Annotated in this window: 53 protein-coding genes and 4 pseudogenes (1 of these 57 running past the window's edge); 39 read left to right on the top strand and 18 right to left on the bottom strand. The window is 60.9% G+C overall.

Annotated elements, in window-relative coordinates; all coding sequences use genetic code 11:
* Window positions 1-116: 116 nt before the first annotated feature.
* Together hemN (CIT26_RS30545) and CIT26_RS37165 are read left to right on the top strand one after the other, a co-directional pair.
* Window positions 117-1,451, top strand: coding sequence for an oxygen-independent coproporphyrinogen III oxidase (hemN, locus tag CIT26_RS30545; protein ID WP_095496089.1), 1,335 nt, complete (start codon window positions 117-119; stop codon window positions 1,449-1,451).
* Window positions 1,452-1,510: 59 nt separating this feature from the next.
* Complete coding sequence (locus CIT26_RS37165; RefSeq protein ID WP_206072834.1) at window positions 1,511-1,822, top strand: hypothetical protein; 312 nt, start codon at window positions 1,511-1,513, stop codon at window positions 1,820-1,822.
* Between the two features lie 146 nt (window positions 1,823-1,968).
* On the opposite strand, the pseudogene glyA reads toward CIT26_RS37165, so the two are convergent.
* The 12 genes and pseudogenes from glyA to CIT26_RS30610 all read right to left on the bottom strand — a co-directional run.
* A pseudogene (gene glyA / locus CIT26_RS30555) lies at window positions 1,969-2,385 on the bottom strand (serine hydroxymethyltransferase); the annotation flags it as partial.
* Entirely contained in the window at window positions 2,355-2,588 is a 234-nt protein-coding gene (locus CIT26_RS30560) for a hypothetical protein (protein WP_095496017.1), read from the bottom strand. The pseudogene glyA and the gene CIT26_RS30560, both read right to left, overlap by 31 nt.
* Window positions 2,589-2,693: 105 nt before the next feature.
* A complete protein-coding gene (locus CIT26_RS30565; RefSeq protein ID WP_095496090.1) occupies window positions 2,694-3,449 on the bottom strand; it encodes a carbonic anhydrase in 756 nt (251 codons plus the stop codon).
* A 126-nt stretch (window positions 3,450-3,575) separates the two neighbouring features.
* Window positions 3,576-4,559, bottom strand: a complete 984-nt coding sequence (locus CIT26_RS30570; protein ID WP_095496018.1) for a beta-ketoacyl-ACP synthase III — start codon at window positions 4,557-4,559, stop codon at window positions 3,576-3,578.
* Entirely contained in the window at window positions 4,556-5,821 is a 1,266-nt protein-coding gene (locus CIT26_RS30575) for an adenosylmethionine--8-amino-7-oxononanoate transaminase (RefSeq protein WP_095496019.1), read from the bottom strand. The genes CIT26_RS30570 and CIT26_RS30575 overlap by 4 nt, the downstream gene beginning before the upstream one ends.
* Window positions 5,821-6,456: a dethiobiotin synthase gene (gene bioD / locus CIT26_RS30580; RefSeq protein WP_095496020.1), complete on the bottom strand. Its 636-nt coding sequence runs from the start codon at window positions 6,454-6,456 to the stop codon at window positions 5,821-5,823. Before bioD ends, CIT26_RS30575 begins: the two co-directional genes overlap by 1 nt.
* On the bottom strand, window positions 6,453-7,592 hold the full coding sequence (locus CIT26_RS30585) for an 8-amino-7-oxononanoate synthase (RefSeq protein WP_095496021.1): 1,140 nt from the start codon (window positions 7,590-7,592) through the stop codon (window positions 6,453-6,455). The genes bioD and CIT26_RS30585 overlap by 4 nt, the downstream gene beginning before the upstream one ends.
* Window positions 7,589-8,587: a biotin synthase BioB gene (bioB, locus tag CIT26_RS30590; RefSeq protein WP_095496022.1), complete on the bottom strand. Its 999-nt coding sequence runs from the start codon at window positions 8,585-8,587 to the stop codon at window positions 7,589-7,591. The genes CIT26_RS30585 and bioB overlap by 4 nt, the downstream gene beginning before the upstream one ends.
* A 103-nt stretch (window positions 8,588-8,690) precedes the next feature.
* The gene (gene nadC, locus CIT26_RS30595; RefSeq protein WP_095496023.1) at window positions 8,691-9,545 is read right to left on the bottom strand and encodes a carboxylating nicotinate-nucleotide diphosphorylase; all 855 of its coding nucleotides are present in this window, start codon (window positions 9,543-9,545) and stop codon (window positions 8,691-8,693) included.
* Window positions 9,542-11,086, bottom strand: coding sequence for an L-aspartate oxidase (locus tag CIT26_RS30600; protein WP_095496024.1), 1,545 nt, complete (start codon window positions 11,084-11,086; stop codon window positions 9,542-9,544). The genes nadC and CIT26_RS30600 overlap by 4 nt, the downstream gene beginning before the upstream one ends.
* Entirely contained in the window at window positions 11,083-12,057 is a 975-nt protein-coding gene (nadA, locus tag CIT26_RS30605; protein WP_095496025.1) for a quinolinate synthase NadA, read from the bottom strand. The genes CIT26_RS30600 and nadA overlap by 4 nt, the downstream gene beginning before the upstream one ends.
* Before the next feature lie 67 nt (window positions 12,058-12,124).
* Window positions 12,125-13,090 (bottom strand): NUDIX hydrolase, encoded by a 966-nt coding sequence (locus tag CIT26_RS30610; RefSeq protein WP_095496026.1) that lies wholly within the window; start codon window positions 13,088-13,090, stop codon window positions 12,125-12,127.
* Between the two features lie 851 nt (window positions 13,091-13,941).
* On the opposite strand from CIT26_RS30610, the gene panB reads away from it, so the two are divergent.
* From panB to CIT26_RS30660, 11 genes and pseudogenes are all read left to right on the top strand, one after another.
* Window positions 13,942-14,778: a 3-methyl-2-oxobutanoate hydroxymethyltransferase gene (panB, locus tag CIT26_RS30615; RefSeq protein WP_095496027.1), complete on the top strand. Its 837-nt coding sequence runs from the start codon at window positions 13,942-13,944 to the stop codon at window positions 14,776-14,778.
* A complete protein-coding gene (gene panC / locus CIT26_RS30620) occupies window positions 14,775-15,638 on the top strand; it encodes a pantoate--beta-alanine ligase (RefSeq protein WP_095496028.1) in 864 nt (287 codons plus the stop codon). The genes panB and panC overlap by 4 nt, the downstream gene beginning before the upstream one ends.
* A 154-nt stretch (window positions 15,639-15,792) precedes the next feature.
* Entirely contained in the window at window positions 15,793-16,518 is a 726-nt protein-coding gene (locus CIT26_RS30625; protein WP_095496029.1) for a helix-turn-helix transcriptional regulator, read from the top strand.
* Window positions 16,519-16,611: 93 nt separating this feature from the next.
* On the top strand, window positions 16,612-17,244 hold the full coding sequence (locus tag CIT26_RS30630) for an acyl-homoserine-lactone synthase (RefSeq protein ID WP_095496030.1): 633 nt from the start codon (window positions 16,612-16,614) through the stop codon (window positions 17,242-17,244).
* Between the two features lie 22 nt (window positions 17,245-17,266).
* Window positions 17,267-17,641, top strand: coding sequence for a transcriptional regulator domain-containing protein (locus CIT26_RS38960; RefSeq protein ID WP_425350388.1), 375 nt, complete (start codon window positions 17,267-17,269; stop codon window positions 17,639-17,641).
* 58 nt (window positions 17,642-17,699) lie between these two features.
* Window positions 17,700-18,110, top strand: a complete 411-nt coding sequence (locus CIT26_RS30635; RefSeq protein WP_095496031.1) for a DUF2285 domain-containing protein — start codon at window positions 17,700-17,702, stop codon at window positions 18,108-18,110.
* A 135-nt stretch (window positions 18,111-18,245) separates the two neighbouring features.
* Window positions 18,246-21,158 (top strand): annotated as a pseudogene (locus tag CIT26_RS30640) (Tn3 family transposase).
* A 54-nt stretch (window positions 21,159-21,212) separates the two neighbouring features.
* On the top strand, window positions 21,213-22,076 hold the full coding sequence (locus CIT26_RS30645; protein WP_206072835.1) for a tetratricopeptide repeat protein: 864 nt from the start codon (window positions 21,213-21,215) through the stop codon (window positions 22,074-22,076).
* Between the two features lie 155 nt (window positions 22,077-22,231).
* Window positions 22,232-22,783, top strand: a complete 552-nt coding sequence (locus CIT26_RS30650; RefSeq protein ID WP_095496032.1) for a recombinase family protein — start codon at window positions 22,232-22,234, stop codon at window positions 22,781-22,783.
* Window positions 22,780-23,205 carry a hypothetical protein gene (locus CIT26_RS30655; protein WP_095496033.1) on the top strand — a complete coding sequence of 142 codons (426 nt, stop codon included), beginning with the start codon at window positions 22,780-22,782 and terminating at the stop codon, window positions 23,203-23,205. Before CIT26_RS30650 ends, CIT26_RS30655 begins: the two co-directional genes overlap by 4 nt.
* A 239-nt stretch (window positions 23,206-23,444) precedes the next feature.
* Complete coding sequence (locus CIT26_RS30660) at window positions 23,445-24,419, top strand: hypothetical protein (protein ID WP_095496034.1); 975 nt, start codon at window positions 23,445-23,447, stop codon at window positions 24,417-24,419.
* A gap of 476 nt (window positions 24,420-24,895) precedes the next feature.
* On the opposite strand, the gene CIT26_RS36880 is transcribed toward CIT26_RS30660, so the two are convergent.
* Entirely contained in the window at window positions 24,896-25,057 is a 162-nt protein-coding gene (locus tag CIT26_RS36880) for a hypothetical protein (protein WP_167391589.1), read from the bottom strand.
* Between the two features lie 606 nt (window positions 25,058-25,663).
* On the opposite strand from CIT26_RS36880, the gene CIT26_RS30665 reads away from it, so the two are divergent.
* From CIT26_RS30665 to CIT26_RS30675, 3 genes and pseudogenes are all read left to right on the top strand, one after another.
* Window positions 25,664-26,785, top strand: a complete 1,122-nt coding sequence (locus CIT26_RS30665) for a M24 family metallopeptidase (protein ID WP_167391590.1) — start codon at window positions 25,664-25,666, stop codon at window positions 26,783-26,785.
* 689 nt (window positions 26,786-27,474) lie between these two features.
* A pseudogene (gene dctA / locus CIT26_RS30670) lies at window positions 27,475-28,683 on the top strand (C4-dicarboxylate transporter DctA); the annotation flags it as partial.
* A gap of 262 nt (window positions 28,684-28,945) precedes the next feature.
* Window positions 28,946-29,707 carry a DsbA family protein gene (locus tag CIT26_RS30675; protein WP_245319623.1) on the top strand — a complete coding sequence of 254 codons (762 nt, stop codon included), beginning with the start codon at window positions 28,946-28,948 and terminating at the stop codon, window positions 29,705-29,707.
* Window positions 29,708-29,830: 123 nt separating this feature from the next.
* Here CIT26_RS30675 and CIT26_RS30680 read toward each other — a convergent pair whose 3' ends face one another.
* Window positions 29,831-31,387 (bottom strand): Fic family protein, encoded by a 1,557-nt coding sequence (locus tag CIT26_RS30680; protein ID WP_095496037.1) that lies wholly within the window; start codon window positions 31,385-31,387, stop codon window positions 29,831-29,833.
* Window positions 31,388-31,697: 310 nt separating this feature from the next.
* Between CIT26_RS30680 and CIT26_RS30685 the strand changes: the two genes are divergently transcribed.
* From CIT26_RS30685 to CIT26_RS38055, 5 genes are all read left to right on the top strand, one after another.
* Window positions 31,698-31,931 carry a hypothetical protein gene (locus tag CIT26_RS30685; protein WP_143747948.1) on the top strand — a complete coding sequence of 78 codons (234 nt, stop codon included), beginning with the start codon at window positions 31,698-31,700 and terminating at the stop codon, window positions 31,929-31,931.
* Between the two features lie 516 nt (window positions 31,932-32,447).
* Entirely contained in the window at window positions 32,448-34,271 is a 1,824-nt protein-coding gene (glmS, locus tag CIT26_RS30690) for a glutamine--fructose-6-phosphate transaminase (isomerizing) (RefSeq protein WP_095496039.1), read from the top strand.
* 83 nt (window positions 34,272-34,354) lie between these two features.
* A complete protein-coding gene (locus CIT26_RS36210) occupies window positions 34,355-34,579 on the top strand; it encodes a hypothetical protein (RefSeq protein ID WP_143747949.1) in 225 nt (74 codons plus the stop codon).
* Between the two features lie 394 nt (window positions 34,580-34,973).
* Window positions 34,974-35,228: a helix-turn-helix domain-containing protein gene (locus CIT26_RS30695; RefSeq protein ID WP_095496040.1), complete on the top strand. Its 255-nt coding sequence runs from the start codon at window positions 34,974-34,976 to the stop codon at window positions 35,226-35,228.
* An 83-nt stretch (window positions 35,229-35,311) separates the two neighbouring features.
* Window positions 35,312-35,533 carry a DUF6074 family protein gene (locus CIT26_RS38055; RefSeq protein ID WP_245319624.1) on the top strand — a complete coding sequence of 74 codons (222 nt, stop codon included), beginning with the start codon at window positions 35,312-35,314 and terminating at the stop codon, window positions 35,531-35,533.
* A gap of 285 nt (window positions 35,534-35,818) precedes the next feature.
* Here CIT26_RS38055 and CIT26_RS30705 read toward each other — a convergent pair whose 3' ends face one another.
* Window positions 35,819-36,001 (bottom strand): hypothetical protein, encoded by a 183-nt coding sequence (locus CIT26_RS30705; protein ID WP_095496041.1) that lies wholly within the window; start codon window positions 35,999-36,001, stop codon window positions 35,819-35,821.
* A gap of 20 nt (window positions 36,002-36,021) precedes the next feature.
* Window positions 36,022-36,411: a hypothetical protein gene (locus tag CIT26_RS30710; protein WP_095496042.1), complete on the bottom strand. Its 390-nt coding sequence runs from the start codon at window positions 36,409-36,411 to the stop codon at window positions 36,022-36,024.
* A gap of 628 nt (window positions 36,412-37,039) precedes the next feature.
* On the opposite strand from CIT26_RS30710, the gene queC reads away from it, so the two are divergent.
* From queC to CIT26_RS30730, 4 genes are all read left to right on the top strand, one after another.
* A complete protein-coding gene (gene queC / locus CIT26_RS30715) occupies window positions 37,040-37,738 on the top strand; it encodes a 7-cyano-7-deazaguanine synthase QueC (RefSeq protein ID WP_095496093.1) in 699 nt (232 codons plus the stop codon).
* Entirely contained in the window at window positions 37,738-38,094 is a 357-nt protein-coding gene (queD, locus tag CIT26_RS30720) for a 6-carboxytetrahydropterin synthase QueD (RefSeq protein WP_095496043.1), read from the top strand. Before queC ends, queD begins: the two co-directional genes overlap by 1 nt.
* On the top strand, window positions 38,091-38,825 hold the full coding sequence (gene queE, locus CIT26_RS30725) for a 7-carboxy-7-deazaguanine synthase QueE (RefSeq protein ID WP_095496044.1): 735 nt from the start codon (window positions 38,091-38,093) through the stop codon (window positions 38,823-38,825). The genes queD and queE overlap by 4 nt, the downstream gene beginning before the upstream one ends.
* A gap of 749 nt (window positions 38,826-39,574) precedes the next feature.
* Window positions 39,575-40,813 carry a glycosyltransferase family 9 protein gene (locus CIT26_RS30730; protein ID WP_167391591.1) on the top strand — a complete coding sequence of 413 codons (1,239 nt, stop codon included), beginning with the start codon at window positions 39,575-39,577 and terminating at the stop codon, window positions 40,811-40,813.
* Window positions 40,814-40,909: 96 nt separating this feature from the next.
* Here the strand turns inward: CIT26_RS30730 and hemN (CIT26_RS30735) are convergent, their stop codons facing one another.
* A complete protein-coding gene (hemN, locus tag CIT26_RS30735) occupies window positions 40,910-42,259 on the bottom strand; it encodes an oxygen-independent coproporphyrinogen III oxidase (protein ID WP_095496094.1) in 1,350 nt (449 codons plus the stop codon).
* A 156-nt stretch (window positions 42,260-42,415) separates the two neighbouring features.
* Between hemN (CIT26_RS30735) and CIT26_RS30740 the strand changes: the two genes are divergently transcribed.
* The 13 genes from CIT26_RS30740 to ubiM all read left to right on the top strand — a co-directional run bounded on the left by CIT26_RS30740 (window position 42,416) and on the right by ubiM (window position 56,190).
* Window positions 42,416-43,162, top strand: a complete 747-nt coding sequence (locus CIT26_RS30740; RefSeq protein ID WP_095496046.1) for a Crp/Fnr family transcriptional regulator — start codon at window positions 42,416-42,418, stop codon at window positions 43,160-43,162.
* Window positions 43,163-43,830: 668 nt separating this feature from the next.
* A complete protein-coding gene (gene ccoN / locus CIT26_RS30750) occupies window positions 43,831-45,462 on the top strand; it encodes a cytochrome-c oxidase, cbb3-type subunit I (protein WP_095496047.1) in 1,632 nt (543 codons plus the stop codon).
* Entirely contained in the window at window positions 45,453-46,184 is a 732-nt protein-coding gene (gene ccoO, locus CIT26_RS30755; RefSeq protein WP_095496048.1) for a cytochrome-c oxidase, cbb3-type subunit II, read from the top strand. Before ccoN ends, ccoO begins: the two co-directional genes overlap by 10 nt.
* A gap of 11 nt (window positions 46,185-46,195) precedes the next feature.
* Window positions 46,196-46,345: a cbb3-type cytochrome c oxidase subunit 3 gene (locus CIT26_RS30760; protein WP_095496049.1), complete on the top strand. Its 150-nt coding sequence runs from the start codon at window positions 46,196-46,198 to the stop codon at window positions 46,343-46,345.
* Window positions 46,346-46,347: 2 nt separating this feature from the next.
* Complete coding sequence (gene ccoP, locus CIT26_RS30765) at window positions 46,348-47,211, top strand: cytochrome-c oxidase, cbb3-type subunit III (protein WP_095496050.1); 864 nt, start codon at window positions 46,348-46,350, stop codon at window positions 47,209-47,211.
* A gap of 206 nt (window positions 47,212-47,417) precedes the next feature.
* Entirely contained in the window at window positions 47,418-48,980 is a 1,563-nt protein-coding gene (gene ccoG, locus CIT26_RS30770) for a cytochrome c oxidase accessory protein CcoG (protein ID WP_095496095.1), read from the top strand.
* Window positions 48,977-49,474: a FixH family protein gene (locus CIT26_RS30775; protein ID WP_095496051.1), complete on the top strand. Its 498-nt coding sequence runs from the start codon at window positions 48,977-48,979 to the stop codon at window positions 49,472-49,474. The genes ccoG and CIT26_RS30775 overlap by 4 nt, the downstream gene beginning before the upstream one ends.
* Entirely contained in the window at window positions 49,471-51,744 is a 2,274-nt protein-coding gene (locus CIT26_RS30780) for a heavy metal translocating P-type ATPase (RefSeq protein WP_095496052.1), read from the top strand. The genes CIT26_RS30775 and CIT26_RS30780 overlap by 4 nt, the downstream gene beginning before the upstream one ends.
* Complete coding sequence (ccoS, locus tag CIT26_RS30785; protein ID WP_095496053.1) at window positions 51,741-51,896, top strand: cbb3-type cytochrome oxidase assembly protein CcoS; 156 nt, start codon at window positions 51,741-51,743, stop codon at window positions 51,894-51,896. The genes CIT26_RS30780 and ccoS overlap by 4 nt, the downstream gene beginning before the upstream one ends.
* 286 nt (window positions 51,897-52,182) lie before the next feature.
* Window positions 52,183-52,461, top strand: coding sequence for a substrate-binding domain-containing protein (locus CIT26_RS30790; RefSeq protein WP_095496054.1), 279 nt, complete (start codon window positions 52,183-52,185; stop codon window positions 52,459-52,461).
* Complete coding sequence (locus CIT26_RS36885; protein ID WP_167391593.1) at window positions 52,458-52,625, top strand: hypothetical protein; 168 nt, start codon at window positions 52,458-52,460, stop codon at window positions 52,623-52,625. The genes CIT26_RS30790 and CIT26_RS36885 overlap by 4 nt, the downstream gene beginning before the upstream one ends.
* A 40-nt stretch (window positions 52,626-52,665) precedes the next feature.
* Window positions 52,666-54,564, top strand: coding sequence for a glycoside hydrolase family 127 protein (locus CIT26_RS30795; protein WP_095496055.1), 1,899 nt, complete (start codon window positions 52,666-52,668; stop codon window positions 54,562-54,564).
* Window positions 54,565-55,008: 444 nt separating this feature from the next.
* Window positions 55,009-56,190, top strand: a complete 1,182-nt coding sequence (gene ubiM, locus CIT26_RS30805; RefSeq protein ID WP_095496057.1) for a 5-demethoxyubiquinol-8 5-hydroxylase UbiM — start codon at window positions 55,009-55,011, stop codon at window positions 56,188-56,190.
* Window positions 56,191-56,312: 122 nt separating this feature from the next.
* On the opposite strand, the pseudogene CIT26_RS30810 reads toward ubiM, so the two are convergent.
* Window positions 56,313-56,745, bottom strand: a pseudogene (locus tag CIT26_RS30810) (transposase); the annotation flags it as partial.
* 5 nt (window positions 56,746-56,750) lie between these two features.
* On the opposite strand from CIT26_RS30810, the gene CIT26_RS30815 reads away from it, so the two are divergent.
* Window positions 56,751-57,671, top strand: the beginning of a protein-coding gene (locus CIT26_RS30815; RefSeq protein ID WP_095496058.1) for an acyltransferase family protein. 1,185 nt of this gene lie beyond the right edge of the window; 921 of the gene's 2,106 nt are visible here — the first part of the coding sequence; the start codon lies at window positions 56,751-56,753; its stop codon lies off the right edge, out of view.

The raw sequence follows: 57,671 nt of genomic DNA on the forward strand, positions 1-57,671 counted from the left end.
AGCATTCACATTGGCGAAATACAAGGTTCGCGCCGAAGCGAACGAATTGACATAGCGCAGAGACACAGGAGAGCGCAGCGGTAAGGATGATGGTTATCAGCATAGGAAGGGAACTGTTGCAGACCTCAATCCTGACAAAATATCGCGAGGCCCGCCTGCCTTGGTACACCATCTATCCGACTGTGCCGGAGTTCTCCGCGGCGGTCGGTGCCAAGACTTATGGGGAATGGCTCAGGGACCTACCGGCTGACGAACCAGTGTCACTCTATCTCCACGTTCCGTTCTGCCGGTCGATGTGCTGGTATTGCGGCTTCCCTACCACCATCACCCGCCGGGATGCGCCGATCCTCAATTATCTGGCGGTGCTGCGTGACGAGATCCGTTTGGTCTCGGAGCAAACGCCGCGGGCACTGCCCGTGAGCGACGTGCATTTCGGCGGCGGAACGCCGACCCTCATCGGGCCAGCTGAGTTCCTCGCACTGATGGAGTTCCTGCGCCGCCGCTTCACGTTCAGGAAAACGGCTACGGTTGCCGTCGAGATCGACCCACGCACGTTCACGGCCGAGATGGCCGAAGCCTTAGGAGCAGCGGGCGTGAACCGCGCGAGCCTCGGCGTGCAGAGCTTCGATCCCATTGTTCAAAAAGCGATCAACCGGGTCCAGAGTGAGGCGCAAACGGCGGCTGCCGTCGAACAGCTGCGCCGGCATGGAGTACGCCGCATCAATTTCGACCTCATCTTCGGTCTCCCGCATCAGACGGTGCAGTCCTGCGTCCAGACCGCAAGGGCGGCGGTGGCCATGCGCCCCAACCGGCTTGCGGTGTTCGGCTACGCGCACATTCCGTCCGTAATAAAGAATCAGCGCCAGATCGAGGAGACAGCACTGCCGGACAGCGCTGCCCGCGCCGAACAGGCTGCGGCCGTGGCCGAGACGCTGGTTGCCGCCGGCTACCGAGAGATCGGGCTCGACCATTTCGCCTTGCCGGAGGACGAGCTCGCGCTGGCACAGAAAACCGGTTGCATGCGGCGCAACTCGCTGGGTTATTCGGCCGACACCTGCAAAACCCTGATCGGTTTCGGTCCGTCGGCTATCGGCCGTGTCGGCGAGGGTTACGTCCAGAACGAGGTTACACGCGATTCCTACACCCGCCACATCGCAGCTGGCCGTCTGGCGACATCGAAGGGCTACCGTCTCGCTGACGAAGACCGCGTGCGAGCAGCAATCATCGAGCGGCTAATGTGCGATCTCGAGGCTGATGTGCCGGCAATCTGTGCCGCCCATGGATTTGATCCGATCCGTTTTCTCGATTCAGCTGAAGTCGTGGCGATGCTGGCCGAGGACGGGATAGTGGACGTCGAAAAGGGTTTCATTCGCGTGCGGCAGGAGCATCGCTTTGTGATTCGCGCCGTTGCTGCCGCATTCGATGCTTTTCTAGACCGGGTCGCCCCGTAAGCACGGCGAATCGGCATGAGCGAAAGCCAAGTCGACGCAGAAGCGGAATTCGACGCCCCATGAAATGCCGCCGCTACCTGGCGCTGGTCGGGATGGACCTCGCCGCGGAAGAGCAAACCGCGGCGGAAGCGGCGGGCGAGGTCGGGCTCAAGGAGCGTAATTTCCTCTCCATCGACACGCCCGAGATGCGGCTGGCGAATCGCTCAAGATCACCCGGCGCGGCCACGCCCGGTTCGCGTCACCTGGCCGGGCGTTGCCGCATCACACCAGTCGGCGGCGTCACGTCCGAGATCCAGCACCGGCTGATCGGCGCTTTCACGCGCGCATCACGGCGCCAACATGCGCCGGCGACCCATTGCCACCAAGTCTAGGCATTACCTCCGCAACGGTCACTGCGCGCCGCGTATGGCGAGCTCGAAGGCGGCGGTGAGGCTGGCGACGCGGCGCCTTAGACCAGGACATTCATGATCGCTCATGCGGGGGGATCGGTGCGCCAGGCTCGTCCGCCGGGACACAGAGATCTGTCGTGCATCCCATAGGGGACGCGTCGACAATCAGTGCCGGAAAAGTTGACGGCCCAACCATGAGTCAGATGGCCCCCTTCAGGAATGGGCAAGCCCATGACTTTGTCACCGGGGCTCAAAAGTGCTCGATAGACAGCCTGATTGGCCGGCGAGCCGGAATAAGGCGGGCCGTTGGCGTGTTCGCTGCCAAACAATGTTTTCAAGCGCTCAATGGCGAGATTTTCAAGCTCATCGACGATCTCGTTTCCCGCGTAGCGCGCACCCAGGTACCCCTCGGCGTACTTCGCGAAGATCGAGCCGGTCGCTTGCAGCACGGCCGAAGAGGCGAAGTTCTCGGAAGCGATCAGTTTGAGCGTCGTCCGCTCCTGCCGCTCCTGTCTTAGAAGCAGTTCGTGAACGCGGCAATCGACCGCGGGCGCTGGCCGTTTGCGTCAACGGAGGTGCTGCCCAAGAGGCGATACGCACTGATCTCATAGCACCATTCGATATGAGCGCGCGAAACATGTTCCTTCGGAAATCGCTGCCCGGCCTCTGCAGGGCCGGAAAAATTTGCACCAACCGCCGCGCCGAATATGGCGGTGATTTCAAGGCAGGAAATCAGTCGTCCAACCATTCAAGGATGCGGATCGCGATGCCATGGAAACAGCTGTTGCTGCATTGCGATCCGCACCCAGTGTACTGATTTGTCCTCCAGCCCCTTAACGCTGCGGGCTCGCTGTCAGCTTGTGGTCAGGATGAAACGGCGGTTCGGCGCCAGCACCGGTCGCGCATTCATCGGGTAAAGCGCGGTGAACTTGTCGATGTCGGCGGCACCAACCTGCAGCGGCTCACGTGCCACCATCCAGTCGACGATCTCCGAGCATGGCGGCGTCGTCAGCGAGCCCTCGTAGCTCCAATAGTCCAGCGAGGCCGGTAGGAGGCCGTTCGGATCCAGATCCTCAACCGAGGCCTCGCCGTCCGCCTCAGCCGGGAAAGCTGCCGCGAGGCTTGCAAGTGCCTCGTTTTTCGCACCCGGTGTCAGGAAGACGCCAAGCACGCCGAGCCCTCCGCTTTCGCGATTCTTATGGACGAAGTGCACCTCCATGGGGAAGGTCTTGCCTTCCACCAGATGTTCGCTCGGCGCGTGGAAGTGAAATTGCAGCAGGTCGTAGGTCCTGCCGCCCCGGGTGAGCGTGCTGCCTTCCGGTACGTTGATCTGAATCGTGTGGCCGTTGTTGACGATCGTGCCGCCGTCTGCCTTCCAGTCGATGCCAATCTGCGGGATATCCGCTTTGATGGCCCCCGTCAGGTTCAGGGGCGACTGCTGCGCGCCGGCCGAGCACGCGGCGTTCGCGCCATCGAGGGCGCCCCAATGCTCTGGACCGCCTTTTCCTTGATAACTCCAGTGGACGCCCTCGTCGGCAAAACCTGCCCGCGCGCAGATCGCGCATGCGCCCAATGTTATGAATCCCCTAATCAAATTGCGCCGTTGCATGTGTTCGTTCACTCCTTTTCTGCTATGGGATCAAATGCCTCTGCGCCCGCAGAGAATTAGGTTGCACGGTGGCGTGGATGCTGTCCTGTCTGTCATGCATGAACCGTCCTGCGGCTGGTCGCTGGGCTAAATTTCAACGACGAGCGCGCCGCCGCTGAGACCTGCCCCTGCCGCCGCCAGGAGGATTTTCTCGCCCTGCCGAAACGGTTCCGCCTGATTGGCCAGCGACAGGGAGAGCGGGATCGTCGCCGCGGAAGAATTGCCATATTCGACGATCGTCTTGACGATCGCTTGATCGGCAATGCCGAGGTTTCGCCCGACCGCTTCGAAAATGCGGGCATTGGCCTGATGCGGTACGAACCGATCGATGTCTTGCGGGCGTGTGCGGGCAGCAGTGAGTGCGTCCCGCGAGCAGGCAGTCATCATGTCCACGGCCTTGGCGAACACTTCACGGCCGTCGGTGATCGTCATCCGGGTTTGCTCGAGGTCAAGGTTGCCGTGGAACGGCTTGTTGCTTCCTCCCGCGGGAATCTGGATCAGCCCGTAGCGCGAGCCGTCGGAATCCACCGAAGCACCGAGAATGCCGCGATCCGGGTCGTCGCCGGGACCAATCACCACCGCGCCGGCGGCATCGGCAAAAAGTACGGCGCTGGCGCGTTCGGCCGGATTGATGCGACGGCTGAGGATGTTGGCGGCAATGACGAGGGCCGATTTGCCATGCAGCCGGGTGAATCCGTCCGCGAACATCAGCGCATAGATGAAGCCGGCACAGGCGCCGGTCAGATCGACCGCGCCCGCCCGCCCTAGCCCGAGCCGGTGTGCGACCAGCGGCGCACTGGGCGGCAGAAGGTGGTCGGGCGTCGAGGTGGCAAGCAACAGCAGACCGATGTCGCTGCGGTCGATACTGGCGTTCGCCAGCGCCATGTCGCCGGCATGCGCGGCAAGGCCAGACAGCGTGTCTTCGTCCGTTGCCCAGAAGCGCGAGCGAATGCCCGTGCGCCGCTCGATCCAGCCGGGTTCGAGCCCGAGACGGTTTTCGATTTCCGGGTTCTCGACCTTTCGCCCGGGCACATGATGGCCAAACCCCAGAATGCGCGACGATCTGCTCATGGCCTCGAACCGAAGCGTTCGCCGGCTTCTTCGATCGCGTCATAGAGTCCGTCCAACTCGTCGCCGGTGATGCAATAGGGCGGGAGAAGGTAGAGGACATTGCCGAGCGGACGCACAAGCAGCCCCTGGTCGAGGAAAAATGCGCGCAGCTTCGGCCCGATCTCGGCGAAATAGCCGGCAGAGCCGGCGCGCAAATCGAGGGCCGCGATCGTGCCGGTCGCCCGGCTGTCGGTGAAGAACGGATTGTCGCGAAAGCGCCGAAGTCCGGCGGCCTGCATCGCGCTCAACGACGCGATCCGCCCGGCCACGGGCTCGTCGTGCCAGATCTCGACATTGGCGAGCGCGGCCGCGCAGGCAATCGGATTGGCGGTGTAGGAACTCGAGTGGAAAAACGTCTTCTTTCGGTCCTCGGAATAGTGGGCCTGGAAGATGGCATCGGTGGCAAGCGTGGCCGCCAGCGGGACCGCACCGCCGGTCAAGCCCTTCGAGGTGCACAAGATGTCCGGACAGATGGAGGCCTGCTCGCAGGCGAACATGGTTCCGGTGCGGCCCCAGCCGGTCATCACCTCATCGGCGATCACGAGCGTGCCGGAGGCTTCGGCAATCTTCTTCAATTCGGTCAGAACCGAAGCCGGATACATCAGCATGCCGCCGGCACCGAGCACGAGCGGCTCGACGATCAGCGCGGCCGCTCGTCGGTCGCGGGAGATTGCCTCGAACCCATCCAGCGTTTCCTGCTCGCGCCCCGCGGTCGGGAAGGGAATGGTGTCGACCTCGAACAGCAAGGGCTCGTAAGCGGCGTTGAACACGCCGCGGGCGCCGACGCTCATCGTGCCGATGGTGTCGCCATGATAGCTGTGCTCCATGACGACGATGCGCGAGCGCGGCGCGCCGATGTTGCGGAAATAGCCGAGGGCCATCTTCAATGCGACTTCGACGGAGGTCGAGCCACTGTCGGAATAGAACACCCAATCGAGTCCAGAAGGAGCGAGACCGACAAGCGCTCTGGCCAGACGTTCGGCCGGCTCGTGCGTGAAACCTGCGAAGATGATCTGGTCGAGGCTTGTCGCGGTTGTCTCGATAGCCTTCATGATGCGGGGGTGACGGTGGCCATGCGTGACGACCCACCAGGACGAAATGGCGTCCAGGATGCGCGCGCCGTCGGCCTTGTGGAGATAGGCTCCCTCCGTCAGCACGATTTCTGGAATCGCCGGCTCAAGCGCGTGCTGCGTGAACGGATGCCAGACTTGAGACTGCGACATCATTCGCCTCCGGCAATCGAGGCAAGGTCAAAGCCGGCAACCATCGCCTCCCTCAGCGTTTCGTTCGTCAGCGGATCGAGCAGCGGCAGCCTGCCGAGCTGCGGCACATCGCCGAATTCCACGATTGTCCTTTGCGTATCGGCCGCTTCGTCGCCGATGAAGGCGACGCCTATGATCGGGATTGAGCGGGCCCGCAGAGCCTCGATCGAAAGCAGGGTGTGGTTGATCGTGCCGAGCGCGGTGCGGGCGCACAGAATGACCGGCAGCCGCCATTGTGCGAATATGTCAATGAACCTTGTCTGTCGGTTGAGCGGCACCATCAGCCCGCCAGCCCCTTCGATGACAAGCGGACCCGGCAAGGCTGGAAGCGAGAGCTTTGCCGCCTCGATTGCGACGCCGTCGATCTCAGCCGAACGATGCGGCGACAGCGGCTTGCTCAAGCGGTAGACTTCCGGCAGCACGCGCCCTGGCGGTAGGCCGGCGAGCCGCGCAACCACCTCGCTGTCGGTCTCGTCGTCGAGGCCCGATTGCACCGGCTTCCAGTAGAAGCCGTCGAGCAGGCCGGCTAGCCCGGCCGAAAACACCGTCTTGCCAATTCCGGTGTCTGTTCCGGTGATGACGATGCGCTTGGTCATGCCGAGGCCAACACCTCGACGAGCGCATCGACCATGGCCGAAATGTCGGCTTCGTCGACGTTGAGCGTCAGCGAAATCCGCAGACGCGAAGTGCCCTCGGGCACCGTCGGCGGACGGATGCCGCGTATGTCGAAGCCGCGGGCCTGCAGTGCCGCCGCCACTGCCACGGTGCGCCTGACGTCGCCGATGAAGAATGGCTGGATCTGCGAGCCGCTGGGCACCACGCCGCAGCGCTCTGCCAGTTGCCGGCCCGCAAAGGCAACGCGCTCATGCAGCTGAACACGGCGCATGGGCTCGTCGGACAGCATGGCGAGCGCTTCGCGCGCCGCGACCGCCATCAGCGGCGATGGCGCGGTGGCGTAGATAAATGGCCGGCAACGGTTGACGAGATAGTCGCACAGCGTTCGCGGTCCTGTGACCAGTGCGCCGGACGCGCCGAGCGCCTTGCCGCATGTGTGGAGCGCGACGATGTTGTCGCGGCCCTTGAACGCGGCGGCGAGGCCGCGGCCGTCCGGTCCGCAGACGCCGGTGGCATGCGCCTCGTCGACAATAAGGAATGCCTCGTGCCGATCGGCAAGCGCGACCAGGTTCTCCATCGGCGCGCGGTCGCCATCCATGCTGTAGAGGCTTTCGAACGCGATCCACACACGCCCGATGCCACCTTCAGCGCGCGAGCGCGTGATCGCGTCCTCGACAGCATCGACGTCGTTGTGCGCAGCCAGCTTGAACTCGGCGCGTCCGGCCTGCGCGCCCTCATGCATGCTGGCATGGGCGAGCTGGTCGAGGATCAGAAGGTCGCCCTTCTGCGGCAGCGCGGTCAGCAGAGCGAAGTTGGCGATGTAACCGCTGCCGAAGTACAGCGCGCGGTCGGCCCCGAAGAACGCCGCCGCGTCCGCCTCCAGTGCCTCGTGTTCCGGCGCGTTGCCGCGCAACAGCCGCGACCCGGTGGCGCCAACCGGCGTGCCCCGCGCAATGGCAGCCGCAACCGCATCGCCAAGTCTCCTGGAGGCAGCAAGCCCGAGATAGTCGTTCGACGAGAAGTCGAGCCCGGCGCGGGGCGCCAGCGTCCGCAGCCGGTCCTTGCGCGCCAGCCCCTGCAAGGTCGCCTCATATCGGGCCAGCGGTGCCCCGTTCATTGCGTGTCGAGTTCCATCGGCTCGATGCCGAGGCGCCGGAACAGAAGCGTATCCTTGTCTTCGCCGGGATTGTCCGCCGTCAGCAGCGTATCCCCGACGAAGATCGAGTTGGCGCCGGCAAAGAAGCATAGTGCCTGCATCTCGTCGGTCATCGCGGTGCGGCCGGCGGAAAGACGGACATGTGATTTCGGCATCATGATGCGCGCCAGCGCGATCACACGCACGAATTCGATCGGCTCGATCGGCTTGGCTTCGGCAAGCGGGGTGCCGGCGATCGGGATCAGCATGTTGATCGGAACGCTTTCGGGATGCTCCGGCAGATTTGCCAGCGTGACCAGCATGTCGATCCGGTCCACCTGCTCTTCGCCCATGCCAACAATGCCGCCGCAGCAAACCTTGATGCCGGATTGGCGAACCTGCTCGAGCGTATCGAGCCGGTCAGCAAAGCTGCGCGTGCTGATGATCTCACTGTAGTAGCGTTCTGACGTATCGATGTTGTGGTTGTAGTAGTCGAGGCCAGCCTGTTTCAGACGAGCTGCCTGCTCAAGATCGAGCATGCCGAGCGTCATGCAGGTCTCCATGCCCAGCGCCTTGACGCCCTCGATCATCGCCACCACCGCTTCCATGTCGCGCGGCTTGGGGTTTCGCCAGGCCGCGCCCATGCAATAGCGGGTTGCGCCGGCGTCACGCGCCTTGGTCGCCTCGGCTATGACGCGCCTGACCTCCATCAGCTTTGACGCCTTCAGGCCGGTTTCGTGATGAGCGGACTGGCTGCAATAGCCGCAATCCTCGGGGCATCCGCCTGTCTTGATACTGAGAAGCCGGCTGAGCTGGACCTTGTTCGGATCGAAATTCTGGCGGTGAACGGTTTGCGCCAGGAAGAGGAGATTATTGAAGGGTGCATCGTGAAGTGCCCGGGCCTTTTCCAGGGTCCAAGTCCCGCCATCAGTGGATTGCGCCTGTGGCATTGTCGTCGTCGAATTCGATGCGTGCATCTTTATCCTGTTCCTTGGGGTTCCGGCCTTTACGGCTTCTTTGCTGGTCGATTGACGGCGACCGGAAAGTTTATCGGTCCGCTGCCGTCCGCTCGTCAGTCGATCATGACTGCCGATAGTCGAGGCCGATGTCTAGGATCGGCGCGCTGTGCGTCAGCCAGCCGATGGAAATCAGATCGACGCCGGTCGTAGCGATGGCGGGTGCCGTAGTGGCGGTGATCCTGCCCGATGCCTCGGTGACCGCCCGGCCGGCAACCAATGCTACTGCCTGGCGCAATTCGTCCAGCGACATGTTATCGAGCAGGACACAGTCGGGGGCAAGCGCCAAGGCCTCTTCCAACTGGGCCAACGTATCGACCTCGACTTCGATCTTGACCAGATGGCCGGCGCTGCTTCGCGCCCGCTCCATTGCCGTGCGAATTCCGCCGGCGAAGGCGATGTGGTTGTCCTTGATCAGAATCGCGTCGTCGAGGCCGAAGCGGTGGTTGGAGCCGCCACCGGCCCGCACTGCGTATTTTTCCAAAGCCCGCAATCCGGGCGTCGTCTTGCGGGTGCAGACGACTTTTGCATTCTGCCCGCGGATCGAATTGACAATCGCTGCCGTCGCCGTGGCGATGCCGCTCAGATGGCACAAGAAATTGAGCGCCGTCCGTTCCGCCGTGAGAATGGCCCGGGCCGGGCCAGCCACTGATGCAATGGTCTCTCCCTGCGCGACTTCGCTGCCGTCGGCTCGCTCCACGGTCATATCGACGTTCTGGTCGATGAGCTGGAAGGCGAGCATTGCCAGATCGAGCCCGGCGACAACTCCAGTCTGGCGCGCCGACAGCACGACCGTCGCATGATGGCCCCTCGGTACGATGGCATCGGTCGTCAGATCACCCGCCCGGCCGAGATCTTCCAGAAGGGCTGCCCGCACCAGTGGCTCAAGCATGATTACGGGAAGCGGCGAGAGGTTCATTGTACAAACTCTTCAAGCGTTGACGAACATGAAAGATCCTCGGCTGCCGCTAAGGCTTCATCGAGCGTGAGCCTGGAGTGGCGGGCGACGATCGCACGATCGGGAAAGTCCGTTCGGTAGTGAGCACCGCGACTTTCCTGGCGTAGCAGGGCGGCGATTGCGATCATCAGCCCGATGGCCGCGGGATCGGACGCCGCATCGTGGCGTTTGGCCAGAGGAAGCAATCTGCTCACGGCCTCGCGCAAGACCTCACCATCACGCTTCACGCCAAGGGTGCGTGAGAGGAGAGGGCGCAAGGAGAGTGGATTTGGCGCCGGAATTTCCCTTGCCGTTGATCGTGTTCTGACACCGATCGGAGATCCCGCCACACTTTCGGCGACCCAGCGCGCGCATACGATCGCCTCCGTCAGCGAGTTGCTGGCAAGCCTGTTGGCGCCGTGCAGTCCGGTCGAGGCGACTTCGCCGCAAGCCCACAGTCCGGCAACGGAGGTACGTCCGTCCTGATCCACCGCGACGCCGCCCATGTGATAGTGCTGGGCCGGCCGTATGGGAATGAGGTCGCGCCCCGGGTCGATGCCTGCGCGCCGGCAGGCTGATGCGATCGTCGGAAACTGCTGTGCGAATGTCGGGCCAGGCTTTTCTCGACCATCGAGAAAGGCGCGATGGCCGTTTGAAAGATGCGTCCAGATGACTCGCGCCACGACATCGCGCGGCGCGAGTTCCGCATCCTGCAAGCCTTCGAGGAAGCGCTGGCCTGTTTCGTCGACAATCTTCGCGCCTTCGCCGCGAACCGCCTCGCTGATCAGCGGCATCGGGCGATCCGGCCCGTCGAGCGCGGTCGGGTGAAACTGGATGAATTCCAGATCGGCAAGCACAGCACCGGCGCGCGCCGCAAGCGCCAGGCCCTGTCCGCAACTGCCCAATGGGTTGGTGCTGTCAAGGAACAGTCCGCCAATCCCACCCGTGGCGAGGACGACCCGTCCCGTACCCAAGAACACAGGACTCTTCGAACAGCTTGCCCAAACACCCCGGACCGTATTGTCCTCCACCGCCAGTCGCCGCGCCTCCACACCCTCGACGACCACAATCGACGGAGCAGAACGCACGGCCTCGACCAGCGCGCACATGATTTCCTGTCCACTGCCGTCGCCGCCGGCATGAACGATGCGCCGGCGGCCGTGCGCGGCCTCCAATCCCAGGAGCAGTGCTCCTTCAGGCGTCCGATCGAAGCGGACCCCAAGGCTCGCCAGGGTCTCAATCGCGTTGGGAGCCGCGCGGAGGATGCGGCTTGCGATTTCTGCATCGCACAGCCCATCGCCGGCGGCGAGCGTGTCGGCGAGATGCAGTACCGGATCGTCGTCAGCGCCAAAGCTGGCGGCCAGCCCGCCCTGCGCCCACGCACTCGATGCCTCAGATCCGAGCGGCGTCCTGGACAAAATCAGCACCGGTTCCGGCGCTAGATGAAGCGCAGTCAATAATCCGGCAATGCCGCCGCCTATGACAATAGGCCGGCCAAAGAAGCTGCGGACATCCGCGCTCATACGGCGAGCATCCGCTCGATCGGGAGCCGTGCTCGTCCTGCAATCTCTGGCTCGATCCTCACCTCATGTCGGTTCTGCTCGAGTGCCGAGCGGATGTTGGCGAGTGTTATCCGCTTCATATGCGGGCAAAGATTGCATGGCCGGATGAACTCGACCTCGGGATGCGCAATCGCGACATTGTCGCTCATCGAGCATTCGGTCATCAGCACGACACGGGGCGGTCTTCGCGTTTCGACGTAGTCGGACATGGCAGCGGTCGAACCGGAAAAGTCAGCTTCGGCCACCACGTCGGGCGGGCATTCGGGATGCGCCAGCACCGTCACGCCCGGATGGTCCTCGCGCAGCTGGCGGATGTCGGCTGGCGTGAACCGCTCATGCACCTCGCAATGGCCCTTCCAGGCAATGATCTCGACGTCGGTCTGGGCGGCGATATTCTGGGCCAGATATTCGTCGGGCAACATGATCACCCGAGGAACCCCCAGCGACTCCACCACGGCTTTCGCATTGCCCGACGTGCAGCAGATATCGGACTCGGCTTTCACTTCGGCCGACGTGTTGACATAGGTGACAACAGGCACGCCCGGATAGCTTTGCCGCAGCACACGGATGTCCTCGGCGGTAATCGAGTCCGCCAGTGAACAGCCGGCGTGCAAGTCGGGGATTAGCACCGTCTTTTGCGGATTGAGCAGCTTCGCCGTCTCGGCCATGAAATGCACGCCGGCGAGCACAATGACATCGGCTTCGGTGGACATCGCCTTGCGGGCAAGCGCCAGACTGTCGCCGACGATGTCGGCCACGCAGTGGAAAATCTCCGGCGTCTGATAGTTGTGCGCCAGGATGACGGCGTTTCGCTGCCGCTTCAAATCGAGAATGGCGTCGATATCGCCGGCGAATGCTGGCCATTCGATGGGCGGGATGATCCTCCGCACGCGGTCGTAGAGCGCAGCTGTGCGCGCGGAGACGTTGAGCATGCCTGGCCCTCTTTATGCTCTAAATGAGTATAATTAGGGCATATGCTTACCTTGAGCATAAGGAATGTCAAGCACGTGACAGCGGCAATTTCGTCCCTGCGACAGTTCGTTCCGCCAAAACCGTCTGGCGGAAGCGGAAGCGCTTGGCCGGGCGACCGCCTGTGTCCGACGTCGTCTCGCCTGTCTCTTCGACCAGGTTCTGCTGTTCGATAAGACGGCGGAAGTTCTGCTTGTGCACGAGCCTGCCGGCGAGCGCTTCGACGGTGCGCTGTAATTGCAGCAGCGTGAATGCCGGCGGCATCAACTCGAATACGACGGGGCGGTATTTGATCTTGGTTCGCAGCCTGGCGATCCCCGTCGCAAGAATGCGGCGATGGTCGGCAATCATCGTCCGACCGGGAACGACCGGCGCGCTGCCCTTATCTCGGCCACGTGTGGCCTCGGCCACCAGCGCGGCTTCATAGAGCAGTTCGTATCGCTGCAGGACGAGTTCTTCGTTCCAGTCGCAGTCATCCAATCCGAAGGCATATACCACGCGCTGCCGCCGATCGCGGCGCATGTTCGGGTCTTCGGCGTCGCCGGCCCAGGCCAAGAGTCGGGGGACGAGGATATCGGGCAGGATGAGCGGCACGCCCGCGCGGTGATCTTCCCACGGAAAATAGTCGTACCAGCCTCGCCACCCTTGCGTTGAAGGCCCTTGGGCCTGCTCTTCCCGCGTCAGGCCGAGATAGCTGATCGATATCTGCACGCGCTCGTCGCCGGTCCTGTCACGATCGGCGAAGGTATAGAGCTGTTCGATATAACCCAGCGGATGACCGGTCTGCCGCTCCACCCAGGCCCTCAGACCCGACTGCAAGGAGCGATGGCCGAGTTCAAAAGGACCGGACGGCAAAGCTTGAGCCTGCTCGATGGTCAGGACGCGTGGCTCACCATCTGTCACGGCAATGACGACGGCGATCAGGTCCGCGCTGACGGCCTGGCTTCGTTTGTTCCTTCCGGCCTGCTTCGTCGTCTGTGTTGTCGAGTCTTGCATTGGGGTTTGATGAAATTCCGATTATCAAGTCGCTCCCGAAGGATCAACGCGAGCGAAGGGTGAACTGCTGCCTACTGCTCGTCAACGTTCGCCCAGAACGGCACACTCGATCACTTCTTGGTCTTTGCCCGTCGCATCTGCACAAATCTATGCCAAATGCGACCCGCCGATTGGCTACCGTTGGGGAAGGGGGCGCCATGAGCGTGATTGCCCTTCACGCTTGGCGTGACACTTGACGTGACGGAAGATGTAAGGACTTCGACGCTGCCGCCGCAGATCGTGACGAAAAGGGGAAAATCCCCTCGTCTGCCTCACCGCATACACGAACCTCATTGCCAAGCGTCCGTATTGCGAGATCGTGCTTTTAGCCAAGTGGCGCGTCTGCTGCTCGCCCCAATCCCTCACAGCTTGTAGCGATCGATGTCCAAGCTCGAACTGGCCGGAACGCAAGGCTTTACGCATTCGATCGTCATGCGCGCGCTTGGCCACCGGTCACCGCGACCAGAATTGCTATCAGTTCGGCAGCGATCGAATACCACGGCCGGCTTTTATGCCCCGCGCCACAGCTTGGTCTTGTGTTCAGTCATTGCTTCGTTTCGCGACAATGTATTTCGGTAGGCCTTGTGACCCAACATCGATTCTGAACGTGAACCGCGCCCTCGCCGCAGTCAAACCGCTCGGGCTGAACGACACCCGGAAGGACTCGATCAATCGGAGAGCACTTCTCGCTGTCGTACCGCATCAGTTCGCGGTGCACAATTTTTTTGATTCAGTTCAGTTTTCGTCTTCGCACCTGCACAAAACTATGCAAAACGGTTTTCCGCTCAACTTGACGCTAGGGAAACATGCCGATGAGTGTAGCGGTAGAATCAAAGGCGCTGATGCCGCCCGACATCACCGCCCGAAAGCGCAAGCAACTGATTGTCTGCCTGACCGCGTATACCACGCCCATTGCGCGGCTCGTCGATCGGCACTGCGATGTAGTCCTGGTCGGCGACAGCGTGGGCATGGTGCTTCATGGCCTGCCGTCGACGCTGGGTGTTACGCTCGACATGATGATCATGCACGGCAAGGCAGTCCGACGCGGCCTTGAACGGGCGCTGATGGTCGTCGACATGCCGTTCGGCTCCTATGAAGAGGGCCGCGAGCAGGCGTTTCGCAACGCTGCGCGGCTGATGGCGGAAACCGGATGCGCCGCCGTCAAACTGGAAGGCGGCGAGGCCATGGCGGAAACGATCCGGTTTTTGACCGGCCGTGGCATTCCCGTCATGGCCCATGTCGGGCTGACGCCGCAATCGGTCAATGTCTTTGGCGGCTACAAGGTCCAGGGCAGGGGCGAAGACGGGGATGGTATCTTGCGGGACGCTGTTGCTGTTGCCGAAGCAGGCGCATTCGCGCTTGTGCTGGAAAAAGTTGCCGAACCCTTGGCACGGCGAATAACCGCGGAAGTCACAATTCCCACCATCGGGATCGGGGCCTCGGCCGCCTGCGACGGGCAGATCCTGGTCGTCGACGACATTCTGGGCATGTTCACCGGTTTCCGGCCGAAATTCGTCAAGCGCTATGCCGAACTTGGTTTAGCGGCCGATGCTGCCATTGCCGCTTACGCCGCCGATGTGAGGGAAGGGCGCTTTCCGGCGGCCGAACATCTCTATGCGGATCTATCGAAGGCCGGAGAGGTCGCATGAGCGTGCCGATCGTTCGAACCGTTGCCGAGCTTCGCACTGTTGTGGCTGGATGGCGCCGCTCGGGCGCAAGTGTCGCAGTGGTGCCGACTATGGGGGCCTTGCATGAAGGACATCTGAGCCTCGTGCGTGCAGCGCTTCAGCAGGCCGATCAGGTAATCGTGACGCTGTTCGTCAACCCCAAGCAGTTCAACAGTGCCGCCGACCTTACCGCCTATCCCCGCACGGAAAACCAAGATGCTGCAAAGCTCGTGCCGCTGGGCGCACACCTGCTCTATGTGCCGGATGCCGAGGAGATGTACCCTGCGGGCTTCGCTACGACTGTTTCGGTGGCCGCTATCGGCGAGAGCCTGTGCGGCGCGTTCCGGCCGGGCCATTTCGATGGCGTGGCGACCGTCGTCGCCAAGCTCTTCCTGCAGACCGGCGCTGACTTCGCCTTTTTCGGCGAAAAGGACTTTCAGCAGCTTCAGCTTGTCAGGCGTATGGTCAAGGATCTGGATATTCCAACCACCGTTGTCGCTTGTCCGACGGTCCGCGAAGTCGATGGTCTCGCTCTATCATCGCGCAACGTGCGGCTCTCGCCAGCCGAGCGCGCCATTGCCCCAAAACTCGCATCGGTCCTGGTCGAGACGGCTGAGCGGCTTGCGCGCGGCGGTCCCCTCCTGGCAACACTTGCTGAGGCGCGCGCGGCGACTCTGGCTGCGGGCTATCGCGAGGTCGAATACCTGGAGCTTCGCGGCGAGGCAGATCTGCAACCGATGACAAGCGTTGACCGACCGGCACGCTTGCTTGTCGCCGCTTGGCTCGGCGACACACGACTCATCGACAACGTCACAACATCACCGATTGGTTCAACGAATTAACGAGGTTCTCGGCGTTGGGTCACGATCCGCAAGCAGTAGTAGGAAAGCCATGGCGGCGATGAAGGCGGCGCACTTGTTGCATCAATACCCGATCATTTAACCAAAGTCTCTGTCTGGCATCGACCAACATCCACGGAGGTTATGCAAAGCGCAGATGCATCGCGTGTTTGAAGACTTCGTCGAGCAACTCTATGCAAGCGTTGATGCCGCCGATCTCAGTGAGGCAATGGCGTCCGCCGCCGCCGGCGTCGACTTTCCGCTCTTCGCCTATTTTACTTACCCGTCGGTCCCCGGCGATGCGCCGCGCTTGATCTCAAACTATCCTTCGCGCTGGACCTCACGTTATCTGCAGCAGCGGTACCACAGCCTTGATCCGGTCATCCTGCGCGGGCTGCAAGGCTGGGATACTTTTGATTGGGGCGTGGATCGCGGTCGCCAGTGTTTGCCGAGGTCGCAGCAACAAATTCTGGAGAGCGCAGCTCAGTTTGGCATCCGCGGCGGATTGACGATGTCCATGCATGATCATCGTGGCCGATTTGCTGCACTGACCCTTGCTTCCGACGAATCCCATCCGCCGCTTTTACGGTCACTGACACGTTATGAAAAAGCATTGCAGCTGGTGGCGATCAACTTTCACATCCATGTCCGGCGCAGGCTCGCCGACGATCGCGTGGTGGATGGTGTAACGCTCACTCCGCGAGAGTTCGAATGCCTGAAATGGACGGCGCGCGGCAAGTCGGCCTGGGACGTCAGCCAGATCCTCGGCGTCTCGAAGCGCACGGTGACCTTCCATCTGGAAAACGCCAAGGCAAAGCTTGGCGTGCGAACGGTCAACCAAGCCATCGCGCGGCTGGCTGCGTCCGGTCAGGCGAGATCGTGATCCTTCCGCCAAGATAGCTGTAAACGTCTACAGGCTGCATCACCGTCAGCTTTGCCCTTCGATGGCGGGAACACATCCCGCACGGAGGCGACCATGATGCAGCTGATAACACCGGACCTTTACGGCGAGTTCGCAAGCGAGCTCAAAGAGATGCACGGGCTCAGATATCGGGTGTTCAAGGAAAGGCTCGATTGGGAAGTTCAGACCGAGGACGAAATAGAGACCGACGCATTTGATGGCTTCAAGCCTGTCTATCTGCTTCTCAAGGGATCCGATTGGCGAATTCGCGGTTGCGTGCGTCTTTTGCCCAGCACCGGACCCACAATGTTGCGCGACACGTTCCCCGTGCTGCTGGGTGCTGACATTGTGCCCTCGACTGCCGACATATGGGAGAGCAGTCGTTTCGCGCTCGATCTCCCTCCGTCAGCGCCCAAGGCACCGGGCGGGCTGGCCCAGGCAACCTACGAACTCTTCGCCGGCATGATCGAGTTCGGCTTGGCCAACGATCTCACCCGGATAGTAACGGCGACCGATACGCGCATGGAACGGATCCTTCGCCTCGCAACGTGGCCATTGTCGCGCATCGGACAGCCGATGCCCGTCGGCAAAACGGAGGCGGTGGCCGGCTTTCTCGAGATTTCCCACGCGAGCCTATTGCGCATCCGCAGCAGGGGACGTCTGAGCGGACCGGTGCTGTGGCAACCGGTTCTAGGCCCGTCGGCATAGCGCCATTGTGGGCACCTGAGCCGTGACGGATGCTGGTCTGCCCAAGGATGCGACGGTCGGTCGTGTATGCTGGCCGGATTGGCGTCGTCACGAAGCTTACCACTACGCCAGACGATTGCCGCGCACTGCCTGGGCATGGGAATTTCTTCGGCGCAATCCGCAATTCCAGCGCGACCACGCCAAGATTGCACCGCCCGCCTGCATTGTCAGAACACGCGCCGATACCAAGATAATCGAGCTGACGACAGGATCATCTTTCCTCAGGCAATGGAGCCTTCTTTTTCGCGGACGCGCCACAATCGGACGCGACGTCGGCAAGGGTATTTTGGGATCCGCGCGACTGCGCCCGTATTCTACGAGCGGCCGCGGAGCCGGTTGGGCTCGACCACGATTTTGAACCGCTTGATCTTTCTTCGCTCTCATGCGGCAAGGACATCCTGCTGACACCTGCCGGCGTGCAGCACGTGCTGCTGAGGGAGGATTGTCGGAGTCTGCAGATCGCCGTTTCCGGTGCCTCCGTTTTCCGCCCGTTGCTGCTGTATGTCGACGCAATCGTGCCGCCGCGGCACCTGAAGTTCCATGTCGCTGCCCTTCAGTTCCTGAATGACATCAATGGTTGCGGCCGCCTGGCAGCTGCTTGCCTTCCGCCGGAACCTCGCGGAGGGCGTCTGCGTATCGTGCTCCAGGCTTTGGATGGCTCGCTTGCCGGCGCATCCCATCAGGAGATCGCCATTGCCCTGTTCGGGAGACGGCGTGTCGAGGAAGATTGGTCTCATCCAGGCAACCATCTTCGCGACCAGGTGCGTCGCGCCATCCAACGTGGCCGCTACCTGATGGGCGGCGGCTACAGACAGTTCCTGATGTGATTGTGGTGACAGCTAGTAATTGGCCTAATCGGCCCGAAGCTGCGATTTTGGCCAAGTTGTGGAACGTTGCCGGAACGGATTGACGGTGAAGGCTCGGCGACCTGAGAATTCACTCCTGAAACAGGGAGTGAACGTATGGGTTTGCGTGTTTCGCCTGAGGCTTTGGCTGGGGAATGGAGCCTCTCTTTTGCCGACAATGACTTTGTGAACGCCAAGCCGGCCGGGTCGAGGCTCGGACTGGCGGTGCAGTTGAAGTTCTTCGCAGCTTTCGGATACTTTGCCACCGACGCGACCGAGGTTCCGGACGAAGCGATTTCGTATTTGGCCGAGCAGCTTGGTGTCCGCGAGGCCGGTCTCGACGGTTACGATTTTTCGGGGCGGTCGGGACGGCGCCATTGCGCGGAGATTCTGCGCCATCTGGGCTTTCGCGGCATGAAGCGGGCTGACCGGGTCGCACTTGCGGGTTGGATGGCGACGGAGCTCTGCCCGGGCGGGCAATCCGTCGCGGCGATGCTGGAGGCTGTCTTTCTCTGGTGTCGCGACCACAAGATTTTCGGTCCGTCCGGTAAGGAGATGGAGCGGCTTGTACGCTCCGAGCGGCAACGCTTCCTGGAATGCTTTCTTGCTGGCGTTGCGGATCGGCTTCTGCCGGAAACGGTCGCGCTGATGGAGGCATCGCTGGTCGATCCGGATAGTCCGACAGGATTCCATACAATTAAAAATGACGTAGGTGCGGCAACGTTGGACAACATGCTTGCCCTGGCTGACCGGCTTGCCTTCATTCAAAACCTGACACTGCCAAGGGATTTGCTGACGGGTGCCGGCAAGCCTTGGATTGATCAGATCGTCCGGCGAGTCGGTGCCGAAAAGGCGTCGGAGATGCGCCGCCACGCCCCCAGGCGGCAACTTGGCCTCTATGCCGTCTTCCTGATGGTGCGGGAAGCACAGATCATCGACGGGATGATCGATCTTCTGGTGGAAACCGTTCACAAGATCGGGGTGCGCTCGAAGCGCAAGGTGGTTCCCGGCATCGCACGCGACATCGAGAAGGTCTACGGCAAGGAACGGTTGCTGGTCGATATCGCTGGCGCGGCGATCGAGGCGCCAAGCGGCAGGGTCTGCGATGTAATCTTTCCGGTAGCGGGGCAGGAAAAGTTGGCGGCGATTATCAGGGAGCATCGGGCGAAAGGCACGCTCGAGCGCCGCATCTACCAAGTGATGCGCGGCTCCTATGCCAATCACTATAGAAGGATCCTGCCGAGGCTGCTTTCGGTTCTGGAATTTCGTTCGAACAACGCTGTGCATCGGCCGGTGCTGGAGGCATTGGACTGGATCAGGCGAGCTCTCGATACCGGATGCCGCGTCGTGCCGCGGAATGGCGTGCCGATCGAGGGTGTCATCCCGCCGAAATGGCGCAGCGCGATCATCGGCAAGGACGGGCGCATCAACCGGATCAGCTATGAACTCTGTGTGCTCAGCCAGTTGCGTGACCGCATCCGGGCGAAGGAAATCTGGGTAGTCGGCGCGGATCGCTATCGCAATCCGGATGATGATCTGCCCAAGGATTTCGAGGCCAGGCGCGCGGCCTACTATGGTGCCCTGAACCTGACGCCGGACGCGCGGACCTTCACACGGGGAATCAAACTGGAACTGGAGCGGGAACTGCGGCTGCTGAACGCCGAAATCCCGCACAACGATAAGGTACGCATCCTCTGGCGTGGCGAAAACCGCATCTCGATCACGCCGTTCCAGCCGCTGCCGGAACCGCAGGGCCTTCAATCGGTCAAGACCGAGATCGGGCGGCGCTGGCCGATGACGGAACTGCTGGATGTCTTGAAGGAGACGGCGCTCGACACCGGCTTTCTGGACGCCTTTGAAACATCGGCCTCCCGCGTGACGCTTTCCCGCGGTGCGCTCGATCGGCGCCTGATCTTGTGCCTTTACGGATTGGGCACGAATGCCGGTCTGAAGCGCGTCGCAGCCGGATGCCCGGATGTCAGCTACGAGGAACTACTTCATGTCGGACGGCGCTTCATCCATCGCGACGCGCTGGAGGCGGCCTGCGGGCGCGTCGCCAATGCGACGCTGGCGATCCGCAACACCGCCATCTGGGGCGAGGCCGGCACGGCCTGCGCGTCGGACTCAAAGAAGTTCGGCGCTTGGGACGGCAATGTGATGACCGAATGGCATGTCCGCTATGGCGGACGCGGCGTGATGATCTACTGGCATGTCGAAAAAGGTTCGACCTGCATTTTCTCGCAGCTCAAGCGCTGTTCGTCCTCGGAGGTCGCATCGATGATCAAGGGCGTGCTGCGGCATTGCACCGACATGGAGATCCAAAGGCAATATGTCGACAGCCATGGCCAAAGCGCCGTCGGCTTCGCCTTCTGTCACCTGCTCGGATTTGAGCTCGCCCCGCGCCTGAAAGCGATCGCCCGGCAGAAACTGGCGCTGCCATATGCAGGCCTGCGGGCTGAGTTGCCCAACCTGCTTCCGGTTCTTTCCAGCATCATCAACTGGGAGGAGATCGAGCAATAATATGACGAGATGGTCAAATATGCCGTCGCCATGCATGGCGGGATAGCCGATCCCGAAGCGATCCTGCGGCGCTTTGCCCGTGCCGAGATGATGCACCCGACCTACAAGGCACTCGCCGAGCTTGGCCGGGCTATCAAGACGATCTTCCTGTGCCGGTATTTGCGCCACGAGGCGTTTCGCCGCGAAATCCACGAAGGCCTGAACGTCGTCGAGAACTGGAACAGCGCCACCAGCTTCGTATTTTTCGGCAAGGGTGGCGAGATCGCTTCCAACCGGCTCGACGATCAGGAGATATCGGCGATGGCCCTGCATCTGCTGCAGGCGTCGCTGGTCTACGTGAACACGCGCATGATGCAGTCAGTGCTCGCCGAGCCGAACTGGTCGGCACGGCTGACGCCGGAAGACTACCGCGGCCTGACGCCGCTCATCTACGCCCATGTCAATCCTTATGGCCGCTTCGATCTCGATCTGGATCGCCGGATCGATTTCGAGCAGAAACAAGCGGCGTGACCCATCGAAGGGAATGTAGAAATGCCTGTATCGAAGAAGCCCCGAAAGAAGGCAGTGGCGAAATCCAAGCAGCCGGAAAATGACAATACTCTGCCTCCGATGCCGGACCGGCGCGGCATGGAGGGGTTCATGACAGGTCTTTTCGGCGGACAACGTGGGAGCGACCCGACCGACGCCGCGCAAGACGTCATGTATGAGGCCTGGGAAGCGACCAGTCGTAGCAAGCGTATCGCGCTGGCCAGGAAAGCGCTCAAAATCTCGCCGTTGTGCGCCGACGCTTATGTGTTGCTCGCGGAGGAAGAGGCCAACTCCGTCGAGGAAATGCTGGATTGCTACCAGAAGGGCGTCGAGGCCGGAGAAGAGGCGCTCGGACCGGAAGGGTTCGAGGAATATGCCGGTCACTTCTGGGGTTTTCTCGAGACGCGCCCCTACATGCGGGCACGGGCAGGTCTTGCCGCCGTACTCTGGCGGCTTGGTCGGCATCAGGAGGCCATCGACCATTATCAGGCGATGCTCGAGCTCAATCCGAATGACAATCAGGGCATCCGCTACGTGCTGGCCGGGCATTTGCTGGCACGCGACGACATCAAGGCCCTGAGGAAGCTGCTCAAACAGTACGAAGACGATTGCGCTGCTGCATGGCTCTACACGCGGGCCCTTCTTGCCTTTCGTGAAAGCGATCCGGATGCCGGGAAGCTTGCCGAGGAGGCCTGGCTCGCGAACAGCCATGTGCCGGGCGTCCTGTCCGGCAAGCAGCCTCTCGTCGCCTCCACGGAGGGATACATCACCATGGGCGGTGAAGACGAGGCAGCTGACTACGTCGAGGAAAACGGCAAGGCCTGGCAGGCCACTCCCGGCGCAATCGCGTGGCTGGCGGAAGTTACCAGAAAGCTGAAACCACGAAGACGGCGTAATTGACTGCCCGGAACTGATGGTCGTGTTCCAATTTGGGTATACCCGGCCTAAACATCCGCCATGAACACGTCGCGACCGGAAAAGTCCGTATATTTTGGGGCTCAATCTGCGTTAATGAACAGATCGTCGCGTCGGCACACCCAAAATGAACAGTTTGCATGACCCGCATCGGATACGCCCGCACCTCCACCACCGACCAGAACCTCGCCGCGCAAATCGCCGCGCTCAAGGCCGCCGGCTGCGAGGTCATTCGCGAGGAGCAGAAGAGCGGCTCTACTCTGGAAGGCCGCCCGCAGCTCAACACCATTCTCGGCTTCATTCATGCCGGCGAGACGCTTGTCGTCACCCGGATCGACCGGCTGGCCAGATCGCTACGCGACATGCAGGTGATCGTGGACAGGCTCAAAACGAAGGGCGCGCATCTCTTCGCGACAGAACAGCCTGTTGATACGTCGACCGCCGCCGGTAAGGCCTTCTTTGACATGCTTGGTGTCTTTGCCGAGTTCGAGACCAATCTGCGGCGCGAGCGCCAAGCGGCGGGAATCGCTGCCGCCAAGAAGCGCGGCACATACAAGGGCCGGCCGCCGAAGATCGACCGTGCCGAAATCATACGCCGCCTCAAACAAGGCCACGGCCCGACACAGATCGCTCGTGATCTCGGCATCTCGCGCGGAACCGTCTACCAGGTGCGGAAAGGCGAACCAGAATGAGTAAAGGCAAGCATGTAACCCGCCTGATCCCTGCAGCCTGCGAAGAAGTCCAATCCCGCATGCTCGAGGCCTGTCAAAAAATCGCCGCGGACCATGGGCTGGTCATCGAGAGCGCCGGATGGCGTGGCTTGGACTCCGGGTTTGCCTTCGAGCCCGTGTTCCGTGTCAGCCTTCCCGCATCCGACGGCACGGCATTCAATCTCGAGAAGGACATGTTCGAGTTTCTGGCCGCACGGTACGGATTGGCTCCCTCGGACCTCGGACGCGAGTTTAGTACCGGAAGCGAACGGTTTCGGATCACAGGCATCGATCCCAAGCGACCCAGATATCCCATCTCCGCAGAACGGATTCCCGACCGAAGAGGCTTCAAATTTACCGCCGAAAACGTCGCCATGCTCTTGCAAGCGCGGAGCAAGCCGTGATGTTCGCTAAACGTTCCTCAACTTGGCCAAAATCGCAGCCTCGGGCCGATTAGGCCTAATTGGCCTATTCGAAAACGCGCCGGGATCTGACTGCGTTTGCCATGACGGGGTCATTGTGCATTGCACAAAACCTGATGCGCGGTTAGTCCTTTCGCGGCGGGAATCGAGGTTTGGGTAATACGGACGAAGCACTGAGAACCAATGCTTCGTTGATAGTGCATTCATACCCGAGGACCCTGATGACCGATATGAACTCCGACAAAGCCGGCGCTGCAAGCCTTGAGGCGATCGCGCGAAACGGCAGCATGCTGCATCGCATCGCTGTACGCATCCCGACCTATCTCTCGGATCTTCGCGAGAATCCGGCATGGCTGCCGATGTTCATGTTGGCGCGCACCATGCCGGCACGGAGAATGCACTGGCGTGGTGCAAAGCCGGTCCGAAAGTCGCAAAGAGCCCAGGACACGATGTTCGCTGGCGTCAATCGCCACGACATTGTCGACGCGCTACGGTCGGATGGGCTTTTTTCCGGCCTCGTCCTGCCAACAACGGTCTCTGAAGATGTAGCCGCATTCGCCAGGTGCACACCTTGCTTCGGCAATTTCGACCGCCGCCTCGAATTCATGCCGACGGAGCATGCGGAGGCTGAGGCCCGGTTCGGCCGTCCCTTGCTCAGCGGCCACTATTTCGAGCGCATTCTCGGCTGCAATGCGGCACTCGCCATCCAAAACGATCCGCTGCTCATGGATATCGCCGCGCACTATCTCGGCGGCCAGGCGAAGCTGATCACCACTCGTGTCTGGTGGAGTTTCCCGACCGGCCAAGCCTCCGACGCCGACAAGAACCTGGCTTCGCTTGGCAAATACCACTTCGACCTGGACGACTGGCGGATGCTGAAATTTTTCTTTTATCTGGTTCCGGTCGACGAGGGCACCGGCCCGCATGTCTATGTTCGCGGCAGCCATAACCGCCGCGCCCTAAAGCACCAGCTGACGCTTCTCGTCGGCCATCCGGCGCAAGAGGTTCTGGACGTCTACGGCGAGCAGAGCCCCGTCACGCTGACCGGAGAGGCCGGTCTCGGTTTCGTCGAGGACCCGTTCGGCTTCCACATGGGTACCGTGCCGGCGCACAGGCCACGGCTGATGATGGAAGTCGGCTTCGGCGTTTCACCTCCATCGCGCCGCCGCTTCCATGGCGAGCCTGTGATCCGCTGATTTCGAAAAGTCCCGAAACAGCCTTTCCCAGACCGTAAGCCTTGTAAGGCAAGATAAGGCTACGCCGCCATTCCAGTCTGTTCGCCCAAAGCGGTTGTCTGCACATCCGTTGGACTGGCTGGCGCTATGGGTCTCGCCATGGCGCCAGCCAGGCAACCATCCGGTCAGGGGCCGCGTTGGCTGATTCGGGCGATTGGACGCTGGCGCACCCTTCGAGATTGTCGTGTATCGCCCGATGGTCAGCGCAACTCCCTCCCGTCTGCACGACAGCGGCCTGAGCATTGTCACGGGCGCGTATAAGACCGACGAGTCGTCGTTGATCGATATCGTCGAAGTACTGCTTCGGCCGTGAGACAGGCGACACGTCCGACGGCGTGATTCTCCAGCAGGTCTCTTGGAACGAGATCCTTCTCGATCGGGGGGACACACGAGTCTTTATCGCCGACCAAATCCTCGGCCGCCCAAGCCTGGGCGCTCTATCTCTCGATTTCTTTCCGAGGCGGCAGACGCGCATTCACGTCAATACTGCCGAAGGAACACCTGGCTTTGTTGTTCATGGTGTGGCTCTCCTCGGCGATGCCGCCCGGCCGCGCCTCTCCCTCGCCGAGGCCGTGCTCGGAGCCGCGGAGCTCGATCATCGGCGCCCGCCTGGCCCCCTGTTGGAGGCTCTCAATCAACGGTGAGCCTCTGTTGGCACAATCCCGGCGCGACCGATTGAGCTGGTTTCCGGGGCAGGGCGATCAATGCCCCTCGAGCGGGACCGCCGCGGTCAAAAAATACCAGCGTCGGTCGCTCCGGCCCCTGAGCCGTTGCCGGTCGTTTAGTGAAGCTTGCAGATGGGAGCAAGATTTCGGGCTTTGTGGCCAAGAACCCAAAGCAGAACGCATGCTTCGTGCGCCTTGAAGCTGATTCCTGTAACGAGAGGAGATGCCTTGATCCACATCAAGGCATCTCCTCTGCAGCATCTTGTATGGTTCCATCGTTCGCGAGACGAACTCCCGGGCGCACCGATGAAACGGTCGTCCTCACGCCGGCGCTTTGTGGGACCCCGCCGCAGAGCGAGTTGCCGACGGGGGTGACCAGGCGCCCCGGCTGAGGGGGTGGATGCCGCTTACGGCACAACGACTTTCCTGCCTCGGCTTCTTCGAAATGTGCTGGCGCGAGTCCAATGAATTTCGATGTCGTATTCGGCGGACGAGTGTCGGTGATTCTACGATGAGGAGACAGCTTGTATGGAGACAGGGATGGTGGACGAGTACAAACTGCGGCTCAATAAATTAAGGCGCTTAATCGAACACAAGGAGTTTGATGCTGCGTTGATAACCTCCACAGACAGCGTCTTTTATCTCACCGGTTTCCGCTATCAGCCATTCGAGCGCCCGTTTTTCCTCGTTGTCCGCCCCGAGGGCGATCTCGTTATTGTGACGTTCCGGCTCGAGGCCGAGAACATCGCCACGATCCCGCTGGAGCATCGCACCTTGGAATACGCCGAGTACCCGGCGCGCGAGGGCGAAACCTATCTCGATGCGCTTGCAGAGGTGATTGGGGGGCATGATGTGATCGCAGTGGAGCCTTCCATGCCTGCGGCACTCCTGCAAGCGCTCGATCATTTTTCGCCGATGGTCGAGCCGCTGGTGGAGCGCTTGCGACTGGTCAAGTCGCCCTACGAGATCAGTCGGATCGAACGGGCTGCTCACTTCTCTGATCTCGGCCTGCGGATGATATTGGATGCGGCGCGGATCGGCGCCTCCATTCAGGGCGGCTATGACCGGATCCCGGAGCTTCGCAAGGCCATCGTCGAGGGCGAGGGAAAATTCGACCAGTACACCAGCTCGATCTGGCTCGGCGTCTGGGCGGCACCCTTCAGCGCCCAGCCGCATCGCTTTCCGGAACCGACGGACATATTTGGCGAAGGTCCCAATGTCGGCTTGTCGTTTCTTCGGGCGAACGGCTATTCGGCGGAGACCGAGCGCACTTTCTTCCTGCACCGCCCCTCGGCCGAGCAAGCCGCAGTCTTCGCGACGATGCTCGCGGCCTGCAACGTCGCCTACGACATACTTCGGCCCGGCGTTAGCGCCCATGACGTCGATCACAAGGTCATGTCCTTCCTACGTTCCGAAGGATTCGGCGGGAACCTGCTGCATCGGACCGGCCACGGTATCGGCATGGGCGGGCACGAAGGACCCTTGCTTGCCGAGGGAAGCGACGACATCCTGCAAGAGAACATGGTGATCAGTGTCGAACCGGGCATCTACTTTCGCGGCCAAGGTGGCTACCGCCATTCCGACACCGTTTTGATCACGGCGGACGGCTACCGAAAGCTGACCGATTTCCCATCTGACCTGGAATCGTTGACTCTCGTCTGAGCGGGCCCGTCCCAATCAGCCAGGCGGGAAGAGAATGAAACATAAATGCCAGCCTGAAGGGGCTTGATGACTATAGCCGCGATCACGCGACTGACGCAGTGTGGTTACGCGCAAGCTGTCGCGCGAGTACGGCGTGAACGACGGCGTGCATCCGGCGCAGCGGATCCGAGCGGAGCGGGGAGCACAACGATCGCGCCAGGAGCGCAACTTGGAGCCTATGCCGCGACGCGGCCGGTCGAGTTGACCATTTTGCGGAGCGCCAGACTATACGAGAGCCGCAGCGGCAATCGTTTGCCGACCGCCGCGTTTGAGTTCGATCACTCGGTACAATCAGCCGGCCGGGGATGCGGCCTCGGGCATAGCCATAGCACGATGTCGACCATCTAGATGCCGTTCCCAGCCACCTAAGCCGAAGAGGTTGCCGTCGACGGGCTCCAGCCGCTGCCAGGCTGTGTGTAACGCCAGAGCGGCGTCCAATACCCGACCGTCGGCCCTCTTTCGATGAAGGGCACGCGCCAGCGGCGAGTGCAGAAATCCGAACAAGCACGCCGTGAGAGGTCCTGCGCGTTTCGTGGCCGCTATTCGGCACGGAGCTTGCGACTGCGTTGGTGCAGCGTTCGACCGGAGCGCCGCGATGGGAGAAGCCCGGAAAGGGAGGAACCCACCTCTGTATGCGCAGGGAGACAAGTATGTTGAACTGGCCAATCCGCAGCGCGAGTCCCGCGCCCCGCCAGGCCTTCTACGCCGCGCTTTGCGTGCAGGTGCTTGCCGCCATCGTTCTTGGCATCGCGCTTGGCTATTTCTATCCGGGGACGGGCGAGAGCCTGAAGCCGCTCGGCGACGCCTTCATCATAATTGTCGAGATGGTCACCGCGCCTGTCATCTTCCTGACAATTGCGTTGAACGATCTCCAGAAGGTCGGCCGGGTTGCCGGCAAGGCGATGGTCTATTTCCTCACCTTCTCGACGCTCGCACTGATCGTCGGCCTTATCGTCGCCAATATCGTTCGGCCCGGCGCCGGCCTCAACATCGATCCGGCCTCGGCCGTGACTACCTATGCCGCAAAGGCGCCCGAGCAGTCCGTCACCGGCTTCCTGATGAATATCATCCCGTCGACGATTGTCGGATACTTCGCGGAAGGCGACATCCTGCAGGTCCTGTTCTTCTCGGTTCTGTTCGGCATCGCTCTGGCCATGGTCGGAGAGACGGGCAAGCCTGTCGTTTCCTTCCTTCAGGCGCTGACCGCCCCCATTTTCAAGCTCGTCAGTCTTTTGATGAAGGCCGCGCCGATCGGCGCTTTCGGCGCAATGGCCTTCACGACCGGCAAATATGGCATCGGGTCGATCGTCAATCTCGCGATGCTGGTCGGGACGTTCTATTTCACCGCCTTCCTCTTCGTGTTCGGCGTTCTCGGCGCGGTCTGCCGTTACAACGGCTTCTCGATCTTTTCTCTCATTCGCTACATCAAGGAAGAGCTGCTGCTTGTCCTGGCAACGTCCTCCTCGGAGGCCGCGCTGCCCTCGCTCATGGAGAAGATGGAGAAGGCGGGCGCCAAGCGTTCGGTCGTGGGTCTCGTCATCCCGACCGGATATTCCTTTAATCTGCACGGCACCAATATCTACATGACGCTGGCGGCCCTCTTCATCGCCCAGGCGACGAACACCGATTTATCGATCGCCGGTCGGATCCTGCTGCTTCTTGTCGGCATGCTCCCTTCGAAGGGAGCAACTCGCATTGCCGGTGAAGGCTTCGTCACGTTGGCTGCAACGCTCTTTATCGTCCCGACCGCCCCGGCCGCCGGCATGACGCTGATCCTTGGCGTCGACCAATTCATATCGGAGTACCGCGCGCTGACGACTTTCGTCGGCAACGCGGTGTCATCGCTCGTCATGGCCCGGTCGAGCCCGATGAAGGACGATTGGCTGAGGCCCTCACCAGCAGACCTTCTGCGCTTCGGCGATCGAGGGTCAAGTATCCGGGCGGGGCGAACGGCGCTCGCGGCGGGCCAGCTCGCGCGAACGCTGCTCAGCTATTCGGGTCGGATCATTGGCGCGAAGCCGTCATAGAGGAACCGCCTGGTGGTACCGGCATCTACGAGCTCCAGCAACTTCCCGTACTGCGGGAACCGCTGGGCAAACGATCAAAAGCGATGACCAACTTTTGCGCCAAAAGGCCCAGTTGCTGCCCTGCCGTTCACTGCTAATTGGAGCCCGACCCATGTCTAAGTCAACTGCCGGCCTTGTCGTCGCGATCGCTGTTCTAGTCCTCGTTCTGCTTGTTTCCGGGCTGGTGCAGCATTCAGAATTCGTCGAAAACCTGCACCGTCAACGCCGGCTCGCGGCGGAGTTGCGGATACTCATTCCGGAGCGGCGCAACGCACTCCTTAACGACCCCGCTGCGCCGATCGCCGGCAATCCGGAAGGCGACGTCGCTCTGGTCGCGTTCTTCGACTACAACTGCCTGCCTTGCCGAGAGGCAGCCCTCAACTTCCAGCAGGCCCTTAAGGACGATGCCAATGTGAAGCTTGTGTTTAAAGAGTTCCCGGTTCTGGGACCGGCTTCCGAATTCGCCGCGGAGGCGGCACTCGCCTCCCGCAAACAGGGAAAGTATGAGGTGTTCCACCTCGCCCTTATGGGTTTTTCCGGCCTGATCTACGAAAGGACCACTTTGACCATCGCGGGACTTGTGGGCCTCGACGTTGAGCAGCTCAGGCGGGACATGAAAGACCCGGCGATCGCAGCCGCCATCGCGCGCAATCGCGAGCTCGCCAACGATCTGTACATCACCGGCACGCCGGCGTTGGTGGTCGGCGACGAAGTGATCCCCGGCGTGGTCGAGGTTGCCAGGCTGCAACGCTACATCGCCGATGCGCGAGCAAAGGCTAACGTTCGGCTTTCCACATCTGCAAAATTGGCATTTTGACTGCATTGGCGCCTGGATGGAAAGGGTCTTCAGGGCGCGCGTCGCCTGGAGGATCTTGGCACAAAGCTCGATTGGTGGGCGGTCGATCACCACAATTCCGGCCATCCCCACTGCAGTGATCGCTTAACTGGCCGGGAGCATCGCGGTCGTCTCCCCTGACACACCTTGACGTGTCAACTCCCCGAGAAAGCGACTGAACGGAACAATGTCATGATGAACGCTGGCCCGCTCGAGGGCCGCCATATAGTCGGCGCGGCGTTGCACGGGAATGACGGTCCAAGGATAACTGCCGGCCGCCATCATGACGTTCATCAAAAACCGCCCCATGCGACCGTTCCCATCCATATAGGGGTGGATGTATACGAAGATAAAGTGGCCGAGGACGACGCGCACAGCCGGATGCTCTTCTGCTTCGAGCATCTCAAAAAAGACCGGCATCGCATCCCGCACGGCATTGGACGTTAGAGGCACATGCATGGAATTGCGGATGAGCACGCGCTCGCTGCGATAGCCCGCCAGATCGCTGCGCTTGACGATACCGGCGGCAACGCTGGGGGCGAATAGTTCGCGGTACCACCCTCCATGATCCTCATCGACGACGCGGCCAGGGTTTTCATTCGCCAAGACAGACGCCACGCTGCTTTTTACCGCTTCGAAGGCTTGGTAGTAGCCGCGCGCCGCGAGCGCATCGCGATGCTCGCCGTCTTGCGGATTCATATCCGGATTCCAGGTGTCGCTTCGCACTCGATCGATCAGCTCGGGGCTGACCCGATAGCCTTCAATTGAAAGCGAGTGATAAGCGTCGGTCACATAGACGTCATCAACGCGCCGGAGGTAGGCACCGGCGTCATTTGGGCGTCCGGGCGCCGCCGGAAAATTCTCGATGACGGCGCCGCGCATCTCCTGCCACATCAGCCTGATCCGTCCGGCATAGGGTGACGTCTCGCGGCGCGGCAGCGACAACTCCAGCCGTGTATCGAACGGATCGGTTTCGCGAACGGTGTAATCGGCAGCCTGCATGCTGCGGACAATGTCATCTGCGATCCGCTCGCGGCCGATGTTACGGAATGCGCCCGCGAGCCGGCCGGCTATCGTGCTGTGACCTCCTTCGAGAAGTCGCGTGAGAATTTCCGATGCATCCGAGAACATCGCCAACGCTGTCCGCGCGTCGGTCGGCTTTTGCGCGAAGAAAGTGGGTGAGGCTTCAATGAGCGCCGCCGGTAAGGCGTAGAGGCGAAGACCGTCTGTTTCGGCAATGTCGCGGGCAGTCGGCATACTGGCCCGCATGTCGAAGACCGACGTGCCGTGCAGAAGGGCAGTGGGTTTATTGCCTCCGGCGGGGGACCGCACCAACAATTGCCCCGGGATGGTGCGATTGCCTGCATGAAAGGACAAGGAGGGTTCAGGCGCGATACACCAATCTTTACCGAAGCGATTGCTCAAATAGTTGGCGCAAAAATCCCAAAACGAGGCGTACCAGCCGGTGGTCTCACCTTGGCGCTGATTGGGATTGGCCGGAATATACCAGCCTTTCATGACTTCTTGCAGGAAGCCGCTTTTGAGGAGCCGTTCGCGATGGGTGCGTGATAGATCACTCGAACGGATGGCGACGATCCGCTGATCCTGCAGTTTCTTCAGCGCGGCGAGCGACTCGGCCAATTTCTCATGGGGCGGTGCCATTTTGCACGATCCTTAGTTTTTTGTGTTGCGCGCCTACTAGGTTTTTGCGCTGCGTTCCTATTAGGAAATTGAGCTGCGCGCCGACTAGGCTGTTATGTTGCACCATTGTTAGGGTATTGTGCAATAGGCTATTGAAACGGTCGCTGGACGCGCTCTGTGGCCTGCGCCACCGACCCCGCTGATCTCGGTCTCGGCCACGCCGACAAACAGCGCATTGATAGATGCCATCGCGGGCTAAGCTCTACCGGCGAAAGCCAGCGTGTCAAAGAGCGGCAGGCAATCAGGACCTTGATCGGCGGCGACGACGATCATGATCAAGGTGACGGGCACGACAATCATGCCGACGAATGTCGGCGCCGACGTTGCCGATGATGATGATGATGCCGATCATGGTGTCCGTGAGGCTGCTTACAGTACTTGTGATCATGCCGATCACCGCGTTGATCATGATTGGCACTCTGAACCGGAAAAGCGAAACACATCAACAACCCGTCATATGTTACGGACTGCAGTCGATAGAGTCGGAATTTCCATCCGCTTGTGATGAAAATCCCCGATCTTAAGTGCTGGTTCACTGACTCGCCCCCATCACGAGCGACAACCATCGCCGCTCGCTGATCTGTGAAGTCGAAGAGCGAAACGCCATAGCGATGGTGATGTGATTCAGAAGTGAACGGGTAATCTCTCTGCCGCTCACCTGCCTGCCTCAAGGATCTGCCGACGCGAGTGGATTGGGAAACCTCAGGGAAGGACTGCGTCGGCGGTTGCGTGGGGAGGTGCGTAGCCGGGATGGCCGCGCTCATGGCCGGCCGACCGAGGTTGTTGCTTCGTGCCGCGGCCGTGAGCTTGCGTTCGGTTATGAGAGCGTCAGGCGCAACGAGGAGTTTAGATCAGGGCCCGTGTCTTGGTCTATCCATAGGGTGGATGGTAGCTATCCTTATAATCAATTGTACCAATATTACCGAATACTACTACAAGATCCTGAAAGCGGGCCGGGTGGGTGTCCGTCCTCGTGATTACTACGTGGGCTGAAGCTGCCGGGAAGAATGCGGAGACGAACATGTGCGGGATTGTTGGCATCGTTGGGCAACAACCGGTGTCGGACCGGTTGGTCGACGCGTTGAAGCGTCTGGAATATCGCGGCTATGATTCGGCCGGCGTTGCGACGAACACCGAGGGCGCCTTGCACCGCCGGCGCGCCGAGGGCAAGCTCGTCAATCTGGAGACGAGACTGAAGGAAGAGCCGCTGAGCGGCAACATCGGCATCGGCCACACGCGTTGGGCAACCCATGGGGCATCGACGGAACGCAATGCGCACCCGCACTTTACCGACGGTGTCGCCGTCGTCCATAACGGCATCATCGAGAATTTCACCGAGCTGAAGGACGAATTGGCGGCGGCGGGAGCCGAGTTCCAGACCGACACCGACACCGAGGTCGTCGCGCATCTCTTGGCAAGACACCGCCGGGAGGGCATGAGTCGGCGAGAGGCGATGCGTGCCATGCTGAAACGCGTCAGGGGCGCCTATGCGCTTGCCATCCTCTTCGAGGATGATCCGTCGACCATCATGGCGGCGCGCAACGGACCACCGCTGGCAATCGGTCACGGCGACGGCGAGATGTTCCTGGGCTCCGACGCGATCGCGCTTGCTTCCTTCACCAATGAAATTACCTATCTCATCGACGGCGACTGGGCCGTTATCGGCAATTCGGGTGCCCATATCTTCGATTTCGACGGCCATCCTGTCGAGCGTCCGCGCCAGACTTCCACGGCCGCGGCCGATCTGGCCAACAAGGGCAACCATCGCCACTTCATGGAGAAGGAAATTTACGAACAGCCCGAGGTCATCGCCCATGCGCTCGATCACTATATCAACGTCATAGAGAATCGCGCCGACATGGTTTCTGGCATCGATTTCGCCAGGATCCCGAGCTTGGCGATCTCTGCCTGCGGAACCGCCTATCTTGCCGGACTGATCGGAAAATACTGGTTCGAGCGCTATGCGCGCCTGACGGTTGAAATCGACGTTGCGTCCGAATTCCGTTACCGCGAGATCCCGTTGTCGCCGCAGTCGGCGGCTATTTTCATTTCGCAGTCTGGCGAAACCGCCGATACGCTCGCATCGCTGAGGTACTGCAAGGAGCTTGGGTTGAAAATTGGCGCCATCGTCAATGCCTGCGAATCGACCATCGCTCGGGAGGCCGATGCGGTCTTCCCGATCCTTGCGGGACCGGAGATCGGCGTCGCCTCCACTAAGGCTTTCACCTGCCAGCTCGCCGTTCTTGCCGCACTCGCCATCGGCGCCGCCAAGGCCCGCGGAACCGTAACCGAAGACGAGGTGCAGGAGCTCGTCAGGAGCCTCGCCGAAGTGCCGCGCGTCATGGGCCAGGTACTCAACAGCATCCAGCCGGAGATCGAGTTCCTGTCGCGCGAACTGTCAAAGTGTCGTGACGTCCTGTACCTCGGCCGTGGCACCAGTTTCCCACTGGCGATGGAAGGTGCGCTGAAGCTCAAGGAGATTTCCTACATCCACGCCGAGGGCTATGCGGCGGGTGAATTGAAGCACGGTCCGATCGCATTGATAGACGAGAACATGCCAGTGATCGTCATCGCGCCACATGATCGCTTTTTCGACAAGACCGTCTCCAACATGCAGGAAGTGGCTGCCCGTGGAGGGCGGATTATCCTCATCACCGATGAAAAAGGGGCAGCCGCATCGAAACTCGACACCATGCACACGATCGTGCTGCCGGCCGTCGACGAGATTATCGCGCCGATGATTTTCTCGCTGCCGATACAGCTTCTTGCCTACCACACGGCGCTCTACATGGGCACAGATGTCGACCAGCCGCGCAATCTCGCAAAATCGGTCACCGTCGAATGATTGTGACGCTTTTATAGGTGGCGATGCTCGTCCATCCGAAAGCGCCAACACCTGTCTAGAACCGCAGCTCGGACGAAATCCAGATGACCATTATTGTTCGCTGCAATTTCGGGAAACTCGCGGTCGCCGTATCCATGACAATCGCCATCCTTTTTTCGGCAGGTCGGGCGATTGCGCAGGGCAGCCGGATCGGCTTGCTCAAGCCGACGTCAGCACAGAAGCCCGCGGCCATTTCGGCTTTGCGAATAAGGATCGGCGGCTTAAAAAATTTGGTTAACAGCGGTGATCGATGTGTGATTCAAACATAAGCGCGTTTTTCGCTGCATCGGCGGCGGAAATTGGTCGAAGGTATCAGTGTCCGCTAGGCTGGGTGGACGGTGCCGCGAATAGCCACTGGAGGCGGCGGCAGGGGGAGTTTGAGTTGCTGTTCAAGAAAGCCATCGGCGAGGATGAGTCGCGTGGGATCGCAGGACGAATGCGGTACAGTCGATCAGGTCATCTCAGGGCAGGAAGGTTCTTGAAACTTGATCAGAAGCAGGTGAGCCGCCATATTTCGACCCGGCTGCCAGTTTCAGGTGGCCCATTCCATGGATGAGGCCGGTCCGGCCGAATCGACGTCCATTTTCTGATTTGCTGGGTGCGCCAGGTCGGGGAGGAAATCTCCCGATTTATCAGGCGCTCCTTATCTTCTTGGAGGTGTCTATGAAGGATTCGCGCATTCCCGAGCCAGTCTTGACGGCCATGTCAGAGGGGACCCACATCATCCGCGCTTATCGTGAGCACCTTGGATATTCGATTGAAGACCTCGCGGTGGCGTGCGGGCTTGCTGCTGAGGAAATCCAAAACATCGAGTCGGGTCTGAGGTACAACAAGGGCTATCGGGATCGGATAGCGAGATCGCTGTCCATACCTGTGGGAATTCTTGAGGCAGAGTCGGACATATCGGACGCCGCGTGATCAGTCGGACAATCTGCAAGGGAGTGGAAGATCCGCTACCTTGTGATGTGTAGTTTGCGACTGATAGTCGAAGCTTAATTCCGTTGCTGAGCACCGTCAAAAAAAGCGCCCGGATCCTGGAAACGAAGAACGGGGAGGACGCGAATGCCTTCTGGCGCAGTACCGCCAAGAGAATTCTCGTCCAACTGTTCGAATCAGGAATTGCACCCGGGCTCGCCGAACAGGAAGTTGGAACGCTTCTTCATGCTGTCTTAGGTGATATAGCCGCCCGGAGTGCTGCCACACGTGCGACGAACGATTGCTAACGGCGAACTCATGCTGGTCGGCAAGGCGATACTGGCTGGAGCATCAAGTTGGCCGACGAGAGCGGCCCACCACGTTGGGCAGGATCGGCCGACATGGCCGGCATCGCGCACCTCTGACAAGAGCACAGCGGGCACCCAGACGCTGCCGGGTTAACTATGGGTGTCGGAACCGCGAAAAGGGGCCGCTCTTCATGCGTGCGCTGGCAGTCTAACCCCAAGCCCCCGCCCAGGCTGCCGGCGCGCTTCTAGGAACGTCGACATAGGCCACAACGCTTCCTTGTCCGACTACGCCTCGATCAGATCCCGAGCAGCCAGCCAGTGTTCGACCGTCGCTTGCGCCTCTGCCTGGCGCCCGAGGACTTGCGCTTCCTCCAGCGAGTCAAGCCGATCGCCATGGGTGCCGCCAGTTTTGGTGCTCACCCGCGTGCCATTTGCGATGTCGGCACCGATGCGGATCCAAAAATCCACAGATGCATTCTAGCCAAATGCTAGCTGCCCGGCATATGTCCGGCATTTCGCAAGGCCCCGAGGAAGAGACTGGCATGGCCGTTGGCATCGATCTTGGCCTGCATCGACAGAGGCATGCTGGTCCAGTTCTCCAAGGGCGCAATGAAATGTGAGAAAGTACCATTGACGATGCAATGGTGGGTAACAAGGCCCTGTCTGTCCAACGCCAGCACGCCGGTCTGGTCGCCCTGATATCGGATGGCTGCGACCCGCTGGACCTCCGCGTCACCGTCGACCCGCACGTCGAAAAGCAGGATACCGCGGCTCCTGGTGGCTATCTCCGCGGCTTTTTCAGCGAAGCTTAAGGAGAGCGAGCGGACGCTTTCGACCGCCATCTGGAAAACCATCAAATCCAGTTCATCCACTGCCATAAGGTAACTGCGCGCAACACGGGGGTGATTGCAATCGACGCACACGGCTTTTCACAGATGTCGTGTCACGAACCGAACATTTAGTTTGGGTTTGCCGGTCGGCCACTGACCGAGGGGGTGCTCCGGTTCGAACCGATCCTGAAGCGGAATGCGCGGGATCTACGGGACCCGAAGAGCCGGCCAGCCAAGTTGCCGCGACAATTGATGTCGTGATCATTCCAGACATCTGCATTTCGGCATGGCTGCGAAAAACACCCCACCTGGTAAATCCGTTCTTGGCGGCAAGCCCACCCTCGCGCCGTCTTGTACAGGAAACCCTCGCGGCAGCGTCCCTCGAAGCTCGGGACCGCCGGGCGCTTGATTGAAGCGTCGAGAAGATTGTTCCCGAAGATCCGGACCTCCTTCAGAGCATATTCTGGTACGCTCGCCTTTGAACATCCACTGAAGCGTGCCGTTTCGCTAGTCCGTGTTCCTTGCAGGCTCACCGCGTGAGGGCGCCTTGCACACGGCGGCACGTCAGCGCATGAAACTCGTCCCCCGTTTACTTCACAAAATGGATTTCCTGAAGTACTGGGAGCGCAGAGAAATCTCCGGTCGCAGCCTACCCGGTTAAAACAAGGACCCAATGATGAAGACTCTCGTCGTCTGCTCCGGCGGATTGGACTCCGTTACTCTTGCTCACAAGGTGGCAGCGGAGTACGAGCTCGCCGGCCTCCTATCTTTCGATTACGGCCAACGGCACCGGAAGGAATTGGGCTTCGCCGCCCTTTGCGCTGAGCGTCTGAACGTCCCGCATCGCATCATCGACATCCGCGAAATCGGTCGCGGCCTTTCCGGCTCCGCGCTGACAGACAGTGTGGATGTGCCGGACGGGCACTACGCCGAAGACACGATGAAGGTGACGGTGGTGCCGAACCGGAACGCCATCATGTTGGCCACCGCCTTCGGCTTCGCCGCAGCGCACCAGGCCGAAGCAGTCGCGACGGCCGTGCATGGTGGGGATCATTTCATCTATCCGGACTGCCGGCCAGCCTTCATCGACGCTTTCCAGATGATGCAAGACCGCGCGCTCGACGGCTACGCGAAGATTCGCCTTTATGCGCCCTACGTGAATCTCACGAAGGCGGACATTGTTAGGGATGGAGCAACATACGGCACGCCATTTGCGGAGACCTGGTCCTGCTACAAGGGCGGCGAGTGTCACTGTGGACGGTGCGGGACCTGCGTCGAGCGGCGCGAGGCGTTTCATCTCTCTGGGCACCCGGACCCCACCGATTACGAGGACTCCGACTTCTGGCTCCACGCGCTGCGGAGGAGAAGCGCGTAATGTTCCGCATCACCAAGGAATTCCATTTCTCGGCCTCGCATCAGCTCACGTCCTTGCCGCCCGACCACCAGTGTGCGCGCCTGCACGGGCATAACTACATCGTCGAAGTGGAGATTTCGGCGAAGGAACTGAACGAGCACGGCTTCGTGCGCGACTATCATGATTTGGCGCCGCTCAAACGCTATATCGACGAGAGCTTCGACCATCGACATCTCAACGACGTGCTGGGACATGAGCAAGTCACCGCGGAATACCTGGCCAGACATTTTTATGAATGGTGCAAGGCACGCCTGCCCGAAACCTCGGCCGTGCGGGTGAGCGAAACACCGAAAACCTGGGCAGAGTACCGGCCATGACCGATACGCATCCCGCAATTCGCGTGAGCGAGATTTTCGGGCCGACGATCCAGGGCGAGGGCGTGCTCATCGGTTTGCCGACGGTCTTCATCAGAACCGGCGGGTGTGACTATCGCTGTTCCTGGTGCGACAGCCTCCATGCGGTGGACAATCAATTCCGCCATGAATGGGAGATGATGTCCATCGGCGCAGTGTGGCAAAACGTGGTTGCGCTTTCCGGCGGCCGCCCGGTGATGGTGTCGCTGTCAGGCGGCAATCCGGCCATCCAGCCGCTCGGTGCGCTCATCGAGCGAGGCCATGGTGAAGGTTACCGTTTTGCGCTGGAAACCCAAGGTTCCGTGGTCAGGGACTGGTTTGCCGACCTTGACGTGCTGATCCTCAGCCCAAAGCCGCCGTCAAGCGAAATGAGGACCGATTGGGCCGCTGTCGAGGCGTGCGTCGATGCGGCGCAGGAGAAGCCGCAAATCGTGCTCAAGCTCGTTGTTTTCGACGAGAGTGACTACGTCTACGCGAAAGACGCCGCCGCGCGATTTCCGCGCCTTCCGGTCTATCTGCAACCCGGCAATCACACGCCGCCACGTCCTGGCAACGAAGACGCGTCTGTCGACCTGGACGGAATAATGAAACGCATGGAGTGGCTGGTTGAAAAGGTCACCCGTGACAGGTGGTTCGAAGCCCGCGTGCTGCCGCAGCTGCACGTTCTGCTCTGGGGCAACAAGAGGGCCGTCTAGCCTGCGCCTGCTTTGTACTGGAACTGCGCCTGCGGATCTTCGGTTGGCCGGGTTGGCCCACATTTGACGGCGCTGCCGGGTACTTGCGGACTTCTGGTATCGGCACCGAGAACGTGGCCAGCCGTGTTGATCCCAGGCTGATCGCAGTCGGCATCCAACTATCCATGGCGTGGATGCGCTTCCATCCAAACAAACGATTTTATCAATCTTCCGGAATCTCGCATTGACGACGGCACTGGACACGCACCGATCACCCGCTGCCTCTGTCGCGTGAAAAAGAGCCCGAAAGGAGAAAATCTTTCCATGAGCTCAGACGTGCGCTGGAAGTTGTGGTGGGAAAATGAGTTGCAGCAGGCCGACCATTTCGAACGCTCCGACTTCTCGTTCAGGCAGGTGTAATTAGCGGACAGTCGGTTCACTGTCAGAACGGTTGAACGGCCCAGCGCCACCTAGGCCTAACTCATCCATACCAGCCCGCACCTGCGTTTCCCGCAAAGAAATCCGATAGCCGATCTTTCCGCCCTTCATTGCCGTCGCAGGTCGGCAAAGCTTTCCCGACCGAACGAGGCTGGACGCCGGAATTCCTCCCTCACTCGCGGCGGCGAGATACGGCAATCAACAGTCGTTTCAGACTCGTTTAACGTAACATTGCCGAGTTAATTTGTTGACGCGGACAAAACGGGAAGCACTTCAACCTACACAGGCATCACTGGGCTATCAGTGTTATCCGTATTATCTTCGGAATGGCAATGGGATATTTTACAAAGCACGACGGCAATCAAATTATATACCGCAGCTGGGAAGAGCCGGAACAGTCAAGCGCAAAGATGAGAATTTTGGCCCTCAAGCTTGATCATGTCGGCGACTTTTGGATGTCTCTAGGGCCCCTGAAGGACCTGCGTCAGCGTTTTGCGCATGCCCACATTACGCTGGTGGTGGGAAGCTGGAACATCGATACTGCAAAACAGTTCGACCTCGCCGACGATTACGTTGCTTTTGACTTTTTTCCTCGCAGCCCAAAGGACAAAACGCGCAAAGAAGCGGCCGACATAAGGCCGCTGCTGACCGGCGAGTTTGATCTTGCCATTGATATGCGTGTTCCGGATGAAACAAGGCCGATCTTGCTTGAAGTCCCCGCCAGGCACCGTGCGGCAATAGTTGATCCGTACCGCATGCATCAGATCGATATTGCGATAGCGCCATTCAATCTGAAATTGCGCAGAGCCATTTTCTACAAGCTGGCCCAAAACATAGGGATTGCCAACAAAATCCCTCGCAGATGGCTTGATTGGTTCATTGACCGTAAGCAGGTGCGTCTCCAGCATGTGTCAGAAATCCTCCTCTTTCTGGTCGCAAAGGCAGCGGCCTATTTCGACGGCGAAAGCGAAGCGGGTCACCGACAGAGTTCGACAACAGGCAAGGCCCCGATCGTCGTGGCTCCGTTCTCGAATTCCAGCCTGCGAGATTGGCCGATTGAAAATTTTGGCAAACTTGTCGCTGCTCTGTCGACCCGTGGTGAGGTGGTCCTCGTCGGCCGCGGCGAAAGCCTGGAAGCGCTTGAGGAGGTTGCAAAGATAGCTCGCGATCGTGGAGCCGCGGACATTCGGATGGCTGTCGACTTGTCAGAATTGGAATTCAATCATCTCGTGAATTCGGCCGCGCTCGTCGTGTCGAACAATTCAGGCACTGGGCATGTCGCTGCCCAGCTTGGCCGCCCTACTATCGGCATTTTCACCGCGTCACATCTACCGGAAATTTGGGGGTTTCGAGGTCCCTTGGTCAGCATGCTTATGAGTGTTATTGAATGTCGCGGATGTGGTCTGGACAAAGTGCGGCGCTGTCCGGTCAAAGTCCGCTGTAAGTTCGACATCACGCCGGATCTCGTGATTGCCGAGGTAAACGCCATGATGAATCATTGTAAGGTACGGGACAAACTTATTGTGGCTCGCGGTCACCACAATCACGATTGCCCAGCTCTTGGTCGCTGATGAATACCTCGCCCGGCAGCCACAAGCGCCATCGCTTCCTCCGACATCATCGCGCACACGGTATGGCTTCGCTCCGTGACCGTTCCTCTGCGATGCTCAGACTGCCACCGAGTGCCTGGCCGTTCCACTTTCGAAATATTTGTCGAACTTCGCCGCAATGCTCCTCACGAAGGGACGACTTTTCGCCAGCACGACGAAACTGTCGCCTTGGAGTTCAAGCACTCGAGCAGGATCCTGAACGGCGATTGAGCTTGCCTGAATAAGGAGCTTTTGGCCGGCTTCCCCGAAGCGCTCCACCAGGTCGATCGCCGAGAAGGCGAAATCGCACATCAGCCGCTCGATGATCCAGCCACGGACGCGATCGTCGTCGGAAAAGGCGATGCCGCGGACGGCGGCCAGCCCGCCATTGGCGACCATACGTCCGTACTCAGCGGTCGAAGGCATGTTCTGCGCGTAACCTTGGCGAAATCGGCTGATGGACGAAGGGCCAAGGCCGATCAATGTCTCGCAGCGATCCTCTGTGTAGCCTTGGAAATTGCGATGCAAAGCCCCTGTGTGCGACGCAAGCGCCAGCGCATCGCCCGGCTTGGCGAAATGGTCGAGCCCGATTGCTTCGTATCCCTTGTCCACAATCGCTCGTGCGGCGAGTTGCGATTGGGCAAACCGCTCCGTGGGACCGGGGAGCCATGCCTCGTCGATCATCGTTTGATGCTTCTTGAACCAGGGCACGTGAGCGTAGCCGAACAGCGCCATCCTGTCCGGTTCCAGGGTCAGTGCCTGCGCCAGGGTGGAACAGACGCTCTCCCGGGTCTGATGCGGCAGGCCGTAGAGCAGGTCCAGATTGACCGATTCGACGCCGCGAGAACGAACTCCATCGACGACTGTCTTGGTCTGCAAAAAGCTTTGCTCGCGGTTGATCGCCTTTTGCACTTTCGGATCGAAATCCTGGACGCCGAGGCTCGCCCGCGTCATCCCGATCTCGGCGAGCGCATCGAGACGTGCATCGTCCATATCGTTGGGATCGATCTCGACGCTGATTTTCGTATTCGGAAGAAAATCGAAGTTGTCCCGCAGGACAGTTCCCAAGGCCACCATATCCTCGGGCTTCAGCATGGTCGGTGAACCGCCGCCGAAGTGGATTGCACGGACGGAGGCCTTGCCTCTGACATGACCGGCAATCGTCGCGATCTCCGCATACAGCGAACGCAGAAATGCGGTGACCGGCTCATAGTGACGCGTCTGCTTGGTATGGCACGCACAGAACCAGCAGAGCCTGTCGCAATAGGGAATATGCAGGTAAAGCGATATCTCGTCACCACCTTCGAGCGACTCCAACCAGCCTTTCTGGACCGCCGCGTCGACGCCCGGATGGAAATGCGGCGCGGTCGGGTAACTGGTGTAGCGGGGGACGTTCTCGCCAAGTCTGGCAGCTAATTCCGGTCGCATGTCGTGGTCCACCGTGTTTGCGTCGCCGGAACTCTGGACGCGTCGACCAGCCAAAGCCCTGATTTCGGTCAACCTCCAGCACGGACAAACTGCCGCAAGGATTTTTCTACCGTCGATTGCTATCCTGCCGGCACTTGGGATCGGTAGAGCGATCGAATGACAGTACGGCAGGATATTCACAGTTCCGGCATTCCCGTTCTTTGCCTACCTTGCGAGGCACGGCACCGCGGCGTCTGCGGTGCGCTCGATCCAGACCATTTGGCGCGGCTCGCCAAGACTTCGTCGCGGCGCAAGATCGAGCCGGGGGTCGAACTGATCGGCGACGCCGAGGCCGTCGACAGCTATTCAAACGTGCTTTCAGGCGTGGTGAAGCTGACGAAGAGCCTTTCGGACGGCCGCCAGCAGATCGTCGGCCTCCAGTTCGCACCGGATTTTCTGGGACGGCCCTTCAAGGCGGAAAGCGCGATCAATGCGGAAGCGGCAACCGCTGTCTCGCTGTGCTCGTTTCCGAGGGCGGCCATCGAACGGATGATGAAGGAATCACCGGAACTTGAGCATCGCCTGCTCAAGCAGACGCTGAACGAGCTCGACGAGGCACGCGAATGGATGGTGACTCTGGGGCGCAAGACCGCACTGGAGAAGGTGGCGAGCTTTCTCCTCATGATCGCCCGGAATATCGATTCCAGTGTTGACCCGGCGACCAGGTCGGCGTGCTTCGATCTGCCGCTGACGCGTGCCGACATCTCTGATTTCCTTGGACTTACAAACGAGACCGTGAGCCGCCAGCTGACCAGACTGAGAATGGACGGCGTAATCCGGATCGAGAACAATCGCCATGTCACGGTGGACAGCATTAGCCGGCTGGAGCAGCGCTGCGGCGGCCGAGGCGCAACCGCCCTTTAAATGAGACCTAAGCGGCGGGGCCTGCGTCGCTTGCTTCGATCCGCGGCAGGTCATGTTCGCGTTCAAAAGCGATATGCCGGCGAAGGCTCACGAAGAAGCCGCGCATAATGAAACCGACGGCTTCCGCATTCTCCACCGTCTCGCCATGGCCGATCGCTAGCAGAATTTCGGTCACATCGCCGGCAAAGCACTCGTCTTCGCTGGGCGCGCAACCGCCGGTTAGAGGCGAGGCTGGCGTCGCGGCCGACGACAGCGGCCTCGTAGGCGGGAAAGACGATCGTTTCTTCATATTGATGAACGTTTGCGCAACAATGGGAGGATTGCGTTGGCCGTGCCGAGGCACTTCAGGCGATCGACGCTTGGCAAGGCATCGGCAATACTTTCCAGCGCGTCGCAGAGCCGCAGCTTTTCCCAATGGACGCTTCGTTACATCGCCCGGAACGCCTCCGCTCCGGCCCCGCCCGGGGGGACGCCGGACTTTGTCCATGAGCGGGCGGCCTGTGCTGCGTTTCCTCGTTCAATCGCCAACTTCTGATTGCACCGAGCTCGATCTGCCCGAAGCAAAATCGTGTGGCCCTGACATGGATCAGGGCGAGTAGGCGGCGGCTGCGGAATTAATGCACCGCGGATTGGCGCCCGCGCATCGGAATCCGAGGTCGGGACATGTCATGAGATTCGGCACAGAAATCGTCGCTTTGGGCCTTTTTGCGTTTGTGGCGCTGGTGGCCGCCGGCTTTGGTGTGGACGAGCCTTTTCGGCAGCATATGTGGGTGCTGTTGATCGTGCTGCTTGGCTTTATCGCCATCCTTCTGCGCAACACGAGCTTCGCGGCGACGGCACCAGTCGATCCTTCTGCCTACATGGATGGGCCAATCCGCTACGGCGCCATCGCCACCATGTTCTGGGGTGTCGTCGGCATGCTGGTCGGTGTGGTGATCGCCCTGCAGCTTGCCTATCCGGATCTCAACGTCGAGCCCTGGCTCAACTTCGGCCGCCTGCGGCCCTTGCACACGTCGGGTGTCGTTTTTGCCTTCGGCGGCAATGCGCTGCTTTGCACATCCTTGTACGTCGTACAGCGTACCTGTCGCGCCCGGCTGTTCGGGGGCGATCTCGCCTGGTTCGTGTTCTGGGGCTATCAGCTTTTCATCGTCATGGCCGCGACCGGCTACCTGCTCGGCATCACCGAGAGCCGCGAGTATGCCGAACCCGAATGGTATGTGGACATATGGCTGACCATCGTCTGGGTCGCCTATCTCATCCTGTTTCTCGGCACCATCCTGAAGCGCAAGGAACCGCACATCTACGTCGCCAACTGGTTCTATCTGTCCTTCATCGTGACCATCGCGATGCTGCATGTGATCAACAACCTGTCGATTCCCGTCTCCTTCCTGGGCTCAAAGAGCTACTCCGCCTTCTCCGGCGTCCAGGATGCCTTGACGCAGTGGTGGTACGGCCATAACGCCGTCGGCTTCTTTCTCACTGCCGGCTTCCTCGGCATGATGTATTATTTCGTGCCCAAGCAGGCGAACCGGCCGGTCTATTCCTACCGCCTTTCGATCATCCACTTCTGGGCACTGATCTTCCTCTACATCTGGGCAGGTCCGCACCACCTCCATTACACTGCCTTGCCCGACTGGGCGCAGACGCTCGGCATGGCGTTTTCGATCATGCTTTGGATGCCCTCCTGGGGTGGCATGATCAATGGCCTGATGACGCTGTCCGGCGCCTGGGACAAGCTGCGAACCGACCCGATCATCCGCATGATGGTGATGGCCGTCGCCTTCTACGGCATGTCGACCTTCGAGGGCCCGATGATGTCGATCAAGACGGTCAACTCGCTGTCGCACTATACCGACTGGACGATCGGGCATGTCCATTCCGGCGCGCTCGGCTGGGTCGGCATGATCTCGTTCGGCGCGATCTATTACATGGTGCCGAAGCTGTGGAACCGCGAGCGGCTCTATTCGCTGCGGCTCGTTACCTGGCACTTCTGGCTGGCGACGCTCGGAATCGTCGTTTACGCGGCGGTGATGTGGGTCTCCGGCATCATGCAAGGCCTGATGTGGCGCGAATACGACGAGCAGGGCTTCCTGGTCTACTCCTTCGCCGAAACCGTCGCCGCCATGCATCCCTACTACATCATGCGTGCCATCGGCGGCGCGATGTACCTGTCTGGCGCCCTGATCATGGCGTGGAACATCGCCATGACCATCCTCGGCTACCAGCGCGAGGAGGAGCCAATGCCGGGCTCCATCCCCGCCCTCCGGCCTGCGCGATCAGGAGCCAGAAAATGGGCTTGATGGACAAACACGCGGTCATCGAGAAGAACGCTACGCTTCTTCTCGTTGGTTCCCTTCTTGTGGTGACGGTTGGCGGCATCGTCGAGATCGCGCCGCTCTTCTACCTCGACAATACTATCGAGAAGGTCGAAGGCATGCGGCCCTATTCGCCGCTCGAGCTCGCCGGACGCAACATCTATGTGCGCGAGGGCTGCTACCTCTGTCACAGCCAGATGATCAGGCCGTTCCGCGACGAGGTCGAGCGCTACGGTCACTACAGCCTGGCCGCCGAGTCGATGTACGATCACCCGTTCCAATGGGGCTCGAAGCGCACCGGGCCGGATCTCGCCCGGGTCGGCGACCGCTACTCGAACGGATGGCACGTACAGCATCTTACCGAGCCGCGTTCGGTGGTGCCGGAATCGATCATGCCGAGCTATGCGTTCCTGAAGGATACGGCGATCGACGTGAAGGATTTCTCGACGCATCTGATCGCAAACAGGCGTGTCGGCGTCCATTACTCCGATGACATGATCGCCAACGCCAACGTCGATCTGATGGCGCAGGCGGATCCCAACGTCGATACGTCCGGCCTTGAAGCGCGCTACCCCAAGGCCAAGCTCGGCGACTTCGACGGCAATCCGCAGCAGGTCACCGAAATGGACGCCTTGGTCGCTTACCTGCAGATGCTCGGCACGCTGGTCGATTTCAAGACCTATGACGAAGCTGCCGGCTACCGCTGAGGACAACGACCATGGACTACAATTTGATGCGGGAGTTCGCCGACAGTTGGGGCCTGCTCGCGATGGCGCTCTTCTTCGTCGGATGCGTTGCCTTCGCGCTTCGCCCTGGCGGCCGCAGGCAAGCTGACGAAGCCGCTCGAATTCCTCTCAAGGACGATTGATCATGAGCAGCGAGCACATCGACGAGGTCTCGGGCATCTCAACGACCGGCCATGAGTGGGATGGCATCCGAGAGCTCAACAACCCACTTCCGCGCTGGTGGGTCACGACCTTTTACATCACCATTGTCTGGGCGATCGGCTACACCATCGCCTATCCGGCATGGCCAATGCTTACTTCCGCGACCAGAGGTGTGCTCGGCTATTCGAGCCGCAACCACGTCAAGAATGAACTGGCAGCCGCCGAAGCCGCCAAGGCCAAATATGTCGCGGCGGTGGAATCGAAAACCGTCTCCGAGATTGCTGCCGACGACGCATTGCGCGAGTTCGCTGTCGCTGCCGGCGGTGCGGCATTCAGGGTCAATTGCGTGCAGTGCCATGGCTCCGGCGCGCAAGGGTCCAAGGGCTTTCCGAACCTCAATGACGACGACTGGCTGTGGGGCGGCAAGGCCGAACAGATCCAGCAGACGATTACGCACGGCATCCGCTTCGCATCCGACCCGGATACGCGCGTGTCGGAAATGCCGGCTTTTGGTGACATCATCACGGCCGATCAGATCGCGCAGGTCAGCACCTACGTTGCCAGCCTGTCCGGCCTGGTCGGGGACGCAAGTCTGATCGAACCCGGCGCCAATGTTTTCGCCGAGAATTGTGCCGCCTGTCATGGTGAGAATGCAAAAGGCAACAAGGAGCTCGGCGCACCCGACCTGACCGACGCGATCTGGCTCTATGGACCGGGCGAGACGGCTATTGCCGCGCAGGTTCGCGCGCCGAAGCACGGCGTCATGCCGGCCTGGATCGGGCGTCTCGGCGAGACCAAGGTCAAGGAACTCGCCGTCTACATCCATTCGCTTGGCGGCGGAGAATAGGAACGGAAGCCTATTCTCGGCCCTCCCCCGCCAAGCGACGAGGCCCGGCGCGAGCCGGGCCTCGACACCATTCCGGCATGCGGCGATTGACCTGCATCAACGCGGCGCTGCCCGCGGCAAAGCTTGCTCAACGTAGCATTCCGGACGTCAGCCGAAGCAGAGGAGTCCGGTTGAACGGCAATGTCATCGGCTGCGCGCGAGTGGAGATGCACGTGCTGGATAAAACGGTAGAACGGCTCGAAGCCGAAGCGGTCAACTCCACCAAGTCCCGTCAGCCGCTCTATGCCCCACGCAAGAAGATCTTTCCCAAGCGGGCCTCGGGCAGTTTCCGCCGCTTCAAATGGCTGGTGATGGTGATCACGCTGGGCATCTACTATCTGACGCCCTGGCTGCGGTGGGACCGGGGGCCGTTTGCCCCGGACCAGGCCGTGCTGGTCGATCTTGCCAGCCGCCGTTTCTACTTCTTCTTCATCGAGATATGGCCGCAGGAATTCTACTATGTCGCCGGCCTGTTGGTCATGGCCGGAATCGGCCTTTTCCTGATCACATCGACGGTTGGCCGGGCCTGGTGCGGTTATACCTGCCCGCAGACCGTCTGGGTCGACTTGTTTCTGGTGGTGGAGCGCGCGATCGAAGGCGATCGCAACGCTCGCATGAAGCTCGACGCCGGCCCCTGGACCACGCGTAAGCTCGTGCTGCGCGTATCGAAGCACGCCATCTGGCTGGTCATTGCGGCGGCAACCGGCGGCGCCTGGATCTTCTATTTCGCCGATGCGCCAACTCTGATTGGCGAGGTCTTCACCGGCACCGCCGCGCCCGTCGCCTACATCACCATATCCGTGCTGACGGCGACCACCTACACATTCGGCGGGCTGATGCGCGAGCAGGTCTGCACCTACATGTGTCCATGGCCGCGCATCCAGGCGGCCATGCTCGACGAAAATTCTCTCACCGTTACCTACAATGACTGGCGCGGCGAACCTCGGTCTCGTCACGCCAAGAAGGTCCAGGCCGCGGGGCAGTTGGTCGGAGACTGCGTCGATTGCAATGCCTGTGTCGCGGTCTGCCCCATGGGGATTGATATTCGCGATGGCCAGCAGCTCGAATGCATCACTTGCGCGCTCTGCATCGACACCTGCGACAGCGTCATGCACAAGCTTGGCAAGGAGCGCGGGCTGATCTCCTACACGACCCTGTCCGATTACAACGCCAACATAGCGGTGGCCACCGCCGGCGGCTCCGGCCCGGTGAACCCGTCGCTCGTGCGGACTGCTGACGGCACGTTCTCCGACAGGTTGGCCCATTTCCATATTCGCAAGACCTTTCGGCCGCGCACCTTCGTCTACATGGGCGCGTGGTCGGCGATCGGGCTCGCGCTGCTCTATTCGCTGCTGACGCGCGAGCGGCTCGAGGTCAACGTTCTGCACGACCGCAACCCGCAGTTCGTCACGCTGTCCGACGGCTCCATCCGCAACGGCTATACCGTCAAGCTGCTCAACATGGTCCCCGAGCCAAGGACGATTGTCGTCGCGATGCAGGGCTTGCCGGGAGCCGAAATGAGCATTGTCGGCATCGACCTGCCTGCAGGCCGCTCCTTCGCCATTCCGGCCGAACCCGATCGGCTGAAGATGCTGAAGGTTTTCGTGCGCCAGCCGGCGAACCAGGTGGAGGGCATAGTGCAAACCTTCAAGTTCCGGGTTGAGGACAAGGCGAGCTTCGAGTCCGACGAATACACGGCCACTTTCAACGCACCGGAGACCGCCAGATGAGCGTCGATACGCGAGAGCCCCGCGAATTCACTGGCAGGCATATGTTGGCCACCATTCTTGCCTTTTTTGGTGTGGTCATAGGCGTCAATCTGACCATGGCGACACTCGCCAACACCAGCTGGACCGGCCTTGTCGTCGAAAACACCTACGTGGCCAGCCAGCAGTTCAACCAAAAGGCTGAGGAAGGTCGTGTACAGGCTGCACTTGGCTGGACTGGCAAATTGACGATCGCAGGGGGTGAAGTCCGCTACAGCCTCAGCGATGCCGACGGCAAGCCGGTTCCCCTGCATGGCGTCAAGGTGCTGTTTCGCCATCCCGCCTACGAGGCCGGGGACAAGGCTGTCACTCTTGCCCTTAGCTCGGGCCAGGAATTTGCCGCGCAGCACACGCCAAGGGATGGCGTCTGGATCGTCGAAGTCGACGCCGATGCCGGCCTCGCGGAACCCTATCGCCAAGTTCGCCGGATCATGATCTCCCAGGGGGCGCTGCAATGAGCTGCTGTGCGCCCGGTGCCGAAATGGCGCTGGATCTGGACAGGGTCACATCCGTCCTGCCGTCGAGCCAGGAGATCAAATTAGCGAGCCGCTCGCTCGGCGACGATATTCGCCAGACCGATCTTTCAGTGCCGGCGGTTCATTGCGCAGCCTGCATCCAGGCGATCGAAACGGCGCTTGGAAAGCTGGATCGGGTCGAGGGCGCCCGCGTCAACCTGTCGACGAAACGCGTATCGATCCGGTGGCGGGGCGACGAGGTTCCGCCATTCGTCGCCGCGCTTGGACGGCTGGGCTACCAGGCGCATCTGTTCGACCCCGAGGTTGGCGAGAAGGACAGAACGCTTTCGGAGCTGATCCGAGCCGTCGCGGTCGCGGGCTTTGCGGCGGGCAACATTATGCTGCTTTCCGTCTCGGTCTGGTCCGGTGCCGAAGGCGCGACCCGCGACCTGTTCCATTGGGTCTCGGCGCTGATCGCCATCCCCGCGCTAGCCTTCGCCGGTGGCATCTATTTCCGCTCGGCTTGGAACGCGTTGCGCCACGGTCGCATGAACATGGACGTGCCGATTGCGGTTGGCGTTTCGCTCGCCTACGCGATGAGCCTCTACGAGACCATCAACCATGGCGACCACGCCTATTTCGATGCGTCGGTATCGCTGCTGTTCTTCCTGTTGATCGGACGCACGCTGGATCACGTGATGCGCGAGCGTGCCCGGACCGCCGTGAACGGCCTGTCACGGCTGGCGGCGCGGGGCGCCATGGTGCTGCGCGACGACGGCACGCGCGACTACCTGCCGGTCGGCGATATCGAACCCGGCGTGCAATTGCTGATCGCGGCCGGCGAAAGGATCCCGGTCGACGGCAAGATCGTTCGGGGCACTTCGGACCTCGACTGTTCCCTGGTTTCCGGCGAGAGCACACCCAGAACCGTGGCATTGGGGGAATCGGTGCAGGGCGGCACGCTCAATCTCACCGGCCCGCTGACCATCGAGGCCACAGCCGCCGCCAAGGACTCTTTCCTGGCAGAAATGGTTCGGCTGATGGAAGCCGCTGAGGGGGGTCGCGCGCATTATCGCCAGATTGCCGACCGCGTTTCAGCGCTGTATGCGCCAGTGGTTCACCTTACCGCCTTCGTGACGTTCGCGGGCTGGATGGCGGCGACCGGCGACTGGCACCGGGCAATGACGATCGCCATCGCCGTCCTCATCATCACATGCCCATGTGCGCTCGGCCTTGCAGTGCCGATCGTGCAGGTGGTCGCCGCGCGGCGCCTGTTCGAAAGCGGGATCATGGTCAAGGACGGCTCCGCTATGGAGCGGTTGGCGGCAGTCGATACGGCGATGTTCGACAAGACCGGCACGCTTACGCTCGGACAGCCCCGGCTCGTCAACGCGTCGTCCATCGATTCGGCCATGCTGGCAATCGCTGCCGACATGGCAGCGCATTCCCGCCACCCGTTCTCAAGGGCCATAGCCGGCTGTGCGGGTTTTGCCGGTGAGCCGAAGGTCGAGTCCGTCAGCGAGCACCCTGGTTTCGGGATCGAAGCCACCGCCGCTGGCAGCACCTGGCGGCTTGGCCGGCGCGGCTGGGCCGGGGCCCGAGCCGCCGGCGAAAGCAGATACGGCGGAACGGTTCTGACCAAGGATGGGATCATTGTCGCGTCCTTTGTCTTCGAGGACGCGCTGCGTGCAGACGCCAGAGCGGCCATCGAGCAATTGAACAACGCCCGGGTTTCCGTGGAAATGCTGTCGGGCGATACCGCAGCTGCCTGCGGCGAGGTAGCCGCGACGTTGGGCATCCATCACTTTGTTCCGGCGCTGCTTCCGTCGGGCAAGGTCGAGTATATCGAAACACTGGCGAAGGACGGCCACAAGGTGCTGATGGTTGGCGACGGCCTCAACGACACCCCTGCGCTGGGCGCGGCACACATCTCGATCGCTCCAGCCACGGCGGCCGATGTCGGCCGCAAAGCAGCGGATTTCGTGTTCCTGCGCGAAAGCCTTTCGGCAGTACCCCTTGCCCTCGACGTCTCGCGAAAGGCCGGACGACTGATCCGGCAAAACATCGCCATCGCAATCGTCTACAACACCATCGCCGTGCCGATCGCCATTCTGGGGCACGTCACGCCGCTGATCGCGGCAATCGCGATGTCTGCTTCGTCGCTGCTTGTCATCGGAAATGCGTTGCGCCTGCAGGGTTTTGTGCTCGCCGCGGTGACGAGGGCTCCCTCGGCAACGCGTTCGGGCATTCGCGCATCGGTGCACCCGTCATGACGACGCTCGTCTACCTCATACCAGCAGCTCTGTTCCTTGGCGCGCTGGGGCTGTCCGGCTTTCTGTGGGCCTTGAGGAGTGGTCAATATGAGGATCTTCACGGGGCCGCTGAGCGCATCCTCATCGACCGGGACGACAAGCCGGAACGCTGACCCAGATCGCTGTGCCGACGACTGTGCGGATGCCGGTCGTCAGCCGAGTCGGCTTGCTCGGGAACAACCTGCTGAGGCTCCACAGCTAGCTTAGCTAAGCCGCGCTTGACGTAGATTTGTGAAAAGCCCCTGTCGCTCGAAGGACTGCGTCGCCCGGATTTGTCGTGTCTGGCTGATCCAGGTCAAGGTTATCTCCTTATCGGCGTGGTTTCGTCGACTAGTCTTTCAAGGGAGAACGCATGTCTAACGGACAGTTTAGTCGTCACCATCAGCGTCTTGGCGGTTTTTGGGTTTTTTCAAGGTAGTGGTCGGCTCCTTCAATGAAACGCGCCGCCGAACACCTCGGCGACCGGCCTGGATCAAGACCGACACGAAGAACGGCCAAAGTCAAAAGTCAGCCGAGGCGTGGGGGCGCGAGGCGGCGGCCAGATTGTTCTCGGGACCGCAAACGCCGAACGCGATCTTCTGCGGCAACGATCAGATCGCCGGCGGCGCGTGCGACGCGCTGCGCGAGATTGGCCTGGTAGTACCTGCGAACGTCGCCATCGTCGGATCGGGGACGTGATGGTGCTTGCGGCGCGGCCGCAGCTGACCAGCATCGACGTGAACCTGAAGGTGCTCGGACGCGAGGCTGGTGACAGCGTGCCGGAGATGATCGCCGAATGGAAGCTGAGCGGCGTCAGGCGTCGGCCGTGTTCGCTGGTCGTGCGGGCATCTTCGAAGCCGTGAGCACGCCAATGCACTTCATTGCAGGAAAGGATGCGTTCGAATGAACGAGTTCAAGCCGGTTCAGTTCGTCGATGTCGCGCTGGAGGGGCAATTCTGGCGCGAGCGGCTGGAGACAGTGCTGACACGGACCATCCCCAGCCAGCACGTCCAGCTTGGCAAGCACGGTATCTTGCAGTCCCTGACACTGCCGAACCCGCCGCCGCTGAGCTCCCCGCGCAACCAGCACAATTTCGTGCAGATGTTCTGGGATTCCGACGCCGGCAAGTGGATCGAGGCGGCATCCTATGCGCTGTCACACAGGCCCGAGGCCGACATCGAGGCTAGGATCGAAAAGATCGTCGACGATCTCGAGAACGCGCAGGCTCCCGACGGTTATCTGAACTGCTGGTACCTGCAGCGCGAGCCGGACAAGCGCTGGACCAACCTGCGCGACAATCACGAACTCTACAATCTGGGACATCTGCTCGAGGGCGGCATCGCCTACTTCCTCGCGACGGGCCGGCGCCGACTCCTTGACATCCTTGAGCGCTATGTGGACCACGTGCGCAAGACGTTCGGTCCGAACCCCGGCCAGAAGCACGGCTATTGCGGCCATCAGGAGATCGAGCTTGCCCTCGTTAAACTCTATCGCTTGACCGGAGAGAAAAAGCATCTCGACCTCGCGGCCTATTTCATCAACGAGCGCGGGCGCCAGCCTCACTACTTCGATCAGGAAGCGGCCGCACGCGGGGAGAGGCCTAGGGATTGCTGGGCGAAGAGGTATGAGTACAACCAATCGCACAGGCCGGTGCGCGAGCAGACCAAGGTGGTCGGCCATGCCGTTCGGGCGATGTACATGTTTTCCGCCATGGCCGACCTCGCGGCGGAACTGAACGACGACAGCCTCAAGAAAGCATGCGAGGTGCTCTGGGCCGATGTCATGACCTCAAAGATCTACATCACCTCCGGCTTGGGTCCGGCTGCCGCGAATGAAGGCTTTACTGAAGGCCACGACCTGCCGAACGATACGGCCTATGCGGAGACCTGCGCCTCGGTAGCGCTGATCTTCTGGGCGCATCGCATGCTGCATCTCGATCTCGACGGCCGCTACGCCGACGTTATGGAACAGGCGTTGTTCAACGGCGCGCTGACCGGCCTGTCGCGCGACGGCGAGCACTATTTTTACTCCAATCCGCTGGACAGCGATGGGCGACACAGCCGATGGGCCTGGCACATATGCCCATGCTGCACGATGAATTCGTCGCGTCTCATCGCTTCGGTCGGAGGCTATTTCGTCTCGGCCAGCGAAGACGCAATCGCCTTCCATCTCTACGGCGGCATTTCGACGAACATCCGGCTCGCTACGGGAAATGTGTTCCTGCGGGAAACCAGCGCCTATCCATCGTTCGGCTCGATCAGGATCGAGGTCAGCCCTGACGCGCCGGCCGAGTTCACCGTGAAGCTTCGCATTCCCGGATGGGCGCACGAAGCCGAAGCCTCGGTCGGGGGATATCCGGTCGACGTGACGGCATGCACCAGGAACGGCTATCTTTCGATCTCGCGGCTATGGAATGCCGGAGACACAATCGCCCTCGAGCTACCTATGTCTCCCGAGCGCATCTATGCTCATCCCTCGGTCAAGCAGGATATCGGCCGGGTCGCGCTCAAGCGCGGGCCGTTGGTCTATTGCGTTGAAGAGGTCGACAATCCCGGGGGGCGCGTGCAGCGGCTCAAACTGCCGCGAGATGCCAGGATCGAAACGGTGGAACGGGGCGATCTCTTCGATGGCGTGGTCACGCTGACCGCCTCCGCGCAGCGCGTCGAAGACCAAGGCTGGGGAGATAGCCTGTACAGGAATGCGCCCCCCATCGCTTCGGACTGCAGGCTAACCGCTCTGCCATACTATCTCTGGAACAATCGGGCGAAAGGCTCGATGCAAGTGTGGCTGCTGGAAAGCTGAATTCGGCGCTGTCGTCGCATGGAGAGGTCTCTTCTCAACTCAGGAATGCCGACAAGATGCAGTCAAGAAAAGTCTCGGATAGCATTTTCATTCGTCTCGGGGGTGGTCCAGCGATCCGCGCCCTGGTTGACGAGTTCCACGACCTGATTGAAACCGGCCCTGCATACAATGGGGCATGGCGCTTCACCGGTCAGGAACCGCCGACGTGAGAATCTCGCTTGCTGGCTGGCTATCTGCCCGGCTGGGCGCACCCAAGGGCTGGTTCTATCAGCCGCGTCCGTGTTTGATGGGACTGCATCCTTCGTTGGCGATCAATGCGGATCTCCCTGCCCGGCGGCTTAAGGCGATGCGGCGGGCACTGGCACGCAGCGCAATCGAGCCACGGGTTGCGGCTCAACTTCACCAGCATCTCACGCAGATAGCCGACGCGATGGCGGCACGCTGATGGCCGGCTCCGACGACAGTTTCGACATCGTTATCGTCGGAGGCGGGCCGGTCGGACTTTCCTTCGCCGCGTCGCTTGCCCAGAGCGAGCTCAAGGTGGCAGTTGTTGAACAGCAGTCCTTGGAAAGACTTGCGAATCCGGCTTTCGACGGTCGCGAGATCGCGCTGACCTACGCCTCGATCAGAATCCTTCGCGAGCTCGGCGCCTGGGATGCCATCCCCGCTTCGGACAAATCACCACTTCAAGGCGCGCGCGTGCTCAACGGATCGAGCCCTTTCGCCCTGTGCTTCGATTCCCCCAGCGGATCTCGGGAGCCGCTCGGAGTTCTGGTCCCAAATTGTCGGATCCGCGATGCCCTGTTCAAGATCGTCCGCTTGCAGGATCATGCCCAGCTGCTGTGCGGCCACTCGGTCGTCGATGCAACAAACAGCCACAAAGGAGCAGTCATAACGCTCTCCGATGGCAGGCGGTTGACCGCTCGGCTTCTCGTTGCAGCGGATTCGCGGTTGTCCGCCACGCGCGACCTGTTGGGCATCGGTGCCGGCATCAATCGGCTTGCCAACTCGATGCTGATTTGCCGGGTAAGGCACGAGCGCGTCCATCACCAGATCGCAGTCGAATGGTTCGATCACTATCAGACGATAGCGATGTTGCCGCTCACGGAAGGCGTGTCGTCGCTGCTTCTCACTTTGCCCTCAAACGAGGCCGATAGACTGCTTGCTTTCGACGACGATTTGTTCCTGACGGAATTGACAAACCGGTGTCGAGAACGCCTCGGAAAAATGAGTTTGGCAAGCACCCGCCATAGCTATCCGCTCGTCACGACGTGGGCGCACAAGTTCTGGGCTCCGAGCGCCGCGCTCATCGGCGACGCTGCCATTGGCATGCACCCGGTGACTGCGCATGGCTTCAACATCGGCCTGAGCGGCCAGAAGCAACTCGCCCACAAAATTCTGGCAGCATGTCGCGAACGTCGCGACATTGCCGATCCCGACATGCTCCAGAAATACGAAAGCTGGCTTCGCCTGTCGGCGGCACCGCTCTATCATGCTACGAACATACTTGTCGGACTGTACTCAGGCGAGCACCCGGCGGCACGGCTTGCAAGACATGCGGGGCTTCGCTTTGCCCAATATCTTCCCTTTGTCCGCCATGGCATTTCGGCCATGCTTCGGCGGTGAGACCTCAGTCACGATACCGTCGACAAATCTGAGGCCGCGATCTCGCCCCGGGCTCCTCTTCCATCTCGCCGTCTAAGCGCGCGTCTTCATCTCTTGATACGCTGCACCCCTCGAAATTAGAGCGTATCGTGGATGTCGAGCGCCACCGTCTCGGGAGGGCGGCATCGGGTCGACAGCCACAGGTCGACCAGCACATCGCCGAGCCGGATGGCCGTCTTGAGCTCGGGCAGGTTCTCCAGCCGCGAGCATGTCGGCTGCGAACACAGGTCGAGCCCGCTGTCGGATAATCGTCCGCAGGCGAGCCTGAAGGCCAGGTCGGTGCGCAGCCGGTCGAGATCGTTGGCATCCTCGTAGTCGCAGGCGATCGCAAAGATACGGGCGCGCAGGATGTCGGCCATGGCGTACCTCACCCGGTGCGGGTGGCTCGCTGCCGCAAGCTGGTCGGCTGGTCGCAAACGCCGCTCGGCGGCGGTCAGAAGCATGATGCCGCCATCCGATGTGACGCGTCCGCCATCAAACCGCGGCTGTGACCTTCTTGCGCCCGACGGCTGGAAAACACAATGACGGTCAACGCATCATCGGCCATGGCGAGTGTGGCTCGCGAGATCTGGTGGAAGGGTTGGTCAAAGCGGCAAAACCATTGTAAAATCAATGAGTTAATCTACTCCAGCCAGCCCCTTCAACACATTGTATGCATAGCGGGCAAGTTCAGGAAACCTCTAGAAAAGGCTGCTCAAAGGCGCCAGCCGAACGCCTTGATGTTACAGCCGAGCCCGTGCTTAGAGGAGCGAATGAATCGATTCGACTACCGGCCGGATATTGACGGCCTTCGCGCCTTAGCGGTTTCTGCTGTCGTCCTATTCCACGCAGGGTTCTCAACCCTTTCCGGTGGCTATGTCGGCGTCGATGTCTTCTTCGTGATCAGTGGCTATTTGATTACAAAGATAGTTGTTGAACGCGTGCGCGCGGGAACATTCAGCTTTTCCGACTTTTACGCCCGGCGCGCACGCCGGCTATTTCCAGCGCTATTTTCCACGATCTTTGTCACGTTCGTTTGTGCCGCATTCATCCAAGGGCCAGAGGACTTTCGCAGTTTTTCCGGCTCCGCCGCGATGGCGATCCTGTCGCTGTCGAACGTCTATTTCTGGATGCAAAGCGGCTATTTCGATGCAGCCGCAACGACCAAGCCACTCTTGCACACTTGGTCGCTTGGGGTCGAAGAACAATTCTATTTGATCTGGCCAGCCATCATCTCCGCCTTGGTACGGAAGGGTCGACTGGCCCTTATGGCCGTGGCCGTGTTTGGTCTCATCAGTTTCACGGCGTGCCTTTTGGCTATGCGCTTTGACCTGACGGCCGCATTCTTCCTGACACCGTTTCGCATATTTGAGTTTGCCTGCGGAGCCGCCCTTGTGTGGGCCAAGACGCCAGGGCGTCTGTCTTCCGACATTGCTTACACGACCGGTGGCTTGGCAGTCCTT

Origin of the sequence: Mesorhizobium temperatum (genome assembly GCF_002284575.1) — a bacterium.
Classification (GTDB): Bacteria; Pseudomonadota; Alphaproteobacteria; order Rhizobiales; family Rhizobiaceae; genus Mesorhizobium; species Mesorhizobium temperatum.

Bases quoted from the DNA above. Each gene is read 5' to 3' on its own strand.
- CIT26_RS30695 (WP_095496040.1), top strand. From the start codon at position 34,974: ATGAAGGATTCGCGCATTCCCGAGCCAGTCTTGACGGCCATGTCAGAG.
- CIT26_RS30630 (WP_095496030.1), top strand. From the start codon at position 16,612: ATGATGCAGCTGATAACACCGGACCTTTACGGCGAGTTCGCAAGCGAG.
- CIT26_RS36210 (WP_143747949.1), top strand. From the start codon at position 34,355: ATGACCATTATTGTTCGCTGCAATTTCGGGAAACTCGCGGTCGCCGTA.
- CIT26_RS30775 (WP_095496051.1), top strand. From the start codon at position 48,977: ATGAGCGTCGATACGCGAGAGCCCCGCGAATTCACTGGCAGGCATATG.
- CIT26_RS30600 (WP_095496024.1), bottom strand. From the start codon at position 11,086: ATGAGCGCGGATGTCCGCAGCTTCTTTGGCCGGCCTATTGTCATAGGC.
- CIT26_RS30740 (WP_095496046.1), top strand. From the start codon at position 42,416: ATGACAGTACGGCAGGATATTCACAGTTCCGGCATTCCCGTTCTTTGC.
- CIT26_RS37165 (WP_206072834.1), top strand. From the start codon at position 1,511: ATGAAATGCCGCCGCTACCTGGCGCTGGTCGGGATGGACCTCGCCGCG.
- queD (WP_095496043.1), top strand. From the start codon at position 37,738: ATGTTCCGCATCACCAAGGAATTCCATTTCTCGGCCTCGCATCAGCTC.
- ccoG (WP_095496095.1), top strand. From the start codon at position 47,418: ATGCACGTGCTGGATAAAACGGTAGAACGGCTCGAAGCCGAAGCGGTC.
- hemN (WP_095496094.1), bottom strand. From the start codon at position 42,259: ATGCGACCGGAATTAGCTGCCAGACTTGGCGAGAACGTCCCCCGCTAC.
- nadA (WP_095496025.1), bottom strand. From the start codon at position 12,057: ATGCTCAACGTCTCCGCGCGCACAGCTGCGCTCTACGACCGCGTGCGG.
- CIT26_RS30575 (WP_095496019.1), bottom strand. From the start codon at position 5,821: ATGTCGCAGTCTCAAGTCTGGCATCCGTTCACGCAGCACGCGCTTGAG.
- CIT26_RS30650 (WP_095496032.1), top strand. From the start codon at position 22,232: ATGACCCGCATCGGATACGCCCGCACCTCCACCACCGACCAGAACCTC.
- CIT26_RS30795 (WP_095496055.1), top strand. From the start codon at position 52,666: ATGAACGAGTTCAAGCCGGTTCAGTTCGTCGATGTCGCGCTGGAGGGG.
- panC (WP_095496028.1), top strand. From the start codon at position 14,775: ATGAGCGTGCCGATCGTTCGAACCGTTGCCGAGCTTCGCACTGTTGTG.
- ccoP (WP_095496050.1), top strand. From the start codon at position 46,348: ATGAGCAGCGAGCACATCGACGAGGTCTCGGGCATCTCAACGACCGGC.
- queE (WP_095496044.1), top strand. From the start codon at position 38,091: ATGACCGATACGCATCCCGCAATTCGCGTGAGCGAGATTTTCGGGCCG.
- CIT26_RS30610 (WP_095496026.1), bottom strand. From the start codon at position 13,090: ATGCAAGACTCGACAACACAGACGACGAAGCAGGCCGGAAGGAACAAA.
- CIT26_RS30710 (WP_095496042.1), bottom strand. From the start codon at position 36,411: ATGGCAGTGGATGAACTGGATTTGATGGTTTTCCAGATGGCGGTCGAA.
- CIT26_RS30665 (WP_167391590.1), top strand. From the start codon at position 25,664: ATGGTGGACGAGTACAAACTGCGGCTCAATAAATTAAGGCGCTTAATC.
- bioD (WP_095496020.1), bottom strand. From the start codon at position 6,456: ATGACCAAGCGCATCGTCATCACCGGAACAGACACCGGAATTGGCAAG.
- CIT26_RS30685 (WP_143747948.1), top strand. From the start codon at position 31,698: ATGATCAAGGTGACGGGCACGACAATCATGCCGACGAATGTCGGCGCC.
- ccoS (WP_095496053.1), top strand. From the start codon at position 51,741: ATGACGACGCTCGTCTACCTCATACCAGCAGCTCTGTTCCTTGGCGCG.
- CIT26_RS30585 (WP_095496021.1), bottom strand. From the start codon at position 7,592: ATGAACGGGGCACCGCTGGCCCGATATGAGGCGACCTTGCAGGGGCTG.
- CIT26_RS30730 (WP_167391591.1), top strand. From the start codon at position 39,575: ATGGGATATTTTACAAAGCACGACGGCAATCAAATTATATACCGCAGC.
- CIT26_RS30565 (WP_095496090.1), bottom strand. From the start codon at position 3,449: ATGCAACGGCGCAATTTGATTAGGGGATTCATAACATTGGGCGCATGC.
- CIT26_RS30760 (WP_095496049.1), top strand. From the start codon at position 46,196: ATGGACTACAATTTGATGCGGGAGTTCGCCGACAGTTGGGGCCTGCTC.
- CIT26_RS36880 (WP_167391589.1), bottom strand. From the start codon at position 25,057: ATGATCGAGCTCCGCGGCTCCGAGCACGGCCTCGGCGAGGGAGAGGCG.
- panB (WP_095496027.1), top strand. From the start codon at position 13,942: ATGAGTGTAGCGGTAGAATCAAAGGCGCTGATGCCGCCCGACATCACC.
- bioB (WP_095496022.1), bottom strand. From the start codon at position 8,587: ATGCACGCATCGAATTCGACGACGACAATGCCACAGGCGCAATCCACT.
- CIT26_RS30570 (WP_095496018.1), bottom strand. From the start codon at position 4,559: ATGAGCAGATCGTCGCGCATTCTGGGGTTTGGCCATCATGTGCCCGGG.
- queC (WP_095496093.1), top strand. From the start codon at position 37,040: ATGAAGACTCTCGTCGTCTGCTCCGGCGGATTGGACTCCGTTACTCTT.
- ubiM (WP_095496057.1), top strand. From the start codon at position 55,009: ATGGCCGGCTCCGACGACAGTTTCGACATCGTTATCGTCGGAGGCGGG.
- CIT26_RS30660 (WP_095496034.1), top strand. From the start codon at position 23,445: ATGACCGATATGAACTCCGACAAAGCCGGCGCTGCAAGCCTTGAGGCG.
- glmS (WP_095496039.1), top strand. From the start codon at position 32,448: ATGTGCGGGATTGTTGGCATCGTTGGGCAACAACCGGTGTCGGACCGG.
- nadC (WP_095496023.1), bottom strand. From the start codon at position 9,545: ATGAACCTCTCGCCGCTTCCCGTAATCATGCTTGAGCCACTGGTGCGG.
- CIT26_RS30655 (WP_095496033.1), top strand. From the start codon at position 22,780: ATGAGTAAAGGCAAGCATGTAACCCGCCTGATCCCTGCAGCCTGCGAA.
- CIT26_RS30625 (WP_095496029.1), top strand. From the start codon at position 15,793: ATGCATCGCGTGTTTGAAGACTTCGTCGAGCAACTCTATGCAAGCGTT.
- CIT26_RS30560 (WP_095496017.1), bottom strand. From the start codon at position 2,588: ATGGTTGGACGACTGATTTCCTGCCTTGAAATCACCGCCATATTCGGC.
- ccoN (WP_095496047.1), top strand. From the start codon at position 43,831: ATGAGATTCGGCACAGAAATCGTCGCTTTGGGCCTTTTTGCGTTTGTG.
- CIT26_RS30780 (WP_095496052.1), top strand. From the start codon at position 49,471: ATGAGCTGCTGTGCGCCCGGTGCCGAAATGGCGCTGGATCTGGACAGG.
- ccoO (WP_095496048.1), top strand. From the start codon at position 45,453: ATGGGCTTGATGGACAAACACGCGGTCATCGAGAAGAACGCTACGCTT.
- CIT26_RS30680 (WP_095496037.1), bottom strand. From the start codon at position 31,387: ATGGCACCGCCCCATGAGAAATTGGCCGAGTCGCTCGCCGCGCTGAAG.